Here is a 54,319-nt window from a genome sequence, read left to right on the forward strand (position 1 = left end):
GTCATGCCGGGCGACAACATCGCCATCGAGGTGGAGCTCATCACCCCGGTCGCGATGGAGAAGGAGCTCCGGTTCGCTGTTCGTGAAGGCGGCCGCACGGTGGGCGCGGGCGTTGTGGCGGAAATCATCGCGTAGTATTCAGCCCACCAGCTCTCCGGAAGGCCCCTTGTGGGCGGTTCCGGGGAGCCGGTGGAAATCCAGTTGCAACCCATGGGGTGTGGTGGTACACACCGCGCCCCTTCGTTCCGAAGAAACGGTTCTCTGAAATCCAGGCGTTGACGGGCGTACCGCCTCACGGTTCCCAGAGGTCGTTCAAAGAGGTTCTTGCGAATGGCGACACAGAAGATCCGCATCCGGCTGAAGGCGTACGACTCGAAGCTCCTGGACCAGAGTGCTGGGGAGATCGTCGAGACGGCCAAGCGCACGGGCGCCAAGGTGGCCGGTCCGATCCCCCTGCCGACGCGCATCAACAAGTTCACCGTGTTGCGTTCGCCGCACGTGGACAAGAAGAGCCGCGAGCAGTTTGAGATCCGCACGCACAAGCGCCTGCTCGATATCCTCGAGCCGACCCAGCAGACGCTGGACGCGCTGATGAAGCTGGATCTGTCTGCCGGCGTTGACGTCGAGATCAAGTCCTAGGAAGCGGGATGGCGTCGGAGTGGTTTCACTCTGACCCCCGAGGAAAGTGCCATGGCGAAGTTTGACGTAGTCGACCTGGATTTGAAGAAGGTGTCGGAGATCGAACTCTCCGACGAGATCTTCGGCGCCGAGCCGAACACCCACCTGTTCTATGAGGTGGCGAAGATGCAGCAGATCAACCGGCGCCGCGGCACGGTCGGGGTGAAGAACACCTCGCTCGTCAGCGGCGGCGGCAAGAAGCCCTGGAAGCAGAAGGGCACCGGCCGTGCCCGTCAGGGTTCCATCCGCGCCTCCCACTGGGTGGGCGGCGGCAAGGCGATGGCCCCCAAGGCCCGTGACTACTTCTACCGACCGCCCCGCAAGGTCCGTCGCGGTGCCCTGCGCGCCGTGCTGTCCCTGCGCGCCCGGGAGAAGCAGCTCATCATCCTGGACGGCTTCAAGCTGGACGCCCCGAAGTCGAAGCAGGCCTTCGAGGTGCTCACCCGCCGCCTGAAGCTCCAGAACGCGCTGATCATCGACGAGCGCGGCAACACGAACCTGCACCGCAGCGTGCGCAACCTGGCGAAGTTCGACGTGCTGCCGCCCGAGGGTCTCAACCTCGAGTCCGTGCTCAAGCACTCGCACGTCGTCCTGACTTCCGCCGCCGCGAAGGCGCTTGAGGGGTCCCTGTCATGAATCTGAACGACGTCATCAAGGGCCCGCTCATCACGGAGAAGCTGGACAAGGCCCGTGAGAAGTTCCGCCAGTACTCGTTCATCGTGGACCGCAAGGCCACGAAGCACGACGTGTCCCGCGCGGTCCAGTCCCTGTTCAAGGTCACGGTGGAGGCTGTTCGCACCAACATCGTGCGTGGCAAGACGAAGCGGGTGGGCAAGAGCATCGGCCAGCGCCCCAACTTCAAGAAGGCGGTCGTCACCCTCAAGGAAGGTGACAAGATCGAACTCTTCGAAGGGGGAGCGGTCTGACGCCACTGGCGACAGATCCGCCTGAGAGGAACACACCATGGGCATCAAGAAGTACAAGCCGACAAGCGCCGCCCGCCGTCTGATGACGGTGTCCGACTTCGCGGACATCACCAAGGATTCGCCGGAGAAGGCCCTCACCGAGCCGCTCAAGCGCTCGGGTGGCCGCAACGTTCACGGCCACATCACCCGTCGTCACCAGGGTGGCGGTCACAAGCGTCGCTACCGCACCATCGACTTCAAGCGTCGTGACAAGGACGGCGTGCCGGCCAAGGTGGTCGCGGTCGAGTACGACCCGAACCGCACGGCCAACATCGCCCTCCTGCACTACGCGGACGGCGACAAGCGCTACATCCTGGCCCCCGTGGGCCTGGCCGTGGGCGACACCGTGTTCGCCGGTTCCACCGCCGACATCCGGCCGGGCAACAGCCTGCCGCTGCAGAACATCCCGGTGGGTACGGTCATCCACAACGTGGAGCTGAAGCCGGGCCGTGGCGCCCAGGTCATCCGCTCCGCGGGCACCTCCGGCCAGCTGATGGCCAAGGAAGACCGTTACGCTCAGGTCCGCATGCCTTCCGGCGCTGTGCGCAAGGTGCTCATCGAGTGCCGTGCCACCGTCGGACAGGTGGGCAACATCGAGCACGAAATCATTCGCATCGGTAAGGCGGGTAAGAGCCGCTGGCTGGGCATTCGGCCCACCGTCCGCGGTTTGGCCATGAACCCTGTCGACCACCCGCACGGTGGTGGTGAGGGTAAGTCCGGCCAGGGTAATCCGCACCCGGTGTCTCCGTGGGGCAAGAAGACCAAGGGCCTCACCACGCGCACCAACAAGCGCACCGACAAGTTCATCGTGAGCGGCCGCCGCCAGGGCGCGCGCAGCCAGTAAGAGGATTTGAAACATGGCTCGTTCGATCAAGAAGGGTCCGTTCGTCGACGATCACCTCCTCAAGAAGATCGAGGGGATGATTGCGGCGAACAAGAAGGCGGTCGTCAAGACCTGGTCCCGGCGCTCCACGATTCTCCCTGAGTTCGTGGGTCACACCTTCGCCGTGCACAACGGCAAGAAGTTCATTCCGGTGTTCGTGACGGAGAACATGGTGGGCCACAAGCTCGGCGAGTTCGCTCCTACGCGCACCTTCGGCGGGCACTCGGCGGAGAAGAAGGTCGCCAAGGCCCCGGGCAAGTAGCCCGTACCTACGCCTGAGAGCCTGAGGAGATGACCATGGAGTCGACTGCACATCTGCGTCACCTGCGCATGAGCCCGCGCAAGCTGTCCCTCGTCGCGGCGCTCATCCGGGGCAAGCCTGTCGAGGCTGCCCTGAACATCCTGAAGTTCACCCCGCGCGCTGCTGCGCGGCCGGTGGAGAAGCTCATCAAGAGCGCCGTCGCCAACGCGACGGACCTGTCCAAGGGCCAGGTCGACGTGGATACCCTCTACGTCAAGACCATCTCCGTGGATCAGGCCGCCACCCAGCGCCGGTTCATGCCGCGCGCCATGGGGCGCGCGACGCCCATTCAGAAGAAGTCTGCCCACGTCCACGTCGTGCTGGCCGAGGCCAAGAAGTAGGACCCGTCGGGCCCTGCCCGGACGCACCAAGGAGATTCAGTTTGGGACAGAAAGTACATCCGATTGGGTTCCGGCTCGGCGTCATCAAGACCTGGGACTCCAAGTGGTTTGAGCACAAGAACTACGCTCAGTGGCTCCACGAAGACATCCGCATCCGCGAGTTCGTCAAGAAGTCGCTGAACCACGCGGGCGTGTCGAAGGTGGAGATTGAGCGCGCCGCCAACAAGGTGAAGGTCAACGTCCACACCGCGCGTCCGGGCATCGTCATCGGCAAGCGTGGCGCTGGCATCGAGACCGTCAAGAAGGACCTCCAGCAGTTCACCAAGAACGAGGTCTTCCTGAACATCGTCGAGGTCCGCAAGGCCGAGACCGACGCGCAGCTCGTGGCGGAGAACATCGCCACGCAGCTCGAGCGCCGTATCGCCTTCCGCCGCGCCATGAAGAAGGCGCTGCAGACCGCGATGAAGTTCGGGGCCAAGGGCATCCGCGTGGCCTGCTCGGGCCGCCTGGGTGGTGCCGAGATGGCCCGCTACGAGTGGTACCGCGAGGGCCGCGTGCCCCTGCACACCCTCCGCGCGGACATCGACTTCGGCTTCGCCGAGGCCAAGACGACCTACGGCAAGATTGGCTGCAAGGTCTGGATCTGCAAGGGCGAGGTCCTCCCCGGCAAGGGCGGCCAGGCCCCCATGCCCACCAACCGGTAAGACGCCCCTGTGGGGCGGGCCCTAAGAAGCCCGCCCTGCACGGAAGGCACGAAGGACATCGACCATGCTTCAGCCTGCTCGAACCAAATACCGCAAGATGCAGAAGGGCCGCATGTTCGGCTCGGCCCACCGCGGCAGCGACCTCACCTACGGTGAGTTCGGCCTGGTGAGCCTCCAGCCGGGCTGGATCACCTCGCGCCAGATCGAGGCGGCCCGTATCGCGATGACCCGCCACGTGAAGCGCGGCGGCAAGATCTGGATCCGGATCTTCCCGGACAAGCCCATCACGAAGAAGCCCGCCGAAACCCGTATGGGTACCGGTAAGGGCGGCGTGGAGTACTACGTCGCGGTCGTCAAGCCGGGACGCGTGCTCTATGAGATGGAGGGCATGACGCAGGAGATCGCCACCGGTGCGCTGAAGCTGGCGCAGGCGAAGCTGCCGGTGCTCACCAAGATCGTGCGCCGCAGCGAGCTCTCGCTGTAGTCACGCACCGCCGGGACGGGCGCTCCACCTGGTGACAGGGGAGGGCGCCCGCATCCCGCGCCGAGGAGACCAAGATGGCGACTGCGAAGGAATTGAAGGAACTGTCGACGGACGACCTGCAGAACCGCGCGAAGGAACTGCGCGATACGCTGGTCCAGGATCGGCTCAAGCGTCGGACCGGCTCGCTGGACAGCCCCGCTGAGGGCGTGCAGCACCGCCGTGATCTGGCCCGCATCCTCACCGTCCTGGGCGAAAAAGCCCGGGCCGCGAAGGCGGGGTAGTAGTAGCAGTGCATCCGCGGGCATCCGGGCTCACCCGGGTGTCCGTGGCCATCCGGGCAGAGGGTCCGGGTGCATGACAGACAGTGAGAACCAACATGGCTGAAGCGACCGAAACGCCCGCTGCCGAGACCTCCACCCGGGGTCGTCCCAAGACCCGCGTGGGCATCGTCACCTCCAACAAGATGCAGAAGACGGTGGTCGTCACCGTCCAGCGTCGTGCTCCCCACCCGAAGTACGGGAAGATCATGAGCCTGCGCGAGAAGTACAAGGCGCACGTCGAGGATCACGACTACCCGAAGAAGGTCACCATCAACGAGGGTGACCGGGTGCGCATCGCCGAGACCAAGCCCGCTTCGAAGGACAAGCGTTGGCGCGTGGTCGAGGTGTTGGAGAAGAGCAAGAACGTCTAGGTAGGTCACACCGCGTCCGTGCGCCATGAAGCGCGTGGACGGGTTCGAGCAAGAGGAGACTTCACATGATTCAGATGCAGAGTGTGCTCGATGTGGCCGACAACTCGGGCGCCAAGAAGGTGTTTTGCATCAAGGTTCTCGGCGGCTCCAAGCGCAAGTACGCCTCCATCGGCGACGTCATCGTCGTGTCGATCCGCGAGGCCCTGCCCAACTCCAAGGTGAAGAAGGGTGACGTGGCCAAGGCCGTCATCGTCCGCACCCGTCGCGAGGTGGGTCGTGCGGATGGCAGCTACATCAAGTTCGACGGCAACTCGGCGGTCCTCATCAACAAGGACCTGGAGCCCATCGGGACGCGCATCTTTGGGCCGGTCGCCCGTGAGCTGCGTGCCCGCAAGTTCATGAAGATCATCTCGCTGGCGCCCGAGGTCCTCTAAGAGGACGCAGGCCTGACGGCGAACAGCCAGAGTGAGGAAGCCATGCAGAAGCTGAAAGTCGGTGACACCATCCAGGTCATCTCCGGGTCTGAGCGCTCGGAGAAGACGCCGGCGACCAAGCGCGGCAAGGTGCTGAAGGTTGACCGGGAGGCGGGCCGCGTGACGGTCGAGGGCCTGCGCCTGGTCAAGCGCCACATGCGCAAGACGCCGCAGAGCCCCGAGGGCGGCATTATCGAGAAGCCGGGCACCATCGCGCTCTCGAACGTCCAGGTGGTCTGCGCCAAGTGTGACAAGCCGACCCGCGTCGGCATCCGCAAGGAGGGGGAGACCTCCAAGCGGTTCTGCAAGCAGTGTGACGCCCTGATTGACTAGGGGTCGGTGTTCGGGCATGTATGCGCGCCCCTTGCCCCACCCCGTGGTGGGGCAAGCGGGCGTGCACGTCCAGAGAGCTGAAATGGTTGAGTTCTCCGGGTGTTTCCACGTTCTAGACGCAGGACTGATCGGACGCGCTGGGTCCATGACGGCGCCCCGAAGCAGGGGAATGAAAGATGGCTGACGAGAAGAAGGCCGACTCGAAGGAAAAGAAGAGCAAGAAGCGCGGCAAAGAAGAAGCCAAGAAGGTTGGCTTCGCCGCGAACATCGAGGAGGGCCTGAAGGCCCGCTCGGCGCGCCTCAAGGACCGCTTCCGCGCGGAAGGTGTTCCTGCGCTGATGAAGGAACTGGGGCTCGGAAACCCCATGGAAGTGCCGCGGCTGGAGAAGATCGTCGTCAACATGGGTCTGGGCGAGGCGCTCGCCAACAACAAGATCCTGGAGTCGGCGGTGGACCAGCTGGCTGCCATCACCGGTCAGAAGCCGGTCGTGACGCGCGCGCGCAAGTCCATCGCGAACTTCAAGCTGCGCCAGGGCCAGGCCATCGGTGCCGCTGTCACGCTGCGCGGCGACCGCATGTTCGAGTTCATGGACCGCCTCATCACCGTCGCGCTGCCTCGCGTGCGTGACTTCAAGGGTGTGTCCCCCAAGGCCTTTGACGGGAAGGGCAACTACACGCTCGGCGTGCGTGAGCAGATCATCTTCCCGGAAATCAACTACGATCAGATCGAAAAGGTGAAGGGGCTCAACATCAGCTTCGTCACCACCGCCCGGAACGACGAGCAGGGCCTCGCGCTGATGCGTCACTTCGGCATGCCGTTCCGTCAGTAACCGAGCCCAGGACTCCCATCGATCATGGCCAAGCTCTCCAAGATTGCCCAGGCAAAGCGCAAGCTGAAGTTCCCCGTGCGTCAGTACAACCGCTGCGGTCTCTGCGGTCGTCCTCGCGCCTTCCTGCGCAAGTTCAAGATGTGCCGTATCTGCCTGCGTCACCGCGCCCTGCGTGGTGAGATTACCGGCGTCACCAAGTCGTCCTGGTAGGCGTTGGACCCGGAGCCCCGTCCCTGTCCTGAAGAGGGCAGGGCGGTATCCGGTTGAAGTAGAAGAGAAGTAGCGGTCGTCGCGAACCCCCGGGATGGGCCCGGCAGGCGCGGTGGCCGCGAACGCGGTGTGTCCCATGGGGACCGCTGCTTTGCTTGAAGGTGCTTCATGCCGGTCAATGATCCCGTCGGCGACATGCTGACCCGCCTGCGCAACGCCTCGCGTGCGCGGCACGACAAGGTCGTCATCCCCCACTCGAAGCTCAAGGTGGAGATCGTCAAGGTCCTCAAGGACGAGGGCTACATCGGGGATTTCGCCATCCACGAGGTCGCGCCCCAGAACGAGATCACCGTCCAGCTGAAGTACGGCCCGGACCGCAGCCCGGCCATCACCGGCATTCGCCGCGTGTCGAAGCCCGGCCTGCGTCGTTACGTCGCGGTGCGCGACATCCAGCCGGTGCTCGGTGGCATGGGCATCTCCATCCTCTCCACCTCGCGCGGCATCCTGGTGGACACCGAGGCCCGGAAGCAGAAGGTCGGCGGCGAGCTGCTCTGCACGGTCTACTAGCCAGGAGCCTGGGTGAAGCGCCCCGCGAGGAGCGCGCCCCGGGCGACGACAGCACGAGGCAATCATGAGTCGGATTGGAAAACTGGCGATCAAGCTTGGTGACAAGACGAAGGTCAATGTCGCCAACCAGCAGGTCAACTTCGAAGGCCCCAAGGGCAAGCTGTCCGTCAAGCTCCCCGCCAAGGTGAAGGTGGAGGTCAAGGACGGCCAGGTGACGGTGCAGCGCGAGGATGACTCGCGTGAGGCCCGCAGCCTGCACGGCCTGACGCGGACCATCCTTGCCAACGCGGCGAAGGGCGTGTCCGCAGGCTTCGAGAGGCGTCTGGACATCCGCGGCGTCGGTTTCCGCGCGGAAGTGAAGGGCAAGGCCATTCACTTCTCGCTCGGTTACTCCCACCCGGTGGTGTTCAACCTGCCGGAGGGTGTGACGGCGGAAGTCGACAAGACCTCCCGTACCGAGGACAGCCTTCCCACGGTGGGGCTGACGCTCCGCTCGGCGGACAAGGAAGCCCTGGGCGCCACGGCGGTGAACATCCGCTCGCTGCGTCCGCCGGAGCCCTATAAGGGCAAGGGCATCAAGTACGCCGAGGAGCGCATCCGTCGCAAGGAGGGCAAGACCGGTACGACCTAGTCGTCGCCGCGTCTTCGCCGAGCATTCAACCCCGCCGGGCCTTGAGGTCTGGCGGAATCATCCGGCGGCGGAAGGCCGCATCGCCGCCGGACGGAAAAGGAAGCAGCCATGTCCAAGACTGTCGAGCAGCGCCTCAAGAGGAAGAACCGCATCCGCAAGAAGCTCTCCGGAACCACGGAGCGTCCGCGGCTGTCGGTCTACAAGAGCCTCAAGCACATCTACGCGCAGGTGGTGGACGACTCCACCGGCCGCACGCTGGCGTTCGCGTCGTCCCTGTCCAAGGAGTTGAAGGGCAAGGACGAGGGCGACAAGAAGGCCGACGCGAAGCGCGTGGGCTCCCTCATCGCGGAGAAGTGCAAGGCCGCCAACGTCGATGCGGTGGTGTTCGACCGCAACGGCTTCCCTTACCATGGGCGCATCGCCGCCGTGGCTGACGCCGCGCGCGAGGCCGGCCTGAAGTTCTAGGTACCAGAAAGGAATTCCTCAAGTGGCAACTCCGATCAATCCGAACGATCTGGACCTGACCGACCGCGTGGTGAACATCAACCGCGTGGCCAAGGTGGTGAAGGGTGGCCGCCGGTTCTCGTTCGCCGCGCTTGTCGTGGTGGGCGATGGCAACGGGCACGTGGGCGTGGGCCTGGGCAAGGCCAACGAAGTCCCCGAGGCCATCCGCAAGGGTGGCGAGAACGCGAAGAAGAACCTGTTCCGCGTTCCTCGCATGGGCCACACCATCCCGCACGAGATCCTGGGGCACTTTGGTGCCGGCTGGGTGCTCCTGAAGCCGGCCTCCGAAGGTACGGGCGTCATCGCCGGTGGTGCGGTGCGCGCGGTGCTGGAGGCGGCGGGCATCCGCAACATCCTGACCAAGAGCCAGGGTTCGCGGAATCCGCACAACGTGCTGAAGGCCACGGTGGCGGGCCTGAAGCTGCTGCGCAGCGCCGAGCAGGTCGCGCGGCTGCGTGGCAAGGACGTCGAGACCCAGAAGCTCGCGGGCGAGGCGAGGGGCTAGTCATGGCGCTCAAGGTTAAGCTGACGAAGAGCTTCTCGGGGTCTTCCGAGGACATGCTGGCCACCATCAAGGGCCTCGGTCTGAAGAAGTTCGGCGACGAGCGGCTGTTGAAGGACACCCCGGCGGTGCGCGGCATGGTGTTCAAGGTAAAGCACCTGGTCTCCCTGGAGACGGTCAGCCAGGAGGCCCCGGCGCCCAAGCGCCGCAAGCCCCGGAAGATTGTCGCCCGGGACCGCGCCCTGGAGCGCCTGGCCGCCAAGGCCAAGGCCTGAGAACTGAGGATCCAACATGAGCATCCTGACCAATCTGAAGCGCCCTGAGGGCTCCTGGCACCGCAAGAAGCGCGTGGGCCGTGGCCAGGGTAGCGGCCTGGGCAAGACGGCCGGCCGCGGCGGCAAGGGCCAGAAGGCCCGCTCCGGCAACATGCGGTTCGAGGGCTTCGAAGGCGGCCAGAGCCCGCTGCAGCGCCGCCTGCCGAAGTTCGGCTTCAACCCGCCCAACCGCACCACCTACGCGGTGGTGAACCTGGGCGACCTGGAGCACACGTTCGACGCTGGCGCCACGGTGGACGAGGCCGCGCTGAAGCAGGCGGGCCTGGTCAAGGGCCGTTATGATGGCGTGAAGGTCCTGGCCCACGGCGAGCTCGCCAAGAAGCTCACCGTCAAGGTGAACAAGGTGTCCGCGGCGGCTCGCGAGAACATCGAGAAGGCGGGCGGCTCCGTGGAGGAGCTTCCCCTGGTGGCGCACAAGCCGGAGTCGGCCGCCAAGGCCCACGCTGGCAAGGGCGTCAAGGCTCCTCGCCAGCCCCGGGCGTAGGCGTGACCGGCGGCGCGCATCACAGTGATGTGGTGCGCGCCCTCAGCCTTGTGTAGGCTTCCGCGCCCCTTTCCGGAACCGGAGAGGGGCGTTTGTTGTTGCTGGCAGAACCTCTTGAAGAGGATGGCATTACCGTGGCCCTGAACGCCTTCGCCAACGTCTTCCGCATCGCGGAGCTGCGCAGCCGGCTTGCGTACACGCTCGTGCTGCTGTCCGTCTACCGCATCGGCATCTTCATCAACACGCCGGGCGTGGACCGCTCTGCGATGAACGCGTTCATGGACGCCCAGAAACAATCGGGCGGCCTCGTGTCGCTGTTCAACCTCTTCTCCGGCGGCGCGCTGGAGCAGATGTCCATCTTCGGCCTGGGCATCATGCCGTACGTGAGCGCCTCCATCATCATCCAGCTCCTGGCGGTGGTGGTGCCCAGCCTGGAGCGCCTGCAGAAGGAAGGCGCCGCGGGCCGCCAGAAGATCAACCAGTACACGCGCTACGGAACCATCGCGCTGTCCATCGTGCAGGGCGTGGGCATCTCGCGGTGGCTGGCCTCGCTGGGACGCTCCGACGCGGGGCAGGGCGGCTTCAACCAGGTGGTGGTACCCAACGACAACCTCTGGTTCACCTTCATGACGGTGGTCAGCCTCACGGCGGGCACGGCCTTCATCATGTGGCTGGGCGAGCGCATCACCGAGCGCGGCATCGGCAACGGCATCTCGCTCATCATCTTCGCGGGCATCGTGGCGCGCGTGCTGCCCGGCGCGAAGACGCTGCTGGACCTGACGTCGCAGGAAGTGGTGAACGTGGCCGCGGTGCTGGGCCTGCTCTTCTTCATGCTCCTCATCATCGGCGTGGTGGTCTACGTGGAACGGGGCATGCGTCGGGTGCCCATCCAGTACGCCAAGCGCATGGCGGGCCGTCGCATGTTCGCGGGCCAGGCCACGTACTTCCCCATGAAGGTGAACGCCTCGGGCGTGATTCCCCCCATCTTCGCCGGCGCGGTGCTGTCCTTCCCGGCGACGCTGGGCGCGTGGTTCCCCTTCCTGCAGGGCTTCCAGCGCAGCATCGAGGGCAACCTCTGGGTCTACAACGGCCTGTTCGTGCTGCTGGTGGTGTTCTTCTCCTACTTCTACACGGCGCTCACCTTCCGGCCGGATGACGTGGCGGACAACATCAAGAAGCAGGGTGGCTACATCCCCGGCATCCGCCCGGGCCGTCAGACGGCGGAGTTCATTGAGCGCACGCTCAACCGCCTCACGTTCGGTGGCGCCATCTACCTGGCCATCATCTGTGTGATTCCGTCCGTCATCAGCAGCGTGCTCGGGGTGCAGTTCACCTTCGGCGGCACGGCGCTCCTCATCGTGGTGGGCGTGGCGCTGGACACGGTGCAGCAGATTGAGGGCCACCTCATCAGCCGCAACTACGAAGGCTTCGCGGGTCCGCGTGGTCCGCGCATCCGCGGCCGGGTTCGCGTGGCGGCCTGACAGCGGTCGGTTGTGTTCCGGGCGCCTCTCCCCAATGGTGGGGAGGGGCGCCTCGTCGTTCAAGGGTGGACGTAGGTACAAAGGAGCGACATGAACCTCATCCTCTTGGGGCCGCCGAACGCCGGGAAGGGAACCCAGGCGAAGAAGCTCTACGCGGACTTCCAGATCCCGCAGATCTCCACCGGCGACATCCTGCGCAAGGCCGTGAAGGATGGCACGCCGCTGGGCAAGGTGGCCGGGCCGCTGATGGCCGCGGGGCAGTACGTCCCGGACGACGTCGTCATCGGCATCGTGGAGGAGCGGCTGAAGGAGCCGGACGTAGCCCAGGGCTTCGTGCTTGACGGCTTTCCCCGCACCCCGGGACAGGCGGACGCGCTGGACCGGATGCTGGAGCGGTTGGGCAAGCAGCTGAACGCGGTCGTGTCGCTCGAGGTCCCTCACTCGACGCTGGTCGAGCGTGGCTCCGGCCGGCGCGTGTGCCCCAATGACGGGTCCGTCTTCCACGTCACCCAGAGCCCGCCGAAGCGCGCGGGCCTGTGCGATAAGTGCAGCACGGAGCTCGTGCAGCGTCCGGATGACACGCCGGAGGTCATCGAGAAGCGCCTGCAGAAGTACGACGCCGAGACGTCCCCTCTGAAGAACTTCTACGCGAAGAAGGGGCTGCTCAAGAGCGTGGACGGCGTCGGGTCTCCGGAGGGCATCTACGAGGAGATCAAGAAGGCCGCTGGCCGTCCTGCCTGAGCCTGGGGCAGCCAGTGAGGCGAGGGCAGGGCCGGTCTGGACTGCCGCCCCACCGTTCATGGGTTCCCGACAGAGCAGCGGGCTGGTAGGGAAAGGGGCGCATGAACCCGGTGGAGATCAAGAGCCCGGATGAGATTGCCCTGATGCGGGAAGCGGGGCGGATCGTCTGTGAGATCCTGGACGAACTGGAGAAGGCAGTGGCCCCCGGTGTCTCCACCTGGGATTTGGACGCCCTGGCGGAGCAGCTCATCGCCAAGAAGGGCGCCCGGTCGGCGTTCAAGGGCTACCACGGCTTTCCGGGTGTCCTCTGCGCCTCCGTGAACCAGGAGGTCGTCCATGGCATCCCCAACCGGAAGCGGCGGTTGGTGGCGGGGGACCTGATGAAGCTGGACTTCGGGGTGGTCTACCGCGGCTTCTTCGGGGACTCGGCGCGGACGGTGCCGGTGGGGAAGGTGACGCCAGAGGCCCAGGCCCTGGTGGACGTTACCCGGCAGTCCCTGGAGAAGGCCATCCAGGCGATGCAGCCGGGCAACCGGATTGGCGACATTGGTCACGCGGTGCAGAACCACGTGGAGGCGCGGGGGTTCTCCGTGGTCCGGGACTTCACGGGGCACGGGATTGGCCGGAAGCTACACGAGCCGCCGCAGGTGCCCAACTACGGGCAGGCGGGGTCAGGGATGAAGCTGCGGCCAGGCATGGTCCTGGCGGTGGAACCGATGGTGAACCAGGGGACTCCCGACGTGGAGGTCCTGGAGGACGAGTGGACGGCCGTCACCGTGGACGGCAAGTTGTCCGCCCACTTCGAGCACACCATCCTGATCTCAGAGCGGGGGCCGGAAGTGCTGACCCGGCGTCGATGAGGGCCCCCGGCCCCAGGGTGAAATAGGGTGATGTCAGAAGGTGTTGATAGAGGTCCAGATTTCAGATCGCGCGGCGCTTGCTACTTACGGACCAAAGTGTTATCCCGCCGCGCTTCCAGAAGGTTCGTGGTCCGGGAAGAAGGTTGACGCTTGCCGAAGGATGATTCCATCGAAGTCGAGGGGACCGTTATGGAGCCCCTACCGAACGCGATGTTCCGCGTGGTGCTGGACAACGGCCACAAGGTGCTCGCGCACATCTCGGGTAAGATGCGGATGCACTTCATCCGTATCCTTCCGGGCGACAAGGTGAAGGTCGAGTTGTCGCCGTATGACCTGACCCGTGGACGGATCACGTACCGGGCCAAGTAATTCGCGCCGGCCGCCTGTGCGGACCGGCTGTTGTGCTTTTCTCCGCTGAAGGAAGGAAGTTCGCTCCATGAAGGTTCGGGCGTCCGTCAAGAAGATCTGCGACAAGTGCAAGGTTGTTCGCCGCAAGGGCATCGTGCGCGTCATTTGCGCCTCCAACCCCCGGCACAAGCAGCGCCAGGGCTAAGAGTCCTTAAGGGACTCTTGCCTCAGACCAACTCCACAACGAAGGAAGACCGAAGATGGCTCGTATCGCCGGCATCGATCTGCCGCCCAACAAGCGTGCGGTGATCTCGCTTCAGTACATCTACGGGATCGGTAACAAGACCGCGCACGACATCATCGAGGCGGCGGGCATCGATCTCACCACCCGGACCAAGGACCTCACCGAGGACCAGGCTCGAAAGATCCGCGAGATCATCGAGGCCAACTACAAGGTCGAGGGTGACCTCCGGCGCGAGGTGACCATGAACATCAAGCGGCTGATGGACCTGGGTTGCTACCGGGGTCTGCGTCACCGCAAGGGTCTTCCGGTCCGCGGCCAGCGCACCCACACCAACGCGCGCACCCGCAAGGGTCCCAAGCGCGGCATCGTTCGCGCGAAGCCGGCCGCTCCGGCCCGCTAAACCCTCTGGCGCCCGCTGCCTCGCTTCGTGTGAGGCGCGGGCGTTGATCACCTACTCCCAGGAGCAGCGATTCACATGGCTGACGAGATCAATACCGCCGCCGCGCCGGCCGGTGCCGAGGGTGGCGAGACCCCTGCGGCGAAGAAGAGCAAGCGCAAGGGTAAGAAGAACATCCTCAACGGCGTGGTCCACATCCAGTCCACGTTCAACAACACCATCATCACGATCACGGACGTGTCCGGGAACGTGATCTCCTGGTCGTCGGCCGGGGCGCGCGGCTTCAAGGGCAGCCGCAAGTCCACGCCGTTCGCGGCGCAGGTGGCCGCTGGCGACGCCGCAGCGAAGGCGATGGAGCACGGCCTGAAGACCGTGACGGTGTTCGTGAAGGGTCCGGGCGCGGGCCGTGAGTCGGCACTGCGCGCGCTGGCCGCCGCCGGCCTGAAGATCAGCCTCATCCGCGACGTGACGCCCATCCCGCACAACGGCTGCCGTCAGCCCAAGCGCCGCCGCGTCTAATTACCGCTTCGGGCCGGGGACCCGCCTCGCGGCGGGCCCGGCTCCAGACCATCTGCAAGGAGAGTTTCCGTGGCTCGTTATACCGCGAGCGCCTGCCGTATCTGCCGGCGCGAGAACCTGAAGATGTACCTCAAGGGCGACCGTTGCTACACGGACAAGTGCGCCATTGAGCGCCGCCCCTATCCCCCCGGTCAGCACGGCCAGGGCCGCGTGAAGTTCTCCGGCTACGGCGTGCAGCTGCGCGAGAAGCAGAAGGTCAAGCGCATGTACGGCCTGCTCGAGAACCAGTTCCGCGGGTACTACCACCGCGCGTCCGCGGCCAAGGGCAAGACGGGTGAGAACCTGCTGCAGCAGCTGGAGCTCCGCCTGGACAACGTGGTGTTCCGCATGGGCTTCGCGGACACGCGCAACGAGGCGCGCCAGCTGGTGCGTCACGGTCACTTCCAGGTCAACGGCCGCCGGGTGAACATCCCGTCGTTCTCCGTGAAGCCGGGCAGCGCCGTGGAAGTGGTGGAGAAGAGCCGCAAGGTGCTCCGCATCTCCGAGGCGCTGGAGACGGTGGACCGCCGTGGCGTTCCCCAGTGGATTGACCTGGACAAGAAGTCGTTCAAGGGCACGGTCAAGACGGTCCCGAACCGCGAGGACCTGACCATGCCCATCCAGGAGCAGCTCATCGTCGAACTGTACTCGAAGTAAGCAGGGATGCCGGGCCCGCTTCGGTGGGCCCCTCCCGCGGTGGACGCCCTGGCCGACGAGGCCGGGGCGTTGTCGCTTTGTCGCCTGTCGTTTCGTCGCCTGGAGGCCGCGTTCTGCGTGCGCCGGGCGAGGTTGTTAGCAGTCCCCCCGCGTGCCCGTCCTCCCGTCAATCTGGCGGGGAAGTGGGTGATGGCGCACGACCAGAGGAGCAGTCCCCATGGCCGACACGTTTGTTGCGAAGAACTGGCGCGACCTCATCAAGCCGCGCCGCATGGAAGTGGACCAGGACTCGCTGAGCCCCACGTACGGCAAGTTCGTGGCGGAGCCGCTGGAGCGCGGCTTCGGGACGACGCTGGGCAACTCGCTGCGGCGGGTGCTGCTGTCGTCGCTGCAGGGCGCGGCCATCACCTCCGTGAAGATTGAGGGCGTGGACCACGAGTTCACGACCATCCCCGAGGTGGCCGAGGACGTCACGGACGTCGTGTTGAACCTGAAGGAGGTCCTCCTCCGGATGCACACGAACGAGACGAAGACGCTGCGCATCGAGGTGGAAGGCCCCAAGGAAGTGAAGGCGGGCGACCTCATCGCGGACCAGGACGTCGAAATCCTGAACCCGGGTCACCATATCTGCACCGTGTCCGAGGGTGGCAAGGTGCGCATGGAGCTGATGTGCCGCCGCGGCCGTGGCTACGTGCCGGCGTCCACGAACAAGGTGGCGGGCGCGCCCATCGGGACCATCCCCATCGACTCGCTTTTCTCGCCCATCCGCAAGGTGAACTACCAGGTCACCAACGCGCGCGTCGGTCAGGTCACGGACTTCGACAAGCTGTCGCTCGAGGTCTGGACGGACGGGTCCGTGGTGCCGCAGGACGCGGTGGCGTACGCGGCGAAGATCATCAAGGAGCAGCTCACGGTGTTCGTGAACTTCGACGAGACCGAGGAGCCGGTCGTCGCCGAGGCGCCGAAGGAAGAGGCCAAGCTCAACGAGAACCTGTTCCGCTCGGTGGACGAGCTGGAGCTGTCGGTGCGTTCGGCCAACTGCCTGCAGCAGGCGAACATCAAGTCCATCGGTGACCTGGTCCAGCGCACCGAGGCGGAGATGCTCAAGACGAAGAACTTCGGCCGCAAGTCTCTGAAGGAGATCAAGGAGATCCTCGCGGAGATGGGCCTGTCCCTGGGCATGAAGCTGGAGAACTGGCCGCCGAAGAACGCGCCGGCTCCCGCGGCCCCCAAGGCCTGAAGCGTCGTTGTTTCCTGAAGCACCTGCCTTGGCATCCCACCGACACGGCTTCACGGTGGCGCGAAGGCAGGGGGCCCTGGTACACAGGGCCCGATTCAACGGCGGCCCCCGGTGTCGGGGCCGTCCTTCCCACCCGGTACCTGATACGGCCGGAGTGGTGGGGTTCTCAAGAAGAGACCCCGGAGCACGCGCATGCGCCACAAGGTCGGACAAAGGAAGCTGCACCGCACCACGAGCCACCGTCTCGCGATGCTGAACAACATGGTCACGTCCCTGCTGGAGCACGGGGCCATCCGCACCACCGTTCCCAAGGCGAAGGAAGTCCGTCCGCTGGCCGAGCGCATCATCACGCTCGCCAAGCGCGGTGGCCTGTCCAACGTGCGCCTTGCCGCCCGCACCGTGAAGGACCGCACGGTCCTCCAGAAGGTGTTCAGCGAGTACAAGGAGCGTTACGCATCCCGTCCGGGTGGCTACACCCGCATCGTGCGCCTGGGCTTCCGCCGGGGCGACGCCGCGGAGATGGCCCTCATCGAGCTGGTGGACCGTCCCGCGAAGGCCCCGGCCGCCGCTGAGACGACCGAGGCTCCCGCCGAGGCGAAGTCCGAGGGTTGATCCGTTCCCCGTGCCCGGGTCTCACGTGAGTGAGGCCCGGACGGGCTGAAGAAGCACCGAGGGCGCCTTCCTGCTTCAGGAGGGCGCCCTTCGTGTTTCCGGCGTCTGGAGGGCCGCTCGCGGCGGGCTACTTCTTCGGCGCGAGGAGGCGCTGCCACTCCTCCTGGAGGGAAGGCGTGAGGTCGGCCTTGTCGTCCGCGCTCTTCATCGTCAGCGCCTGGAAGCGCAGGTCCGCGGGCGCGGCGCCGCCGGTCTTCCCCAGGAGCTGCTTGGGCGTGATGGTGACGAAGTTGCCGGGCTGCACCTCCGCCACCACCGCCTTGTACTCGTTGTTCACGGTGATGATGACGTCGCGCCAGACGTCCTTGCTCTCGTTCCAGATGGTGACGGAGGGCCGGTCCAGCTTGTCGCTGAGCACCAGGCGCGCGTCCATGTCACCCGTGTCCAGGGATCTGCCCGGGCACGCGATGCCGAAGCTGGCGACGGACAGAACGAGCCAGCCCGCGACGATGCCGGCCTTGTACTTGAAGAAGCGGTTGCTCGCGCGGAAGTCCGCGAACTGTTCCTTCAGGATGGAGAAGGCGTTGAGGACGACGTTGGACGTCTCTGCGGCGACGCGCTTGCCCAGGGGGCCTTCCGGCTTCGCCTTCTCCAGCGGGGCCATGCGGGCGGCGCTTACGGCGCGCATGCCGGGGCTGGTGGCCGCACGGGGCTGGGTGCCGGGATTGGACGGCGTTCGGGGCGGCGGGGTGCTGGGAGGGGCGGGTTTGCGCGCGTCGCTCATCGGAGGCGGAGTGTAGAGGGGCCGGTGCGCCGGTGGCTACTGGCCCTTGAGCACCTGCAGCGCCTTGCTGGCCACCGCGTTGTCGGGCTGGGTCTCCAGCACCTTCCCCAGCCAGCGCTCCGCTTCGTTCGCGGCCTTCTGGCGGTCCTCGGGGCGGCGGGCCTTCTGGGCCTCCTCGGTGTAGAGCAGGCCCAGGCGCAGGGCGAACTCGGTGTTCTCCGGGTCCTTGTCCGCCACGGCCTTCAGCTCGCGCTGCGCGGCCGCGTAGTCCCCCTGCAACTGGTACACGAGCGACAGCTTGCCGCGCGCGGCCGCCGAGTCCGGCGCCAGCGTCACGGCCACCTGGAAGGCCTCCTTCGCGGTGTCCAGGTCCCGGGCCTCCAGGCGCATGTCGCCCAGGCGGAACCAGGCCAGGTCCAGCAGCGGGTTGAGCGCCGCGGCCTTCTCGAAGGCGGTGCGCGCCGCTTCCGTGCGCTGGCGCGACAGGTACAGCTCCCCCAGGTAGAGCTGGTTCTTGCCGTCCTGGGGGGCGCGCTCGATGGCCTGCTTGAACTCGTCCACGGCGCGGCCGGCGTCATCCAGGCGCTGGTAGGCCAGCCCCAGGAGGGCGTGCACCACGGCCAGGTCCGGGTAGTCGTGGAGGATCTCCTCGAAGGCGATGAGGGCGTGCTGGGGCGCGTCCAGCTCGTGCAGGTAGCGCATGCCCTCCTCGAGCTTCGCCTCCGCCGCCTTGGGGAAGTTCTGGAACGGGTCCGCCAGCGGGTTCATCAGCGCCCGTGCGGTGGCGACTTCCGCGGGGGTAGGGCTGCCGCGCACGACGGTGCCCAGGGCCTCCACGGCGCCCGCCGTGTCGCCCGTGCGGGCCAGGGCCTTGGCCAGGGGCAGCTTCCATCCCGCGCGCTCCGGGGCCATCTCCACGGCCTTGCGCAGCGGGCCCAGGGCGGCGGTGTACTGCTCCGACTCCAGGCGCGCCACGCCCAGGCGGTAATGGAACTCCGCGGTGGTGGGAGACAGCGCGATGGCGCGCTCGAAGGCGGCCACGGTGGGGGCGCCCGCATCCCGGGCCCGGGAGAAGAGCGTCAGGCCCAGCATGTACTGGTCCACCGCGCGCTCGTTCTTCGCGATGGCCTGGCGCAGCTCCTCCGCCCAGGCGTCCGCGCGGCCGGCCTTCACCTGGGCCTCGGTGAGGGCGCGGGCCACGTCCACGTCGTCCGGCGTGCGCGCGTGCAGCTCCCGCAGGAGCTTTACCGCCTCATCCGGCTGGTTGCCGTCCAGGTAGGCGCGCGCCTGGGCCTGGGGAGACAGCGCGGGGGCCTGGGACTGGCCATGGCCGCAGCCGGTGGCGAGCAGCCCCAGCCCCAGGAGGGCGGCGGGCCAATGGAGCGTGCGGAGGCGGTTCGAGGGCGGCGTCAGGGGCACGGGGAGCTCAGGAGGCCTTGGAGGTGACGGAGGAGGCAAGCTGCGCGACGCCCTCGCGGTTCGGCGCGGCGACGGCGGTGTCCGGGTCACCGCCCTTGCCGCCCAGGGAGAGGCTGTCGGCGATGATCTGTTCGCGCACTGCGCGGGCCAGGCCCTCGCGGTCGTTGTCCGCGAAGCCGCTGGTGTCGATGGGGCGGCCAATCTTCACGCGCACCGGACCCGGGGAGATGTTCCACGAGTTCTTGGGCATCACGTTGTCGGTGCCCTCGATGGTGACGGGGCAGATGGGCACGCGGGCCTTGAGCGCGAGCGCGAAGGGGCCCTTCTTGAAGGGCAGCACGCGGCCGTCCGGGGAGCGGGTGCCCTCCGGGTACAGGAAGATGCTGGTGCCCGCGCGGATCTTCCGGGCGGCTTTTTCAAGCGACGCGATGGCGGACGAACGGTCTCCGCGGTTGATGAAGACGTGGCCCGCGAGCCAGAGGTACCAGCCGATGAACGGCACGAAGCGCAGCTGCGACTTGGCGACGAAACGGAAGTCTACCGGCACGGCGAAGAAGTGGGCCGGGATGTCGAGTGAGGACATGTGGTTGCCGACGTAGATGGTGGGCCGCTTCGGGTCCACGTTCTCCCCGCCAATGACCTCCAGCTTCGCGCCACCGGCCCACAGGAGCACGGGCGACCAGATCCATCGGGCGACCCATACCGAGCGCGACGGGTTGAGCGTCACCAGCATCGCGAGGCATGCGAGGGTGAAGCAGATCGGGGACCACACCGTGACCACCAGGATGCACCACAGCTTGCGCAACATGCGTCGCCTTTCCTCCTACCGGGGGGCCTGAGCGCCGGAAGGGCCCTGGGGGTGCCGCTCACCGGTCGGGTAGCCAGGCGGCGCGGCGCGGGCGCCGGCACGGGCTCCTGGACGTGCGGAACGGGGCGGGGGCATGCACTTTATCTACCATGGCTCCCCCCGCCATTGTTTCTGGTGAATGCCGCTCGCCGGGGTTACAAGCAAGGGTGGCGTGGCCAGGAAAAAGTTCATCGCCATCGCGGGCAACATCGGAGCCGGAAAGACGGAGCTCACGTCCTTCCTGTGCCGGAAGTACGGCCTCACGCCGTCCTTCGAGCCCAATGACCAGAACCCCTATCTCGCGGATTTCTACAAGGACATGAAGACGTGGGCGTTCCGCTCACAGCTCTTCTTCCTGACGCACAAGTTCCGCCTGCACCGGGAACTGGAGCGCACGCCGGGCACCGTGCTCCAGGACCGGACCCTCTATGAGGACGCGGAAATCTTCGCCAAGAACCTCCACCGGCAGCGGCTCATCGACAAGCGCGACTGGTCCACCTATTGGGAGCTGTACCAGACCATCTCCCAGTCGCTCCGGCCGCCCGACCTGATGATCTACCTGCGCTGCCCGGTGATCACCCTGAAGGAGCGCATCCGCCTGCGCGGGCGGACCATGGAGAAGGACATCCCGACCGCCTACCTGAAGCGCCTCAACGCCCTCTACGAGGAGTGGTTCGAGGGCTATTCGCTGTCACCGGTGCTGGTGCTGGGGACGGACAAGCTGGACTACCTCACCAACCTGGTGGACCGCGTGGACCTCTTCCGACAGATAGAGAAGCACTTGTGAAGGAGGTCTACGTCCTGGCCACCGAGCAGTCCGTGCCGCCAGCCCTGGACGCGCTGCGCGCGGCGTTCGCGACGGACGAGGTGGAGTTCGTGCCGCACGAGGGCGACTGGGGCTTCACCGTGCGTGCGGACGGCTCGGAGGTGAAGGTGGTGCTCAAGCCCCTGAGCGACGGCCGTCCTCGCGTCCCCCAGGAGCTGTTCAGCGGCAGCCCGGAGGCCTTCGCGCGCGTGGAGAAGTCGCAGGCCTGCTTCGCGTTCCTCCTGGAGCCGGGCGGCGCGCAGCCCACGCTGCCCGTCTTCGAGGCGCTGTGGACCGTGCGCACGCTGATGGAGCAGGCGCCGGGCGTGCTCGTGGACCTGACGGCGTTCAAGCTGCACGAGCCCGAGGACGTGGTCGAGATCACCGAGCTGGACTTCGACATCCGCGACCACGTGCACCTGCACGCCATCGAACTGGCGGAAGGGGACACGCCGCTGTGGGTGCACTCGCACGGGATGGAGAAGTTCGGCGCGCGCGACGTGGAGATCTTCCACCTGGGCGAGGGCGACCTGCTGGCCGCGGAGAGCTTCCTCCACGAGCTGTGCACGGACCTGGCGTTCGCGCAGGGGCCGGCGCTGCGCTCGGAGGTGGCCACCAGCGAGGGCCAGAGCTTCACCCTGGTGCCGTCGGAAGAGGCCCGCGCGAACCTGCTGGGCGTGCCGCTGGATGCCTTCGATGGCCACGAGGGGCTGTTCCTCACGGTGGTGTCGCCCCTGGGCCGGCACAACACGGCGGAGCTCCTGTCGACGTACCGGGAGCGCTTCGCCAAGGAGCCCGCCGAGCAGACCCAGGCCATGCACGAGGAGGCGCAGGCGCTGTTGCCCGCGTTCCTGGCGCGCTTCCAGCGTAAGGGGTTGATGGAGCCCCTCACGTTCCTGGTGCGGGCCCCCTTCGAGACACACCCGGAGGGCGAGGTGGTGGTGGAGAACCTGTGGCTGGAGGCGGTGGCCCGGGACGAGGGCTCCGTCGTGGGCCGGCTGGTGGATGGCGCGGTGCACACCACGGAGTGGCGCAAGGGGGCCCACGTGGAGGTGGAGGAGAAGCAGATCAACGCCCTGGCCATCGCCCGAGAGGGCCGCGCGCTCAACGAGTCCGAGCTGCGCGCTCTTTTGAACGCCGAACGTCCCATGTAGCGCTGCGCGTCCAACCCGACGCGTCTTGCGGGCGCCCCGAGGGGCGCTGCTAGGCTGCCCGTCCGCATGCCGGCATTGCTGCTGCTCACAGGCCCGTCAGCGGGGCGCCGGTACGAGGTCGTCTCCCAGCTGACCCTCGGCCGCAGTCCCTCCTGCGACATCCCGCTGGAAGACGACCAGGTGTCGCGCCGCCACGCGCAGCTGTTCCTGGACACCGTCGCGGGACAGGTGCGGCTGCGCGACCTGGGCTCCACCAACGGCACGCTCCTCAACGGGCAGCGGCTGGCGCTCCAGGAAGAGGCGGTGCTGCGGCCGGGTGACCGGATGCGCGTGGGCGCCACCATCGCGGTGTACGAGCCGCCGCCGGTGTCCATCGTCGACGAGCCCTCCGGCGTGGTCGTTCCGGAGCCGGCGCACGTGCCCATCGAAGAGGTGCTGCCGCACGTGGGCGCGGCCGCGGCGATGTACTCGGCGGGGACGGCGCTGCTGGGGGCCACCAGCGAGGCCATGGTGCTGCGGCGGCTATCGGAGGAGATGGCGCACGCGCTCAACGCGGACCGCGCCGCGGCGCTGCTGAGTGGGCCGGAGGGGCTTCGCACGGCGGCGGTGTCCGGCGCGGCGTCCGTGGAGGTTCCTCGCGCGCTGGTTCAGGCGGCGCTGGAGCGCAAGGAATTGGGGCGGACGGACACGGCGCTGTGCTCGCCGCTGGTGGCTTCGGGCGGGATGCCCTTCGGCGTGCTGTACGTGGAGCGCGAGGAGTCGCCGTTCACCGAGGGCGAGGGCCAGTTGCTGGCGTCGCTGGGGCGGCTGGGCGGCGAGGCCTATACGGCGGTGCGCTCTCGCGGCGAGGCGGAGGCCGCGGAGACGCCGTGGGTGACGCCGCTGGGGACGTCGCGGGCGTTCCGGGGCGTGGTGGAGGAGGCGCGGCGGGCGGCGGGCAGCGCCGCCCCGGTGGTGCTGCATGGCGAGCCGGGCACGGGCAAGGCGCTGCTGGCGCACTTCCTCCATGGGAAGTCCCCGCGTGCGCTGGGGCCGTGGGTGACGGTGGAGTGCCGGCAGTCCCTGGAGGCGGTGGAGGTGGCGCTCTTCGGCCGAGCGGGTGCGCCCGGCCAGCCTCCGGTGACCTCCGCGGTGCTTCGCGCGGACGCGGGCACGCTGCTCTTGCGCCACGTGGAGGCGCTTCCCCGGCCGGCGGCGGAGCGCCTGGCGCGGATGCTGGCCCGGCGCGCGGCTCCGGCGCGGCAGGGCGGAGAGGAGCCCGTGGACGTGCGCATCGTCGCCACCAGTGGCTCGCCGGTGTCGCGGCTCGCGTCCCGGGGAGAGTTCGACGCGGCGCTGGCCCGGGGGCTTACGGGCTTCGAGCTGGAGGTCCCGCCCCTTCGCGAGCGGCGGGGGGACGTGCCGGTGCTGCTGGAGCACTTCGCGCTGCGCGGTGCCCGGCAGGGCGGGCGGGAAGCGCCGGTGCTGGGACCCGAGGCCCGGCGCCTGCTGGCGGAGTATCCGTGGCCGCAGAACGTGCGCGAGCTGGAGTTGGTCGCGGAGCGGCTGGGACGCGTGTACGCGGCGGGCCATGTGGGCATCCCGCAGCTGCCTCCGGAGGTGCGCGAGGGCGCGGTGGGGCAGGCGCCTCGCACGTTGCAGGAGCAGGTGGCCCGTCTGGAGCGCGACGCCATCGCGGAGGCGCTTCGCGAGTCCGGATGGAAGAAGGTCCGCGCGGCGGAGCTGTTGGGCATCAGCCGGCCCACACTTGACCGGAAGATGGAGGAGTACGGGCTGACGCTGGAGCGGGGGACTCGCGGCTGAGCGCGGTCAGGCCTTGGTGATGGCGCTGTCCTTGCGGCGGCTGATCAACACGCCCGTGAGGATGAGCGCCGCGCCGAGCATCTGGAACAGGGTGGGGCGTTCACCGCGGACGGCCCAGGCGGTGAGGGCGGCGACCACGGGGATGCCGGTGCCGTAGAGCGTCGTGCGGTTGGTGCCCACCTGCTGCACGCTGCGGAACCACACGAAGTACGCGAGCACCAGCGGCACCAGCGCCGAGTACACGAGCGCCACCCAGCCCGCGGCACTCACGCGCGACGCGTCCATCGCGACGACCTGGGACGCGCCGGCCAGCACGACCCCCGGGGCTCCCGTGAGCATGGTGATGGCGGTGACGCGCAGCGCTGAGATGCCTTCTCCCACGGCGCGTGTTCCCACCGTGTAGATGGACCAGCACAGCGAGCTGCCGACAATCAGCGCGTCACCTGTCCATGTCTCCGCGCCCAGGTTCGGGCCTCGCGCGCCGACGACCAGCAGCGTTCCCACCACCGCGAGCGAGAGCCCCGCGACGACCGGGCGTCGCAGCCGCTCGATGCCCAGCGCGGCACCCAATGCCGCCGTCACCACCGGGCTCACCGCCGTCAGCATGCCGCTGTTGGCCGCCGTGGTGCGCGAGAGGCCTTCGATGAAACACAGCTGGTACAGCGTGTTGCCCACGAACCCCAGCGCGGTGAGCCGCAGGAACGTCTTCCACGGCATCGGCTTGTGGCCTTCCACCGCCAGCAGTACGAGCCCCATCGCGAGCGCGGCGAGCCCGAAGCGCAGCGACATGAAGGCCCGCGCCGGCATGCCCTCCAGCGCATCCTTCACCAGGGTGTAGTTCGTCCCCCAGACGACCACGACGGCGATCATCGCCAGGTCGGAGGCGGAGAGGAGACGGGCAGGCGCTGCGACCGCGGGCGACGAGGTGCTCACGGCGGCGGGGCATAGGGCGGCGCGAGTCCAGATGCAACCGACGGGGCTGCAACGAACACCCGTGTCCGCGCGCTTCCCTGTCAGGTGACACGCACGCGCGGTGCTCCGGGCCGGGTGTGGCGATGTCACGCCGACGTTTCCCCACGCCCGTGCTTGTCCGTCCGCCCCGGCCGTGGCGTAAATGCCCGCCCATGGACTTCCGCTATTCGGACGAGGTGCGGCGCGCGAAGGACTCCGGGCAGCCGCTGGTGGCACTGGAGACGAGCGTTGTCGCGCAGGGCCTTCCGTACCCTGACAACCTGGCTGCCGCTCGCGCGTGCGAGGAGGCCATCCGCCGCGCCGGCGCCGTGCCCGCGCCCATCGCGCTCGTGGACGGCGAGGTGTGGATTGGCCTGGAGGACGCCACGCTGCGCCGCCTGGCCGAGGGCAAGGAGAAGCTCCTCAAGGTGGGCTCGCGCGACCTGGCCGTGGCGGTGGCTACCCGCGCCAGCGGCGGCACCACCGTGAGCGCCACGTGCGAGCTGGCCGCGGCGGCGGGCATCCGCGTCTTCTCCACCGGCGGCATCGGCGGCGTGCACCGGGGCGCTTCCGAGCACTGGGACATCTCGCAGGACATCGCGGCCTTGTCTCGCTACCCCGTCGCCGTGGTGTGCGCGGGGGCCAAGTCCGTGTTGGACCTGCCCAAGACGATGGAGCTGTTGGAGACCGCGGGCGTGCCCGTCATCGGCGTGGGCACGAACGAGCTGCCGTCCTTCTACAGCCGCGAGTCCGGCCTCTCCCTGGAGCATCGCGCGGACGACGCGGAGGCCGCCGCGCGCATCGCCCACGCGCGCTTCGAGATGCTGGGGCAGGGGGGTGTGCTCTACACCGTGCCGCCTCCGGTGGAGGCAGCGCTGCCTCGCAACGACGTGGAGCTGCACATCGCGTCGGCGCTGGCGGACGCGGACCGGCAGGGCGTGCGCGGCAAGGCCGTGACGCCGTTCCTCCTGGGCGAGATGGCGAAGCGCACCGGGGGCAAGACCCTCAAGACGAACCTGGCGCTCCTGGAGAACAACGCGCGCTTCGCGGGGGCGCTGGCCGTGGCCTACGCCCGTCTCTCGAAGCGCTGAACGCCGCGCGGAATCAGGCCGTGCGGTGCTGGAACCAGGACATCAGGTCCTCCAGCGCCGCGCGGTCCACGTCGTCGAAGGTGTTCTTGTGCTCGGAGTCGATGTCGAGCACGGCGAGCAGCTCGCGGTTGCGCCCGTACACCGGCACCACGATTTCAGACGCGGAGCGCCCGTCGCAGGTGATGTGGCCCGGGAAGGCGTGCACGTCCGCCACCACCACCGTCTCGCCCTTCGCCGCGGACGTGCCGCACACGCCCTTGCCGAAGGTGATCTCCAGGCACCCGAGCGTCCCCTGGTAGGGGCCCACGCGCAGCAGCTTCCCGGGCGTCACCACCCGGTAGAAGCCCGTCCACAGGTGGCCGAAGGCGTTGTGCAGCAGGCTGCTCATCGTCGCCATCGCGCAGATGTCGTCATCCACGCCTTCGAGGATGGCGAGCGCGTGGGTCTTCAGCTCGGCGTATGCCTCGGTCTTGGGCTGACCGCGCAGATCCAGGGTGACTTCGGCCATGATGGGTCCTCTGTCAGGAATTCAGTCTCGCCCCTTCTAACAACCCTCGTGCCGGCTGGCACTGGAGGTCGTGTGGAACCGCTCGTCCTGGATTCGAAAACCCGCCTGCTCGTGCTCACCGGTGCCGGAGTCTCCGCGGAGAGCGGGGTGCCCACCTTCCGGGGCATGAACGGGCTGTGGGAGAACCACCCCGTGGAGGCGGTGGCGTCCCCGCAGGGCTTCGAGGCGAACCCCGCGCTTGTCTGGCGTTTCTACTCGCAGCGTCGGACGGGGGCGGCGGACGTGAAGCCCAACCCGGGCCACGACGCGCTGGTGCGCTGGGAGCAGCACCTGGGTGACCGCTTCCTCCTGGCTACGCAGAACGTGGACGGCCTGCACACCAAGGCGGGCAGCCAGCGCGTGGTGGACATGCACGGCAACCTCTTCCGCACGAAGTGCGCGGACTGCCAGCGTGCGCCCTTCGCCGACACCTCCGTGCACCCGTCGGGCACGGTGCCGAAGTGCGACGGCTGCGGGGGCCGGCTGCGGCCGGACATCGTCTGGTTCGGGGAGATGCTGGACCCCAAGGACCTGGCGCGCATTGGCGAGTTCATCACGCGCAACGACGGCACGCGGCTGGTGTTCCTGGCCGCGGGCACGTCCGGAGCGGTGTGGCCCGCGGCGGGCATCGTGGACGAGGTGCGCTCCGTGCGCGGGGACACGTGGCTCGTGAACTACGAGTCCGCCGCGAACACGGAGCGCTTCCACCACTTCGTCCAGGGACAGAGCGGACAGGTGCTGCCCACCCTGGCGAAGCTCGCCTGAGGGCCTGGGCTTACGGTCCCCGGAGGACCGTGAGCCCCTTGTCGGTGAGGACGAGCAGCATGCTCGGCGTCACGGTGGGCTCGTAGACCATCTGCAGCACGCGCTGGCCGGACACGTCTCGCACCTGGGCCAGCGTGGTGCCATCCGCTTCCAGCCGCCAGAGGCCGGCGCCGTCCGTGCCGATGTAGAGCGCGCCGTCGTCCGTCGCCTTGAGCGAGCGGATGCGGTTGGTCGGCAGCCCCGCCAGCCTCGACCAGCTTCCCGTGGAGCGGTTCTTCGGCGTCATCGCCCAGACGCCGTACTGCTCGCTGCCCAGATAGTAGCGGCCCGAGCGGACCTGCTCGAAGGCGCGCCAGTAGTCGTCGGTGGCCTGGCCGTTGAGCGCGTCGTTGTAGCTCTTGAACGACCAGGGCGTGGGGCCTTCCCAGGTCTGCTCGCGGTCCCAGTCCTCCAGCTTGGGGCTGGGCACGAGCACGCCGACCATCTGCTCGTTGGCGACGAGCACGTCACCGTTCTGCCCGATGCCCAGGCCGTGCATGTAGGGGCACTGCAGCGAACCCCATTCCGAGCCGTCCTCGAAGAGGTACCAGCCCGGGTGGCGGTGGCTGTTGTAGGTGAGCCCCTGGACGCGCGTCACGCCGTGATTGGTGGTGATGTAGAGGTCGCCGCGGTCGCGGCCACGAGTCACGCGAGCGCAGTTGAGGACGGAGCGGTCCTCCTCGTAGTGGAAGTCATTGGTGTTGTGGATGCCCGCCTCGCGGCCCGCGTTCGACGCGCCGGTGGTGCGCCAGAGATGCTCCTCGAGTTTGACGCTGCCGTCAGTCTGGAGGCGGACCGCGTCGAGGTCTCCCTTCCGGTACTCGGCGAAGCGTTCGGCGGAGTAGCCCGCCTCGCCCCTCCAGGGGATGTACGTGCGTTGCTCGATGCCTTCGGCACGCTTCATCTCGTTGGCGGAATAGCCCACGTATGCGCGTCCGGCTTCACCGCCGCAGATGACGGTGGAGCCCGTCGCGAGCGTGTCCGGGCCGAACGGCTCCACCGCCTGCCCGACGTTGGAGCTCCACGTCGGCCGGGTGTCGCCCGGGCGCAGCACTCCGATGCGGCGGCCGTCGAGGAGCCAGAGGTTGAGGCCTTCATCAACGCCGACGCTCTGGGGAGTGCCGGCGCCGAACGAGCGCGTGTAGTCGAGCACCGCGTCCGTGGGCCAGGGCCCTGCGTCGGGCGTCTCGCCGGTGCCGGCATCGGGATCCGGCGGCGTCCCCGCGTCGGGAGTTTCGCCGGCATCGGGTGTCCCGCCATCTTCATCCGGAGGGGGCGTGCCGGCGTCCGGAAGGGAACCCGGAGGGGGGAGCGAGGGAACTTCGTTTCCATCGGACGGATCCGTGACGGGCCCCTCCTGCGGATCGATTGTCGGGGATTGGTCGCTGCAACCCACCGACAACAAAGACATGAACACCAACCCCGCCCCCACCACGCCTGCGCGAATACCCATTCCGTGTCTTCCTCCATGAGGGCTTCATGGCAAGACACGGGCCAGCGTGTTTCGCGTCAGGCTCGTTCAATTCCTCGCGTCAACGCGGCGCGTGCGCGGCCGGCCTGGCGTGCCATCCGCTTCCCATTGCCCACGGATCCTCGCCATGTCCCAGGAACGCTTCACGACCAGCCGCGAGGTGTATCACCGGATCCGGTGGGACTCGCGGCATGACGCCCGCGAGTTCGTCGTCGGTTACGACGCTCACCGCGGCGCGCTGGAGGAGATGCCCTTCGAGGCGTTCGTCCCCGACGGCGAGATTCCGTGGCACCGCGTCTGGTACTTCAAGCGCGGGACCCTGGTGGTGTGGGACCGCAAGGCGCGCATCGACCTGCTGAGCAATACCCGGCCCGCGGAAGAGACCGCGCCACCCCAGCCCGTCACGGTGCCTGGGTTCACGCCCTTGCCCGCATGGCGGTACGACGCGCGCGCTGGATCGTGGACCCAGGCCTCTCGTGAGCCGGGCAACGCGCCTCCCGCCGCGGCGCCGCTCACCGTCGCCACCTTCAACGTCCTCTTCGACCTGTACGACGCGCAGTTGCTGGCGACCGAGCGCAGGACCCCGGCGGCGCTCGCGCTGCTCCGTGAGACCGACGCGGACGTCATCGCGCTCCAGGAAGTCACCCCGTCGTTCCTCAAAGCCCTGCACTCCGAACCCTGGGTGCGCGAACACTTCTGGATGTCTGATGGTCCCGGCGCGCAGACCGTGACGCCCTACGGACAGGTGCTCCTATCGCGCGTGCCGTTCGCCTCTTTGTGGCAGCGCGTCTTCTCCCGCGACAAGCGCATCATCGCCGCCGAACTGCACCTGTCGGACGGAACGCTGTGGGTGGCCACTCCACACCTGACGAGCGACCGGGATGCGTCCGGAGCCTCCGCGCGCGCCGTCCAGGTCGAGGCCCTCCTTGAGTGGGCCCGCGTGCTCGGCTCCACGAGCGAGACCGAGGCCCCGGACCTGGTGCTGGCCGGTGACTTCAACTTTGGCGACGGTGCGCCGGAAGCAGAGTCCTTCGCGCGCGCTGGCTTCGTGGATGCGTGGTCCTCGCTGAGACCTTCGGAAGCGGGGGAGACATTCAACCCTCGGTTGAACAGCCTGGCGGCGCTCACCACCGTCTCGGGAACGCTCCGGCGGTTGGACCGGGTGCTGGTGGTGTCTCCTTCGGGCCGGCTCGCTCCTGAGTCCGTGGAACTCTTCGGCGAAGCGCCCCTGGCGGGACCGCCCGGGCCCAGCGGACAGGCCCTCTTCGCTTCGGATCACTTCGGCCTGCGCTGTGTCCTGCGCCGTAAGGCTATCGAGTCTCTCGAGGCGCCCTCCACGGCGCTGGTCCATCACACGGCCCTGGTACTCATCCCTCCTGACGACGTCTGGGGCCCCATCCAGGCGCTGCGCAAGAAGCACGACGCGAAGTTCCAGCGGTGGATGCCTCACATCACGCTGCTGTATCCCTTCGTTCCGGAAGAGGACTTCGAGACGGCGGAAGCCATCCTCGTGGATGCCCTTCAGGGCGTCGAACCCTTCGACGTGACGCTCTCCACGTTCGGCCACTTCGAGCACCGCGCCAATGCGACAGCGTGGCTCCGCCCTGACGACCAGCCCTCCGACGCGCTGGCGGCCCTGCACGCGAAGCTCGCGGCGGCCCTTCCCGAATGTGCCTCGTCCGCTCACGGTGGCTTCACGCCCCATCTCTCCGTGGGACAGCTTCCGCTCTCCGCGGACATCGTCCGAACGCTCGGCGAGTGGCAGCAAGCATGGCGGCCGCTGAAGTTCCGCGTGGGCGAGCTCTGCCTCATCCGGAGGAAGGGTGACACGCCCTTCGAGGTCATCCGGCGCATTCCCCTGGCACAGGCGCCCCGCGCAATCCCGGAGCACGAAGACGCTCCGCTGCGCGATGCACTGGCTTCCATCGGCGCCGCCGAGTCACACGAAGGACACGCCGCCAGGACCGCGGCGGTGGCTCAACTGCGTCAGCATTGCGAACGGATCGGCGCCACGTTGCATCCGTATGGCTCCTATCTCCTGGGCACGGATGGCGCGGGCAGTGACGTGGACGCGGTCGCCATCGGACCGGCGAGCCTGCCCCGCGATGACTTCGCGCGAGCGCTCCTCCAGGAACTGGCACCGGGCACGGCCCGCTATGTGGCGGACGCCGCCATCCCGCTGGTGAAGCTGTCACTCGGAGGCGTGAGCTTCGACCTGGCCTATGCGAGCCGTCCGGAGGGCGTGCCCCCGGAGGCCCCCCTGACGCTGCTTGAGCAGCACGGCGAGCGGCTCGACCCCGCGAGCCTCCGCGCGGTGTTGGGCCTGGCCGATACATTGGGCCTGATGAACGCCGTCGCTCGTGACGCCGAGCGGACCGCGCGGTTCCAGACCTTGATGCTCGCGGTGAAGGCCTGGGCCAGGGCCCGGGGCATCTACTCACACGCGCTGGGCTATCTCGGTGGGTTGTCGTGGACGCTGCTCGCGGCCTGGGCCTGCACCCGCGCGACTCCGGATGCCATGCGGTCCGACGCGGCGCTGCTCGCGCACTTCTTCGGCACCTTCGCCTCCTGGCCGTGGCCGCAACCCGTGACGCTCACGCCCGAAACCGCGCGCTACCGGCCTGAAGGAAAGCGCGATCTCCTGCCCGTCATCGCCCCCGCGCTCCCTGCTCGAAACACCGCGCGCAACGTGTCGCGGTCCACCTACCGCGTCATCCGGGAGGAACTGCTCCGTGCTCGCGAGCTCGTGGCCAAGGCCCGGACCTCACGCACGCCTTCCGCCTGGGCGACGCTCTTCCAGCCTCTGAGCGCCAACGAGACCCCACCAGTCATGTTGCGCCTGTCCGTCGATGCACCCACCGCCGAGGACCGGGAGGTCGTCGCGGGGTGGATCCTCGGACACGTCACGGCTCTGGTGTATCGGCTGGAAGGAGACCGTCGTCTCTCCGTGCGTCCGCTGCAACCCGCACTGGCTTCAGGAGCGCTGCTCATCGGTCTGGAGGTGCGTGAAGCACGGGACGCGGCTGCGTTGTCCTGGCATCCGTCCAGTCCGCTGTTCGCGGCCGTGGATGCCTTCCGCGCGTCGTTCCAGGAATGGACGCACCGCCCATCCGGCGCGGTGCTCCAGGTCGAGTGGGTTCGTGGCAATGACAGCGCACGGAGCGACACTCCCGCTCCGTGACGCGTGTCACCCGCGTTACTTCTGTCCCGCGAGCCACGAGCCCCAGCGCACGATTTTCGTGCCGCCCTCGGGCTCGTTCTTGCCGCCCGGCACCACTCGCTCGGTGGTGTTGGCGAGCGGCTGGAAGCGCGCTTCATACGGCAGGCCCGCGAGCCCCGGCGCCCACGGGTCGGCCGCGTAGGTCTCGGAGAAGGCGCGCTGGGTGCCTTCGACGTCCTCGCTGCTCTGGGTGATGAGCGCGGGAACATTGTGGCCCTCCGCGCTGAACGTGCCCCGGGCGCCGTTGGCCGCCGCGGCGGGCGGCCAGTCCTCCGTGAACACCACCTCCGAGGGGATGCCCATCAGCAGCTCCTCCAGGGGCTCCGGCTCTGCCTGGGAGAAGTCGGCGCAGGGGGCTGCATTGGCTTCGACGGGGCCCTCGGTGCGCAGGAGGTAGCCGCGCTCCGCGGTGAAGCACACGCGCTGCACTCCGGGGCCAGGACCCACGTCCACGTATCGCTCGTAGTACGCGCCCGGGCCCAGGGGCCGCTCCAGCGCGGGCACCGGGGCGCTGGCATCGGCCGAGCCCTCACGGACCTCTTTTAGCTTCAGCTGGTATCCGCCCGGCACGCGGAAGCCGGCGGACTCCGTGCTCCCTTCAATCAGGCCACGGGCGAGGTACAGCGGGCCCGGCGCATTGGCATACACGCGCGTGCGCAGGGGACCATCGAAGGAGCGCTGGTCGGTGACGTAGCGCACGGCCTCCCAGTTGCGTCCCGCGCTGGAGGCGACCTCCGCGGTGGCCGTGCCTCCGTGCGGCACGTCGAGCGCGCGTGTCATGTCCGCGCGCACGGGGATGATCAGATCCTTCGCCAGCTTCGCCTGGGGCAGCGGCTTGCCGCCCTCATCGCTGTAGGCCGCGCGCACCCAGACCCAGGGTTGCTGCACGGCCACTACTTCCAGTGTCAGCTGTCCCTGGACCGTGCGCGCGGTGCCGCCACCGCGAGGCTCGGGACCCCGCGTCGCACTGAAGGAATAGGTGACGCGGTCTCCCACGCGTGCGCGCGACCAGGCCTCGGCGGCCTGCACGGACGCCGCATTGTCGGCTCGCGTGTCGGATGCGGAAGGGCCGCTCGACTTCGTGCTCTCGCAGCCGGGGAGGAACGACAGGGCCGCACCCAACAGCGCGGCAAGGGGAAGGGAAGGGCGCATGGTCATGGGGACGGGAAATACCGGGAGTGGATTCAATTCGCAGCTATCGCACGTTCAGTGAGGATTTCCGGAATAGTGGGAGTAAATGCGACCCCAGGGAGGGTGACTGATGAGAAGACACCCCTGTCCGAAAATCGGTGAATCACAGGGTGATGAGCAAAAACTCTGTCACAACAGTCACTTGGCATTCTAAACGTCACGTGACGTTACGCTCACATTCTTGGAAGCTGGAGTGCTGGCGCTCCAAGCAATTCAACAAAACCGGGTTATTCCCTCTGGAGCACGGCTGGCCCGGCAGTTGCTCAGTGGCTGGGCAAGCTGTCCGCGGCTGACGGGAAGGTCAGGCGGCAGCGGATCTCCCCCGAACCAGAGGAACGACGAATGTTCAAGAAGGCGGCAGTCCTCGTGGCGAGCTGTGGTGCGATGCTGTCTGGCTGCGGTACCGACCTGGAGACCGAGAACCAGGAGATCATCTCCAACCTGGTCGAGGCCGGTTTCCCCGCGGACGACATCATGGTCGCCGAGGGTCAGGTGTACGTGGGCCGTGACGCGCACGTCACCCTGGAGGCGTCCCGCGAGATGCTCCAGCCGGCGAGCAAGGAGACCCAGGAGCAGTACCGCACGACGAACGTCGTCAGCTCCAGCAAGACGAAGATCTGCATCAACCCCACGTCCACGTTCAACAGCTACACCCGCCTGAGCCAGGGCCTGGATCTCGCGATCCAGAACTACAACCAGCGCGGCCTGAGCTTCACGATGGCGCGTGGCCCCACCACGGGCTGCAGCGCGAACATCACCGCGACGGTGACCTCCGGCGCCGGCGGCTCCGCGGGCTTCCCGTCGGGCGGCAACCCCTACGGCACCATCAACATCGGCACCAGCCTGAACACCTACAGCGTGGACGTGAACGAGCACGTCATCACGCACGAGCTCGGCCACTGCATCGGCTTCCGTCACTCGGACTACTACAACCGCGCCATCAGCTGCGGCGGCGCCGCCAGCAACGAGGGCACGGCGGGCGTGGGCGCCATCCTCATCAGCGGCACGCCGAGCACCGCGACGGTCGGCGGCTCCATCATGAACTCCTGCTTCCGCTCGACGGAGACGGGCGAGTGGACCAGCTCCGACATCACGGCGCTGAACGCCATCTACTAAGCAATGGCGTTGCGACCCCTTGAGTCCTTCATGAGTCCGAGGGGTCGCATCCTCGCGGGCACCTTCATCCTCCTGGGCCTTACGGCCTGTGGAAAGGAAGAGGTGCCCGCGGATTCCCATCCGGTGGTGTGTGAGAGCCCCGCGGCGTCGCGGGTGCGCCAGCCTCCGGAGGTTCGCGGCCAGACGCAGTGTGGCCCGACCGAGAACTTCACTCCCATCAACAGCTACCAGGGCGAGTTCGCGGACGTCGCGCAGACGGTCGAGGACGCGGTCGTCCTGATTGACGGGCGCTGCACCGGAACACTGATTGAAGCGAGCGCGGGTCCCGTGGTGGTGACGGCGGGACATTGTGCCTCTCTCGGTGACCGGCCGCTGCTCGTCTTCAACTTCGAGGACCAGTCCGACGGAGACCCGCTCATCACCGAGGGCACCGTCATCGAGCAGTCGCTCGAACCCGACTACGCGCTCATCCAACTGGACGTGATTCCCCAGGTGGCGCCGGTCCTGCTTTCGGCCGTTCCCAGCGAGCGGCTGGCCATCATCCAGCATCCCCGGGGCAAGCCCAAGGTCATCGCCGAAGGCGACTACCTGGATGCCTGCGACTCACTGGTCTACTACGTGGACCTGGACACCCTGGTCGGAAGCTCCGGTGCGGGCGTGCTCAACCGTCAGGGCCACCTGGTGGGCGTCCACACCGACGGCGATTGCGACGCGACAGGCCGTGGCGCCAACCGGGGTTGGACGATGGAAGCGATTGTCGCTGCGTCCCCGTACCTGGTGGACGCCGACATCGTCGCGCGCTGAAGCCAGACCGAGGGGAGACGACCATGTTCAAGAGTGCGGCAGTGCTCGTGGTGAGCTGTGGTGCGTTGCTGTCCGGCTGTGGGACCGACCTGGGGGAGGAGCACCAGGAGACCATCTCCAACCTGATCGAGGCGGGGTTCCAGGCCCGCGACATCAAGGTCGTGGACGTGTCCGTCTACGTGGGCGGCGACGCGCAGGTGAGCGTCGAAGCATCCCGCGAAATGCTCCAGTCCGGTGGGGACAGCGAGGAGCAGTACCGGACGACGAACGTCATCAACAAGGCGGTCGTGAGGAAGATCTGCATCAACCCCACGTCCGCGTTCAACACCTACAGCCGCCTCAGCCAGGGCCTGGACCTGGCCATCCAGAACTACAACGCCCTGGGCCTCTGCTTCACGATGGTGCGGGGCCCGACCACCGGCTGCAACGCGAACATCACGGCGGCGACCGCGGCGGGCATGGTCTACAGCTCGGGCTACCCCTCCGGTGGCCTTCCCTACGGGACCATCAACATCGGCACGGGGTGGAACACCTCGCCGCTCGACACGGTCGAGCACATCATCACCCACGAGCTGGGGCATGCGGTCGGCATGCGCCACTCGGACTACTACTCCCAGGTCATCAGCTGCGGCACGGGCGGCAGCGAGGGCACGGCGGGCGTGGGGGCCATCCTCATCCCCGGCACGCCCTCCACGTCCTACGTGAACGGGTCCATCTTCAACGCCTGCCTCCCGGCGAACCCGACCGGTGAGTTCACCAGCACGGACATCACCGCACTGACGTACCTCTACCGCTGCTGAGTCTGGCGAGAGACCGACGCGCGACCAGGCTCAGTCCGCCTGCGTCGCGCGCTTGGGCGTGAGCTGCGCTTCGAGCGTCCGCGCCCAGTGGGCCAGCACCTTGCGGCGCCGGGCCGTGTCGTCGTGGAGCAGGTTCGCCAACGCCAGTCCGCGAAGGAGGTCCAGCGTCGCACGCACGGCGTCGCGGACGTCGCGGTCGCGCTCATCGAGCCCCAGCAGCTCGACGGTGAGCCGGTGTACTTCACGGCCGACGTGCGTCTCCAACGGCAGCAGGATGGCCTTCAGCTCTTCATCCGCCACGGCCGCCACCCAGAGGTGCGTCGCGGCGGTGAAGAGCGGGCCGGCGTAGACGTCGTGGAGCAGGTTCAGCAGTGGCTCGACGCGCCGCCGGCTCTCCGGCAGGCCCTTCGCGCGCCGCACCAGCTCTTCGACCTGCTGGCGGAAGACGTGCTCGACGGCGGCCGCGACCAGGGCCGCGCGCGTCGGGAAGTGGTGCTGGCAGGCGCCGCGTGACACTCCCGCGCGCTCCGCGATGGCGCCCATGGTCGCCCCCGCCCAGCCCTTCTCCACCAGCACTTCGATGGCGGCCGTCATCAGCTTCTGCCGCGTCACCCGGCTGCGCTCCTGCTCCTGCCGTGTCGTTCCGCTCGCCGTGCCGCTCATGCGGCCACAGTGTTGCGACGGGAAGAAAAAAGCAATCGTGATTGCTTTATTTGGACGTGGGGGACAGACTCGCCGCTCCCTGGTTCTGGAGGTGCGATGGACGCGCGTTCGCTGCGTATCGGCAATGCATCCGGCTTCTACGGCGACCGCTTCTCCGCGTTCCGGGAGATGCTGGAGGGCGGTCCGCTGGACGTCCTCACCGGCGACTACCTGGCGGAGCTGACCATGCTCATCCTGGGCAGGGATCGGCTGAAGAACCCGTCCAGTGGGTACGCGAAGACGTTCCTGCGCCAGCTGGAGGAGACGCTTGGCCTCGCGGTGGAGCGCAAGGTCCGCATCGTCGCCAACGCCGGTGGCCTCAACCCGGAGGGGCTCGCGAACGACCTGCGCACGCTCGCCACGAAGCTTGGGTTGACCGTCAGCGTCGCGCACGTCGAAGGCGATGACCTCGTCGGACGCGCGGACGAGCTGGGCTTCGAGCAGCCCCTCACCGCGAATGCGTACCTTGGTGGCTGGGGCATCGCAGCGTGCCTGGAAGCGGGCGCGGACATCGTCGTCACGGGGCGTGTGACGGACGCATCGCTCGTCGTCGGTCCCGCGGCCGCCCACTTTGGATGGAAGCGCGACGACTGGGACCGCATTGCTGGCGCCATGGTCGCGGGCCACGTCCTCGAGTGCGGAGCCCAGGCGACCGGCGGCAACTTCGCGCGCTTCGGTGAAGTCGACGCGCGCCGTCCCGGCTTCCCGCTCGCGGAGATCTTCGCGGACGGGTCCAGCATCATCACCAAGCATCCGTACACCGGCGGCGCCGTCACCGTCGACACCGTGAAGGCCCAGCTCGTCTATGAGATTGGCGGTGCCCGCTACGCAGGCCCGGACGCGACGGCGCGCTTCGACACCATCGTGGTGGACGCCGACGGCACGGACCGGGTGCGCCTGTCTGGCGTGCGCGGTGAGCCGCCTCCTCCGGACGTGAAGGTGTGTCTGAACCGGCTCGGCGGCTTCCGCAGCGAGGCCCAGTTCATGCTCGTCGGCCTCGACATCGAGGAGAAGGCCGCGCTCGTGCGCGCCCAACTCGACGCGACGCTCGAGCCCCGGCCCGCCGAAGTCCTCTACACGCTCGCGCGCACCGACCACGCCGACGCTCCGAGCGAGGAGCAGGCGTCGGCGACGCTGCGGGTCACCGTGAAGGATGCCGACCCCAAGGTCGCCGGCCGTGCCTTCAGCGGCGCCGTGGTGGAGCTCGCCTTGTCCAGCTACCCCGGCTTCTTCCTCCCCTCGCTGCCCGGTGATGCTTCGCCCTTCGGCGTCTACACCCCGGCGTATGTGGATGCGCGCAAGGTGCCGCACGTCGCGGTGCTCCCGGATGGCCGGCGCATCGACGTGCTGCCGACGGAGGAGACGCGGGGGCTTGAAGCGGTCCCCGCGCCGTCGCTGCCCGCGCCGCTGCTGGCGGGCCCCACCCGGCGTGTGCCGCTCGGCCAGGTGGCCCTGGCGCGCAGCGGAGACAAGGGTGGGGACGCGAACATCGGGGTCTGGGTCCGTACCGACGAGGCCTGGAGCTGGCTGGTGCACACGCTCACGGAGGAGCAGCTGCGCAAGCTGCTTCCGGAGGCGCGGGAGCTCAAGGTCCAGCGGCACGTGCTGCCGAACCTGCGCGCCCTGAACTTCGTCATCGAGGGCCTGCTCGGCGAAGGTGTCTCGTCCTCCACCCGTTTCGATCAACAGGCCAAGGCGCTCGGCGAGTGGCTGCGCTCGCGCCATGTCGACGTCCCTGAATCGCTTCTGTAGCGCCTTCGCCCGCGCCCGAGCCCACCGAGGAAGCCCATGCAGCAGACCCAGGAACACCGCGCCATCCGCCAGACCGTCCGCAAGTTCGTGGAACAGGAGCTGAACCCGCACATTGACGCCTGGGAGGCGGCGGAGATCTTCCCGGCGCGAGAGGTCTTCAAGAAGCTGGGCGAGCTCGGGCTGCTCGGCATCACCAAGCCCACGGAGTTCGGCGGGCTGGGGCTGGACGCGTCGTTCTCCGTCGCCTTCGCGGAGGAGCTGGGCCATTGCACCTGCGGCGCGCTGCCCATGGCCATCGGCGTCGTGACGGACATGGCCACGCCCGCGCTCGCGCGCTTCGGCAGTGATGCGCTGCGACGGGAGTTCCTGGCGCCCACGCTCACAGGCGAGCGCGTCTGCTCCATCGCGGTGAGCGAGCCCGGTGCCGGCTCCGACGTGGCGAGCGTGACGACCACCGCGCGCCGTGATGGCGACGACTACGTCATCGACGGCAGCAAGATGTGGATCACCAACGGCATGCAGGCGGACTGGATCTGCCTGCTCGCCAACACGGGTGACGGGCCCGCGCACGCGAACAAGTCGCTCATCGTCGTGCCCATGGACAGCCCCGGCATCACGCGGTCGAAGATCCGCAAGCTCGGCATGTGGGCGTCCGACACGGCGCAGCTCTTCTTCGACGGCGTGCGCGTTCCGGCGCGCTTCCGCATTGGCGACGAGGGGCGCGGCTTCGCGATGCAGATGCAGCAGTTCCAGGAGGAACGGCTGTTCGTGTCGGCGAGCACGCTGGTCACCTTCGACCGGCTCATCGCGCAGACGGCGGAGTACACGCGGCAGCGCAAGGCCTTTGGCCAGTCCATCCTCGACAACCAGAGCGTGCACTTCCGGCTCGCTGAGCTGCAGACGGAGGTGGAGTCGCTCCGGGCGCTCATCTACCGGACCGTCGCCATGTACATCGAGAACAAGGACGACCCAGAGGTCGTGAAGCTCGCCTCGATGTGCAAGCTCAAGTCGGGCCGGCTTGCTCGCGAGCTCGTCGATGGCTGCCTCCAGTACTGGGGCGGCATGGGCTTCACCTGGGACAACCCCGTCGCCCGTGCCTACCGGGACCTGCGTCTGGGGTCCATCGGCGGCGGCGCCGACGAGGTGATGCTCGGAATCATCAGCAAGGCCATGGGAACGCTGCCCCGCAAGGCGCGCGGCTGAGGAGCAATACGATGGGATACCGTTCAGTCTTCGCCCCGAACTCCTTCGCGGGCCGCACCATCATCGTCACCGGCGCCGGCAGCGGCATTGGCCGGTGCACCGCGCATGAGCTGGCGTCGCTCGGCGCGCACATCGTCCTCGTGGGCCGCAAGACGGAGAAGCTCGAGAAGGTCGCTGGCGAACTCTCCGCCGAGGGCCACGCGTCCACGCAGCACGCCGTGGACATCCGTGACGAGGCCGCGGTGCGCGACATGGTCGCCGCTGTCGTCCAGAAGCACGGTCGCATCCACGGGCTCGTGAACAACGCTGGCGGGCAGTTCCCGTCGCCGCTGTCGCAGATCTCCAAGAAGGGCTTCGAGGCGGTCGTCTCCACGAACCTCACCGGCGGCTTCCTGGTCGCGCGCGAGGTGTTCACCCAGTCCATGAGCGAGCACGGCGGCGCCATCGTGAACATGCTCGCGGATGCCTGGAACGGCATGCCGGGCATGGGGCACTCGGGCGCGGCGCGCGCCGGCATGTTCAACCTGACGCAGACGGCCGCCGTCGAGTGGGCCGCCTCCGGCGTTCGAGTGAACGCCGTCGCGCCCGGCTGGGTGGCCTCCAGCGGCCTGGACACCTACGAGGACCCCTTCGTCCGCGAGATGATCCCCTTCCTGCGCAAGCAGGTCCCCCTGCACCGGCTGGCCACCGAGGCGGAGGTGAGCGGCGCCATCGTGTTTCTGCTCTCCGACGTGGCGGCATTCATCACCGGCGAGGTCATCCGCATCGACGGCGGCGCGTCCTGCAACACCAAGGCGTTCCCGCTGTCGGAGCACTCCAACTCGAAGCCCTACGACGGGTTCCATCTGGCCAAGGGGCCCGCCATCCTCGACGGCCCGAAGGAGAAGTGACGTGCCCACGCTCGTCTCCCAGGTCGAACCGGCCTCCGCCACCTTCACCACGCAGCGCCAGGAGATGCTCTCCCGCGTCGCGGAGCTGCGCGCCATCGAGCAGAAGTCGCGCGACACCGAGCAGCTGGCCCGGGACAAGTTCAAGCAGCGCGGGCAGCTGCTCCCACGTGAGCGACTGGCGCTGCTGCTCGACCGGGGTTCGCCCTTCCTGGAGCTCTCCACGCTCTGTGGCTACAAGCACCACGACGACAGCGACGGCTCGCTGGCCGGTGGGAACACCATCATCGGCATCGGCTTCGTGTCTGGCGTGCGCTGCCTGGTGTTCGTGAGCAACTCCGCCGTGAAGGGCGGCACGGCGACGCCCTGGGGTGTCCAGAAGGCGCTGCGTGCGCAGGAGATTGCCCTGCAGAACCGGCTGCCCGTGGTGTCGCTCGTGGAGAGTGGCGGGGCGAACCTGCTCTACCAGCAGGAGATCTTCATCCCGGGCGGGGAGACCTTCTACAACCAGGCGAAGCTGTCCGCGGCTGGCATCCCCCAGGTCACCGTCGTCCACGGTTCGAGCACGGCGGGCGGCGCGTACATCCCGGGCCTGTCCGACCACGTCGTCATGGTGCGCGGCAAGGCGAAGGTGTTCCTCGCTGGACCGCCCCTGCTGCTCGCGGCCACGGGCGAGGTCGCCACGGACGAGGACCTGGGCGGCGCGGAGATGCACACCACCGTGGCCGGCACCTCGGACCACCTCGCCGAGGACGACGCCGATGGCATCCGCATCGCGCGGGAAATTGTCGCGTCGCTCGGATGGAATGACGCCCTGCCGGCGTCCGCGCGTCCCGCCTTCGAGCCGCCCCGCTATGCGGTGGAGGAGCTGTGTGGTGTCGTGCCCATGGACCACCGCAAGCCCTACGACTGCCGCGAGGTGATTGCGCGGCTCGTGGATGGTTCGGACTTCTCGCCGTTCAAGGACGACTACGACGCGCTCACTGTTTGCGGCTGGGCGCGCATCGAGGGCCGGGCGGTGGGCCTCATTGGCAACAACGGGCCCATCACCGCGAAGGGCGCGACGAAGGCGGGGCAGTTCATCCAGCTCTGCTGCCAGGCGCGCACGCCCATCATCTACCTGCAGAACACCACGGGCTACATGGTGGGCACGCAGTCGGAGCAGGGCGGCATCGTGAAGCACGGCGCGAAGATGCTTCAGGCGGTGGCCAACGCGACCGTGCCGCAGATGACGCTCCTGCTGGGCGGTGCGTTCGGCGCGGGCAACTACGGCATGTGCGGCCGCGCGTTCCATCCGCGCTTCATCTTCGCCTGGCCCAACGCGCGCACTGCCGTGATGGGCGGCGAGCAGGCGGCGAAGGTGCTCACCATCGTCGCCACGGAGAAGGCCCGGCGCGCGGGGCTGCCGCCTGACCAGGAGTTCCTGGACGGGATGGCGAAGCCGCTCATCGAGCAGTTCGACCGCGAGTCGGATGCCTTCCAATGCAGCGCGCGGCTGTTCGACGACGGCGTCATCGACCCCCGGGACACGCGGCGGGTGCTCGGGTTCATCCTGGCCACGTGCGACGAGGCTTCGCGCCGCACGCTGTCGCCCAACTCCTTCGGCGTCGCCCGGCTGTAGCGAGGAGAATCATGAAACGCATCCACAATGTGCTGGTGGCGAACCGGGGTGAGATCGCCGTGCGCGTGCTGCGCACGTGCCGCCGCCTCGGACTGCGCACGGTCGCGGTCTTCTCCGACGCGGACCGGGATGCCCCGCACGTGCGACTCGCAGACGAGGCCATGCACCTGGGGCCTCCGCCCGCGAGAGAGTCCTACCTCTCCATCGAGCGGGTCCTCGCCGCGGCGAAGGCCTCCGGCGCGGACGCCATTCATCCCGGGTACGGCTTCCTGTCGGAGAACGAGGACTTCGCGCGCGCGTGCGCGGAGGCTGGCTTCGCGTTCGTCGGGCCGCCCGCGGAAGCCATCGAGCTGATGGGGAACAAGCGACAGGCGAAGCTGCGCATGCAGGCCGCGGACGTGCCCTGCATCCCCGGCTATGAGGCGGCACGCCCTGGCGAGTCCCTCGAAGACGAGGCCCTGGTCCGTGAGGGTCAGCGCGTCGGGTTCCCCATCATGGTGAAGGCGGCGGCGGGCGGTGGTGGGCGTGGCATGCGGCTCGTCCGCGAGCCGGGCGCGCTGCTCGACGCCATCCGCTCGGCGCGCTCGGAGGCGACGAACGCGTTTGGCAGCGGCGAGCTCATCCTGGAGCGGGCCATTGAAGGCGCGCGTCACGTGGAGGTGCAGGTCTTCGCGGACGCGCATGGCAACGCGGTGCACCTGGGCGAGCGCGACTGCTCCGTTCAGCGCCGGCACCAGAAGGTGATTGAGGAGAGCCCGTCTCCGGCCGTCACGCCCGAACTGCGCGAGCGCATGGGGGCCGTGGCGGTGCAGGCCATCCGCGCCATCGGGTATCGCGGCGCGGGGACCATCGAATTCCTCCTGGCTCCGAACGGCGATTTCTTCTTCATGGAGATGAACACGCGCCTCCAGGTGGAGCACCCGGTGACGGAGCTCATCACCGGACTCGACCTGGTCGAGTGGCAGCTGCGCGTCGCGGACGGCGAGCCGCTCCCGCTGACGCAGCCGGAGGTCACCTGGCGCGGACACGCCATCGAGGCGCGCCTGTGCGCGGAGGACCCGGCCAGGGGCTTCCTCCCACAGACGGGCCGGCTCCTCGCATGGGAGCCGCCGTCGGGGGAGGGCGTCCGCGTGGATCATGGCGTGCGCGAGGGGCAGGACATCACGCCTTTCTATGACTCCATGCAGGCGAAGCTCATCGCATACGGACCGGACCGCGAGACGGCGCGTGAGCGACTGGCCGCGGCGCTGCGCGAGCTGACGGTGTTCGGCGTCACGACGAACAGTGCGTTCATCCAGCACGTCCTCGGGCATGAGGCGTTCCGCTCCGGCCGGTACGACACGGGCTTCGTCGGCGCGCACACGCCGCCGGAGATGCTGCAAGAACTCGGGAAGGCTTCCCTGGAGGACCAGGCCATCCTGGCCGCCTTGCTCTTCCACGACGATGCGCAGGCGCTCGCCCGGAAGGGGGGCTTCGACGCGACGCTCACGGGCTGGAGCAGCTCCTATGCCCTGCCGGTGCCCGTCAGCCTGCATGACGGTGCTTCGGAGTTCCGCGCCTCGGTGCGCCCCGTCGCTCCGGAGTCCTACGAGGTCCGCGTCGGTGATACCTCGTTCGCGCTCTCCCTGCGCGGCCTCGGTGCCGAACGCGCGGAGGTGGAGGTGGCGGGCCGCCGTCGCGCGGTCCGCTACCGCCGGGCGGGCGGCACGCTGTGGTGCTCGCTGGACGGCATCACGCGCCAGCTGCGCGACGTCTCCTTCCGGCTGCCCTCCGAACGCGAGCGCGCCAGCGACGGCCGCCTGCGGGCGCCCATGGATGGCCGCATCATCCGGGTGAGCACCGAGGTCGGCGCGACCGTGAAGAAGGGCGACGTGCTGGTGGTGCTCGAAGCGATGAAGATGGAGTCGTCCCTCATCGCGCCAACGGATGGTGTGGTCACGGCGGTGAACGTCACGGTCGGGGCGCAGGTGCCGGCACGGCATGTCGTCGCGGTCGTCTCCCCCGCAGCGAAGGAGGCAGCATGAGTGAAGCACCGCTCGTCCGGTACGAAGTCTCTCGTGGCGTCGCGACCCTGACGCTCGATTCGCCGCGCAACCGCAACGCGCTTTCGCGGGCGCTCGTCACGCAGCTGCTGGAGCGGCTGAACGCCGTGGGCGCCGACTCGAGCGTGCGCGCGGTCGTCCTCGCGGCCACCGGCCCCGCGTTCTGCGCGGGGGCGGACCTCTCGGAGATGGCGGACGGTGGCGCCGCGAAGGCGCCGGGCGTGCTGCTCGACGTGCTGCGCACGATCGTGACGCTGCCCCAGCCTGTCGTCGCGAAGGTGGCGGGGCAGGTGAGGGCGGGCGGCATCGGCATCGTGGGCGCGTGCGACGTGGCGGTCGTCGCGGAGTCCGTGAAGTTCGCCTTCACGGAGGCGCGCATTGGCGTGACGCCCGCGGTCATCTCCCTCACCACCCTGCCGCACCTGACCAGCCGGGCGGCGAGCCGCTACTTCCTCACCGGTGAGGCCTTCGACGCGGCCGAAGCCGCGCGCATCGGGCTCATCACCTCCGCCGTGTCGGACGCGTCACTGGATGGCGCCGTCGAGCAGATCCTGGAGACGTTCCGGGTGTCGTCTCCGCAGGGCCTGCGCGAGACCAAGCAACTGGTGGCCTCTGGCCTGCGCGCGCGCATCGATGCCGGGGGTGCGGAGATGGTCGCGCTCTCCGGCCGGCTGTTCGCCTCCGAGGAGGCCCAGGAGGGGATGCTCGCCTTCCTGGAGCGCCGGCCTCCGGCGTGGGCCGCGCCGAAATAGGATGCGGGAGCACCCGGTTCGACCCGACGCCCGAACGGGCGGAATGGAGCACTCGATGTCCGCGATCCAGGCACCTCAGGCCCCGCGCATCAGCCGCGTTTCGCTGGGAGACATCGTCCACCGGTCGGCGTTGCGCTGGCCGGAGCGGACGGCGCTCGTCGACGGGGACCTCGAGTTCTCCTACGCGGAGCTCGACCGGCGCTCGAACGCGTTCGCGCACTACCTGCTCGCACAGGGCCTGCCCCAGGGTGCGCGCATCGCGATGCTCTGCGGCAATTCCGCGCAGATGCTCACCGCCTTCGTGGGCATCTACAAGTCAGGGCTCGTCTGGGTGCCCATCAACACCGGCCTCTCCGTGGAGGCGGTCCAGTACATCGTCGAACACGCCGAGGCGACGCACGCCGTCGTCGACGCCGAGCTCCTCGCGAAGCCCGGGCTGCGGGCGATGCTCGATGCGCTGGGCACCCGCGTCATCGTCTGCGTGCCGGAAGGGCAGGCGGCGCCGGATGGGGGCACGGTCGCGTTCCTGGACACGCTGAAGGGGCAGCACGGCACGCTGCCGGAGGTGGCCATCCAGAGCGGCCAGCTCGCGCAGATCATGTACACCAGTGGGACCACCGGCCAGCAGAAGGGCGTCATGCATTCGCATGCGTCGGTGCACGCGGCGCTGAGCGGGAACCTGTTCGAGCTGGGCATGCGCCCGTCGGACTCCACCATCTGCGTGCTCCCGATGTTCCACTGCGCGCAGCACTCCATCGTGATGACGTTCCTGCTGGCCGGGGCGACCGTCGTCGTGCGGCGGGCCTTCGACCCGGGCGCGATGCTCGCGACCATTGAACGGCGCGGCATCACGTTCCTGCTGGGCCTGCCGGTGATGTACGGCGCGATGCTGGCGCACCCGGCGCGTCCGGCCACGAAACTGTCCAGCCTGCGCCTGTGCCTCTACGTGATGGCGCCCATGGCGCGCACGATGCTCGTGGAGCTCATCGAGCACTTCTGCCCGGGCGGCTTCGCGCTCGCATCAGGGCAGACGGAGATGTACCCGGCGACGACCCTGTTCAAGCCGGAGCAGCAGCTCAAGCGGTTCGGCTCGTACTGGGGCGACTCGGTCGTGACGAACGAGACGGCCATCATGGACGACGAGGGCCGGCTGCTCGGGCGCGGCGAGGTGGGGGAGATCGTCCACCGCGGGCCCAACGTGATGCTCGGCTACTACAAGGACCCGGAGGCGACCGCGCGGGCGAGCGCCTTCGGTTGGCACCACACCGGCGACCTGGGCATGTTCGACGCCGACGGCCAGCTCCTCTTCGTGGACCGCAAGAAGGACATGATCAAGACGGGCGGCGAGAACGTCCCGTCCATCAAGGTCGAGGAGGTCCTCCTGCGTCACCCCTCCGTGCTTCAGGTCGCGGTGGTGGGTCTGCCGCACTCACGCTGGGCGGAGGCGGTGACGGGCTTCGTCGTGCTCAAGCCCGGCGTTTCCGCCACGGAGGCGGAGATCAACGCCCACTGCCGCCAGCACCTGGGTGGGTTTGAGGTGCCCAAGGCCATCGTCCTGCTCCCGGCCATGCCGCAGACCAGCACGGGCAAGGCCCAGAAGTTCGTGCTCCGTCAGCAGTACGCCCGGCACTACGATGCGGGGCGTGACGACCCACAGACCCCCTGAGTCCGCCGCGCCGAAGAAGACCGTCCTGCCTGGAGTCGCACTGGGCTTCGCCATCACGAGCCTGTGCGTGGTCTTCCTGTGGCCCGTGGGCCTCGTGCTGGCCATCATGGCGATGGTGAAGACAGGCAAGCCGGAGCATGCCGGGCGCAGGGGGCTCGCCATCACAGCCCTCATCGTGGCGGGACTGGGGCCCTTCGTCATTGGCATCGTGGCCGCCATCACCATCCCCAACTTCATCAGGTTCCAGGCGCGCTCGAAGCAGGCGGAGTGCAAGGTCAACCTGAAGGCGGTCTTCACCGCGGCGAGGGTGAGCATGGTGGACGAGCAGCCCCTGGTCAGCCTCGATGCGATGGGCATCGAGCCGGGACCGCGCAATCGCTATGCCTATGTGCTGCGGATGCCGGAGGAAGTCATCCCCGTGGGGGCGGCCTTCCCCGCGATCGATCCAGCTGAAATCCAGGCGGCCCTGGCTCAGGCGGGCGTGAAGCCCGGCGTGGAGGGGACGTGTCCCGACTGCGTCGTGACGGCCGCGTGCGTGGGCAACGTGGACAACGATGACACGCTGGACGTGTGGAGCATCTCCACCGTCAATCGCACGGCCGCCAACGGTGAAACCATCGAGCTGGGCACCCCGTACAACCACGTGAACGACGTCCGGGAGTAGCAGTCCCGGAGTAGGGTCCTGGGTTCCCTCCTTCCCCAGGTATCCATGGTCCTCCGACGATTCCTATCCCTCGTCGCGTTCGCCACGTCTTCGCTCGTGGCGAACGCAGCCCACGCGAACACCGTCTACGGCTTCTGGCAGGGCTCGGGAGGACAGAGCCCCTCCGGTCCGGGCAACCGGGTGTTCCTGCTGGATTCACAGACGTCCAGCAACCCGGTGACGTTCACGCTGACGTCGTCCGCGGATGCCTGGCTGTACCTGCTGGATGCGAACGGCACCATCCTCGCGCAGGACAACAACGGCGGTGGCGGCACGAACTCGCGCCTGGTCGTCACGCTGGCCCCGGGCAGCTACCAGCTCGTCGCCGCGACCGCGCTGTCGGGCCAGAGTGCTGAGTTCACCCTCGTGTCGGACTCCGGGGTGCTGCGCCATCCCAAGGCCCTGGAGGTCCGGCCCACGAGCCGCTTCAGCTGGATCTACGATGATCACGGCACCGGCGCGACGAACGACATCGCCGTCTGGCGCCCGGACCTCTCCCAGACGCCGGGCTTCTTCTCGCTGGGCGACGTGGCCATGCCGAACCGGGGACAGGCGCCCGCGACGACGTTCGTGGTTCGCGGCGAGGCGGACCTGCTCGCGCGTCCGTCCAACTACAACTGGATCTGGGACGACTCCGGCTCCGGTGGAACGCACGACGTCTCCTTCTGGGAGCCGGTCGCGCCCGCGGGCTACACCTGCCTGGGCCACGTCGCGGTGCTGGGCTACTCCAAGCCCTCCACGGACCTCATCCGCTGCGTGCGGAGCGAATACGTGCTGCCCGCCAATCCCGCCTGGGTGTGGGACGACAGGGGCTCCGGCGCGGACGACGACATCGGTGTGTGGCAGGCGGCGGCGCGCGACCACCGAGGCCTGCCCGCGTCCACCTTCATCTCCCGCCCCAGCCACGGCGACACGGGCGGCAACCGCTACTGGGTTCTCAACAAGAGCGCCACGTCCAACGCGGAGCTGCGAGGCCTGCCCGTGGACTCGCAGACGGTCGCTGCGTTCGCGCCGCGCGTGTGGCTGCATCCGGACGAGGCCTACTTCCCGTCCTCCACGCAGTTCCACCTGGCCAACGTCCACGAGGAGAACGGCCACCTGGTGACGAACCAGGCGCTGGGCTGTGACTCCTGCACGGATCCGCAGTTCCTGGACGGCCAGCGCCCCAACCAGACGCCGGTGCCTGTCTACGCGCAGGTCATCACGCGCACCCAGGGCGGTCTGCCGACGAACGTGACGGACGTGCTGTATTGGAGTTTCTACCCCTACAACAATGGCAAGCGCGTGTGCATTGGCTGGTATTCGCCCTGGGGCTGCGTGGGCGGCTACTCCACCTTCGGCAACCACGTGGGGGACTGGGAACACCTCACCGTGCGCTTCATCGACGGGCGCCCCGCGCAGGTCTACCTGAGCCAGCACGCGAACGGGCAGACCTTCACCTTCGGCGACAAGGCCGTGTTCCTCAGCGGCTGGCATCCGGAGGTGTTCTCCGCCAATGGCTCGCATGGCCTCTATCCGGACGCCGCGCGGCACATCTACGAAACCATCTTCAACGGCGACTTCCTGGCGGACGACACCGGCGCCGGGCTTGCGTGGGACACCTGGAGCAACGTGGTGATCATTCCCTGGCAGCCGGCGGGGACGTACACGGGGTCGCTCGCCTGGATGAACCTCACGGCGTACTGGGGCAACCCCGAGTCCGGCTGCGACAACCCGACCGGCTACTGCGTGAACAGCGGCGGTCCCTCGCCGCTGCGCAACCGGTCGGTGTCCCAGCCGGACTACATGACCCTGGAGTAGTCCTAGCGTCTGCCCAGGAGGCCGAAGGGCTTCCACTCCAGGATCTTCAGGTCGAACCCCGCCTGGCGCTTCTCGGCGATCCAATCCTCGAGGGCGCTCAGGGCGGAGGCCTCGTCATCGAAGTCCTGGCGCTCGTCGTCGCGGGTGAGCAGCGTGGTGCCGTCCACGATGGCGGACGTGTACTCGTTCTTCGGCCCGCCGTACTTCGCGAACTCCCGTTCGAGCGGGCCCCGGCCGGGAACCACGGTCGTGACGCGCAGGAAGTCTCCTTCGTAGCGGGCCTCCAGCCGTCGCACCTCCTGTGCGGCGGCGTCGGAGGTCTCGAAGGCGAAGCGGAACGTGCGCATCGACCCGTTGTTGAGTCCCGCGTGGAACTGCACGACGGCGCCGAAGCGTTCGATCTCAATGAAGAGGTCGCCCCGCTTGCGCCAGAAGGTGACGCGCTCCGAGGCCCGCTGCTTCACGTCGAGCTCCGGGGGCGTCCCCTGTCCGAGGAACTGCTTCCCGTCGAAGATGTGCAGGGGCAGGCTGCTTGGACGCATCAGCCACACCTCGCCCGTCTTGCGCTGGGCGTAGACGACGTCCCTCGCGCGCGCGTTCTTCGACGCCTGGGCCGCGATGCCTGCGATGTCCAGTCCTTCGAGCTCCTCGGCGGTGGGTTCATCCGGCTCGCGGACCTGCTGGGGCTGGAGCGTGTCCGTGAAGACGGGCTCGCCCTCGTGGATGCGCTTGAACAAGGCGTTGTGGTGGATCTCCCCCAGATCGAGGTTCCACAGCTCGGGGCGCAGGAAGGTGGACGCGAGCGAGGCGGCCTCCTCGCCGGGGCGGCCGTTCTCCAGGTGCTGCTCGGTGTGGGTCTCGCCGTAGCAGGTGACGTCGTGATCGTTCTCGTCGAGGAAGCGCGTGGTGAGGTCACCCGCCACGACGAGGCTGTCGTCGTTGTAGATGCCCTGGATGGCGTCCCGGACCACGAGGTCGCCGAGCACCAGGAAGTTCCCAGACGTCTGGAGCCCCCATGCCGTGCAACGGCCCACGACCACGACCGTCGAGTCCGGTCCGCAGTCCTCCAGCACGCCCGCCACCTCCAGGTCCCCGAGGACGACGAGGGGCGCGGTGACACGCAGCAAGCCGGCGGCCCGCGCGTTGCCCGTGATGACCCGGGCCTCGGAGATGGTCCCTTCGAGCACCGCGTCCTCGGGCGCCAGCAGCTCGCGCATCACCAGGGCCGCGAAGCCGATGGGCGACAGGGGGCCCGGACACAGCGCCTCCGCGACCTGGGACGGAGACCGCTGCGCGTCCTTCCGAAAGACATCCGCGAGGTCGGAGACCGAAGGCTCACCGTGATGGGAGAGCGCTTGGAGGACGGCGCCTTCGAGCCGGGCGCGCACGGCCTCCGCGCGGGAGACGAACTCATTCTGGGCGAGGCTCATTGCCGCGCATGCTACCCAGGTGCCCGGCCGGATGCCGCGCGAGAAGTTGTTTCGGTGAGTTCTCGCGACAGGGCGTGGCGGTGCACGGCCTTCGCTGTTTTCATGCGGGGCTCTGGCCGTTTGTAACCGGGCGAAGCGTCCGTTCCGGGCTTTGCGCGGTGTCTCTTCGAGGTGGGTGTGATGCGCGAGGAAGATGGGATCATGGTGGTGGTGGCGGTGAGCTGGGCACTGCTCTTCCTCGGCGGAGGCGCGTTCGTCGTGCGCCTGATCCACCGGGCATGGAAGAAGGAGCAGACCCGCCACCATGGGCTGCCGGGCGAGGCCACGGTGCTGGAGTGCAGGGCCACGCGGATGTACATCAACCGCAGGCAGGTCTTCGACTTCCTGCTCGAGGTGCGGATGCCCGGCCAGGCGCCGTATCAGGTGTCGTTGAGCAGCCGGTGGCACGACTGGAACGTGCGGGTGATGGACGTCGGGCTGAGGCTCAACGTCAAGGTCGACCCGAAGGACCCACAGGGCGTCGTCGTCCTGGGGCCGGTCGTCGCGCAGGACCTGGGCCGGTTCCTCCGCCAGGGCATGGATGCAATGGCGACGGGCCAGGCGGCGCACGCAGACCCCGTGAAGGCCCTGGCCGACCTCCAGCGGATGGCCGACGCGGGCCTGGTCTCGGAGGAGGAGTACGCGCGGAAGAGGGCGGAGATCCTCGACCGGCTCTGAAACGGCCGGGCCCTCGGCGGAGGCCCGGCCGCGGTTCATCCGCTGCGGCCTACTGGCAGATGGTTTCGGCCGAACACACGCACTGCCCACCGCCCACGCCGCCACACTGGCGGAAGCACGAGCAGTCTTCGTTCATGCAGATGTTGGAGCAGAGGCCAATGGCCTCGGAGTTGGTGGGCATCAGCGCCCCGACGGCGCCACCAGCCACGACGCCCATCATGAACACGAACTTCGCGATTCCCTTGCGCATGTACGACCTCCCGGGTTGAACGGCCCGTCCATTCTAGAGACGAGTCCTCGATTGGACGAGGCTCGACACCCAGGGCCGGGAGCTGGTGCCTACGCCCCTTCGATGACGCCTCCCCGTCTCATCGGAGGAGTGCCTTCCCAACCTCACACCCATCCCCAAGGTCAGTGGCTCCCGAGGAGCTGTTTCTCGACCTTCCCCCCGGGACGGTGAGGGAGGTGCATGCAATGAAGGCATTCAAGGCGGTACTGCTGGGAACGCTCGTGTCGGCGCTGCTCGTTGGCGCGGGGTGCAAGACCGCGAAAAGTGAGGGGATCGGCACGGGTGGCTCCGGAACGATGGAGCCAGGAATCGGAGGCAGGACGAACGTCGGAAGCTCCAAGGAAACGGCGGGATCCGAGACGGGCTCTGGCAACGTTGGCGGATCAGGTGCAGGGACGAACCAGGGGACGGGTGGTTCCAGCACGGGCGGCAGCTCCACCACCGGAGGTACCTCTAGCGGAGGTGGTACGAGCAGCGGCTCAAGCACTGGCAGCTCGGGTGATTGTGGCCCCGGTGGGAGTGGTTCGAGCACTGGCGGCTCGGGCTCGGGTGGCTCGGGCTCAAGTGGCTTGGGCTCGGGTGGCTCGGGCTCGAGCTCAGGCGGCTCGGGCTCGGGCGGCTCGGGCTCAGGTGGCTCGGGCTCGGGTGGAGGCGACATGAGCCGCTGACCCTGACGCGCCGGGGACGCGCGATTCGCGTCCTCGGCTCTCATATGGGTTGAGGGCATTGCCATGGGGCCAGGCGTCCGTGTGATGCCTGAAGCCCTGGCGTGCGCGGCTGCCTGCCTCCTTCTGACCGGTCCCGGACGCATCTAACGCTTCCCCGGGACACCTCCCGTGCGTATCACTGGCCTTCGTGCGCACGCCCACCGACCGTTACCTGCCACCTCCCGCTGATGCTTCCTCCTCCACGATGCTCCCTCGCGGGCGGGTGGTGGTCATCGCGCCCACGCGCGCCGCGTGCGAGACCATCGAGCTGGCGCTCGGGCTGGAGCTGCGCACGTACCTGGAAGAGCACCACGGCGAGCGCCTCCTCGCGCTGGCTCGGAGCGGGCAGGGGTTCGGCATCGTCGCGGGCACCGGCACGGGCAAGACGCTCGCCATCCGCCCCATCGCGGAGGAGCTCACGGGCCGGCGGCCCCTTCGGGTGGCGGTGGTCAACCGCGAGCGGGAGGCCACCGCGGAGACGCCGCTCGCGGACGTAGCCATTGTCACCACCGGCATCGCGCGGCGCTGGTTCCAGGGCGGCGCCATCCGGCGTGAGGACACGCTCATCGTGGATGAGATCCACCAGACCTCCGCGGAGCTGGAGCTGTGCCTGGCCCTGGGCAAGCGCGTGGGCTGCCGCTTCATCTGGCTGTCCGCCACGGTGGATCCAGCCTTCTACGCGCGCTACCTGGACAGCGCGGACGTGCTCCAGGTGTCCACCTTCGACCCGGGCAAGGCGGCCCAGGTGGAGGTGGAGCGCCGCAAGCCGCTGTCCTTTCTCGACGACGCCTTCCTCCAGGACGTGCAGCGGCAGGGGCGCGGCGTGGGCGTGTTCCTGGCCACGCGCGCCGGAGTGGAGGAGGCGGCGGCTCACGTGCGTGCACGCACAGCCGATGTCCACGCGGCGCACTACCACGGCGGCGAGCCGCTGCGCGCCATCCGCCCTTTCCTGGAGGGCACGGCGCCCCGGCCGTTCGTGCTCACGATGACGGCGGCGGGGCAGAGCGCGCTCAACGTGCCCGGACTGGACACCGTCGTCATCGACGACCTGCGCTTCACGAACGTGGTGGAGGGCGGCCGCAACGTCCTCACCCGCGTGCACCTGGGCAACAACGAGCTGCTGCAAATGGCGGGGCGCGTGCACGGGCGCGTGGCGGGCGGGCGCGTCTTCATCCTCAGCGACCGGCTGATCCACTTCGCCTCGCTGCGGCCCACCGAGCCTGAGTTCCAGCTCGCGGGCGAGCCGGAGCGGGTGGCGCTCACCGCGGCGGCGCTGGGCGTGCGGGCGGACGAGCTGGACCTGCCCGTGCCGTTGGATCGCGCCGCCTATCGGAGGGCCCTCGCGAAGCTGGAGGCGCGCGGCATCGTGGACGCGGACGGGCGGTTGTCCGCCTATGGCCGGGCGGTGGAGGCCCTGCCCGTGGAGCGTCCGTGGGCGGAGCTCATCGTCAACGCGGAGGACGCGCTGCTGCCGTTCCTCGCGGTGTGCAGCGCGGTGGAGTCCCTGCACCGGATGACGCGCGAGGAGCGGAATCTGGAAGAGGTGCTCGTGCAGGGCAGTGACCACCTGACCGCGTACAACCTGTACGCCGAGGCCTTCCGTGTGGCGGGCACGGTGGGGGAGGTGCAGGGGCTGCCGCGCCACGTCTTCGACCCGGAGAAGCTCGCGGCGTGGGCGGAGGGGAGAGGCGTGCTGGTGAAGGCCCTGGAGGACGCGGCGCTCGCGATGGCGAGCGTGTACCGGAGCGTGGGGCTGGCGTTGCCCGCGCGCATGCCCTTCGCGAGCCCCAGCATCCACCATCGCTTCTGCGACCTGCTCGCGCGCTTCATGCCCTTCGACCTGGTCATCGACGAGCGCACGGCCTGGGGTGAGCTCACACGCGTGTCGAAGACGAGCGTGTGCGGCAACCTGGGCGCGGTGGCGGGCACGCTGCGCTACTTCGCCGACCGCAACGGCGAGTCGCAGGGCGCCATCGAAGGCACCCAGCTGCCCCAGTCGCTGCTGCGCCGCTACGCCCAACGTCACGCGGTGGCGCCCGTGTATGACGTGCGCTTCCGCTCGGTCGTGCTCGTCAAGCGGCTGGACTACTTCGGCTTCACGCTGGAGCAGGAAGTGGACGTGCTGCGCGCCTGGGGGCCGGAGCTGGCCACGGCGGCCCGGCACGCGCTCGCGGAGGCACTGGCGCG

At 68.3% G+C, this 54,319-nt stretch carries 61 protein-coding genes (1 of these 61 cut by a window edge); 51 read left to right on the top strand and 10 right to left on the bottom strand.

Features of this window, described 5'->3' with window-relative positions:
• From GTZ93_RS06455 to rplQ, 31 genes are all read left to right on the top strand, one after another.
• Positions 1-135 (top strand): EF-Tu C-terminal domain-related protein (locus tag GTZ93_RS06455; protein ID WP_455423666.1); only part of this gene is annotated, 135 nt, incomplete at its 5' end.
• Positions 136-330: 195 nt separating this feature from the next.
• On the top strand, positions 331-639 hold the full coding sequence (gene rpsJ / locus GTZ93_RS06460) for a 30S ribosomal protein S10 (protein WP_002633608.1): 309 nt from the start codon (positions 331-333) through the stop codon (positions 637-639).
• A gap of 51 nt (positions 640-690) precedes the next feature.
• Entirely contained in the window at positions 691-1,314 is a 624-nt protein-coding gene (gene rplD, locus GTZ93_RS06465; RefSeq protein WP_120574790.1) for a 50S ribosomal protein L4, read from the top strand.
• Positions 1,311-1,604, top strand: coding sequence for a 50S ribosomal protein L23 (locus tag GTZ93_RS06470; protein WP_120574789.1), 294 nt, complete (start codon positions 1,311-1,313; stop codon positions 1,602-1,604). The genes rplD and GTZ93_RS06470 overlap by 4 nt, the downstream gene beginning before the upstream one ends.
• A gap of 37 nt (positions 1,605-1,641) precedes the next feature.
• A complete protein-coding gene (gene rplB / locus GTZ93_RS06475; RefSeq protein ID WP_120574788.1) occupies positions 1,642-2,487 on the top strand; it encodes a 50S ribosomal protein L2 in 846 nt (281 codons plus the stop codon).
• Positions 2,488-2,500: 13 nt separating this feature from the next.
• Positions 2,501-2,788: a 30S ribosomal protein S19 gene (gene rpsS, locus GTZ93_RS06480; protein WP_014395864.1), complete on the top strand. Its 288-nt coding sequence runs from the start codon at positions 2,501-2,503 to the stop codon at positions 2,786-2,788.
• Positions 2,789-2,823: 35 nt separating this feature from the next.
• Positions 2,824-3,168 carry a 50S ribosomal protein L22 gene (rplV, locus tag GTZ93_RS06485; protein ID WP_014395865.1) on the top strand — a complete coding sequence of 115 codons (345 nt, stop codon included), beginning with the start codon at positions 2,824-2,826 and terminating at the stop codon, positions 3,166-3,168.
• 41 nt (positions 3,169-3,209) lie between these two features.
• Positions 3,210-3,872, top strand: a complete 663-nt coding sequence (rpsC, locus tag GTZ93_RS06490) for a 30S ribosomal protein S3 (RefSeq protein ID WP_120523546.1) — start codon at positions 3,210-3,212, stop codon at positions 3,870-3,872.
• Between the two features lie 64 nt (positions 3,873-3,936).
• Entirely contained in the window at positions 3,937-4,356 is a 420-nt protein-coding gene (gene rplP / locus GTZ93_RS06495) for a 50S ribosomal protein L16 (RefSeq protein WP_014395867.1), read from the top strand.
• A gap of 74 nt (positions 4,357-4,430) precedes the next feature.
• Positions 4,431-4,637, top strand: coding sequence for a 50S ribosomal protein L29 (rpmC, locus tag GTZ93_RS06500; protein ID WP_014395868.1), 207 nt, complete (start codon positions 4,431-4,433; stop codon positions 4,635-4,637).
• Between the two features lie 83 nt (positions 4,638-4,720).
• Complete coding sequence (gene rpsQ / locus GTZ93_RS06505; RefSeq protein ID WP_169821648.1) at positions 4,721-5,047, top strand: 30S ribosomal protein S17; 327 nt, start codon at positions 4,721-4,723, stop codon at positions 5,045-5,047.
• A gap of 65 nt (positions 5,048-5,112) precedes the next feature.
• The gene (rplN, locus tag GTZ93_RS06510; RefSeq protein ID WP_014395870.1) at positions 5,113-5,481 is read left to right on the top strand and encodes a 50S ribosomal protein L14; all 369 of its coding nucleotides are present in this window, start codon (positions 5,113-5,115) and stop codon (positions 5,479-5,481) included.
• A gap of 42 nt (positions 5,482-5,523) precedes the next feature.
• The gene (rplX, locus tag GTZ93_RS06515) at positions 5,524-5,853 is read left to right on the top strand and encodes a 50S ribosomal protein L24 (protein ID WP_120574787.1); all 330 of its coding nucleotides are present in this window, start codon (positions 5,524-5,526) and stop codon (positions 5,851-5,853) included.
• Positions 5,854-6,029: 176 nt separating this feature from the next.
• Positions 6,030-6,683, top strand: coding sequence for a 50S ribosomal protein L5 (rplE, locus tag GTZ93_RS06520; RefSeq protein WP_014395872.1), 654 nt, complete (start codon positions 6,030-6,032; stop codon positions 6,681-6,683).
• Between the two features lie 24 nt (positions 6,684-6,707).
• Complete coding sequence (locus tag GTZ93_RS06525; protein WP_014395873.1) at positions 6,708-6,893, top strand: type Z 30S ribosomal protein S14; 186 nt, start codon at positions 6,708-6,710, stop codon at positions 6,891-6,893.
• 168 nt (positions 6,894-7,061) lie between these two features.
• The gene (gene rpsH, locus GTZ93_RS06530; RefSeq protein WP_120552131.1) at positions 7,062-7,460 is read left to right on the top strand and encodes a 30S ribosomal protein S8; all 399 of its coding nucleotides are present in this window, start codon (positions 7,062-7,064) and stop codon (positions 7,458-7,460) included.
• Between the two features lie 64 nt (positions 7,461-7,524).
• On the top strand, positions 7,525-8,091 hold the full coding sequence (rplF, locus tag GTZ93_RS06535) for a 50S ribosomal protein L6 (RefSeq protein WP_120574786.1): 567 nt from the start codon (positions 7,525-7,527) through the stop codon (positions 8,089-8,091).
• A gap of 108 nt (positions 8,092-8,199) precedes the next feature.
• A complete protein-coding gene (gene rplR / locus GTZ93_RS06540; protein WP_120567151.1) occupies positions 8,200-8,556 on the top strand; it encodes a 50S ribosomal protein L18 in 357 nt (118 codons plus the stop codon).
• Between the two features lie 22 nt (positions 8,557-8,578).
• Positions 8,579-9,100 carry a 30S ribosomal protein S5 gene (gene rpsE, locus GTZ93_RS06545; protein ID WP_014395877.1) on the top strand — a complete coding sequence of 174 codons (522 nt, stop codon included), beginning with the start codon at positions 8,579-8,581 and terminating at the stop codon, positions 9,098-9,100.
• Between the two features lie 2 nt (positions 9,101-9,102).
• Positions 9,103-9,372 carry a 50S ribosomal protein L30 gene (gene rpmD, locus GTZ93_RS06550; protein ID WP_120532358.1) on the top strand — a complete coding sequence of 90 codons (270 nt, stop codon included), beginning with the start codon at positions 9,103-9,105 and terminating at the stop codon, positions 9,370-9,372.
• A gap of 16 nt (positions 9,373-9,388) precedes the next feature.
• Positions 9,389-9,916 (top strand): 50S ribosomal protein L15, encoded by a 528-nt coding sequence (gene rplO, locus GTZ93_RS06555; protein WP_014395879.1) that lies wholly within the window; start codon positions 9,389-9,391, stop codon positions 9,914-9,916.
• A gap of 134 nt (positions 9,917-10,050) precedes the next feature.
• Positions 10,051-11,397 carry a preprotein translocase subunit SecY gene (secY, locus tag GTZ93_RS06560; RefSeq protein WP_120574785.1) on the top strand — a complete coding sequence of 449 codons (1,347 nt, stop codon included), beginning with the start codon at positions 10,051-10,053 and terminating at the stop codon, positions 11,395-11,397.
• Positions 11,398-11,487: 90 nt separating this feature from the next.
• The gene (locus tag GTZ93_RS06565) at positions 11,488-12,138 is read left to right on the top strand and encodes an adenylate kinase (RefSeq protein ID WP_120574784.1); all 651 of its coding nucleotides are present in this window, start codon (positions 11,488-11,490) and stop codon (positions 12,136-12,138) included.
• Between the two features lie 101 nt (positions 12,139-12,239).
• A complete protein-coding gene (gene map / locus GTZ93_RS06570) occupies positions 12,240-12,998 on the top strand; it encodes a type I methionyl aminopeptidase (protein WP_120574783.1) in 759 nt (252 codons plus the stop codon).
• 150 nt (positions 12,999-13,148) lie between these two features.
• Positions 13,149-13,367, top strand: a complete 219-nt coding sequence (gene infA / locus GTZ93_RS06575; protein ID WP_002614803.1) for a translation initiation factor IF-1 — start codon at positions 13,149-13,151, stop codon at positions 13,365-13,367.
• A 67-nt stretch (positions 13,368-13,434) separates the two neighbouring features.
• Positions 13,435-13,551, top strand: a complete 117-nt coding sequence (rpmJ, locus tag GTZ93_RS06580; protein ID WP_002633586.1) for a 50S ribosomal protein L36 — start codon at positions 13,435-13,437, stop codon at positions 13,549-13,551.
• Positions 13,552-13,606: 55 nt separating this feature from the next.
• Positions 13,607-13,990: a 30S ribosomal protein S13 gene (gene rpsM / locus GTZ93_RS06585; RefSeq protein ID WP_014395883.1), complete on the top strand. Its 384-nt coding sequence runs from the start codon at positions 13,607-13,609 to the stop codon at positions 13,988-13,990.
• A 75-nt stretch (positions 13,991-14,065) separates the two neighbouring features.
• Complete coding sequence (gene rpsK, locus GTZ93_RS06590) at positions 14,066-14,506, top strand: 30S ribosomal protein S11 (RefSeq protein WP_014395884.1); 441 nt, start codon at positions 14,066-14,068, stop codon at positions 14,504-14,506.
• Between the two features lie 69 nt (positions 14,507-14,575).
• Complete coding sequence (rpsD, locus tag GTZ93_RS06595) at positions 14,576-15,202, top strand: 30S ribosomal protein S4 (protein ID WP_120574782.1); 627 nt, start codon at positions 14,576-14,578, stop codon at positions 15,200-15,202.
• A gap of 217 nt (positions 15,203-15,419) precedes the next feature.
• Positions 15,420-16,442, top strand: a complete 1,023-nt coding sequence (locus tag GTZ93_RS06600) for a DNA-directed RNA polymerase subunit alpha (RefSeq protein ID WP_120574781.1) — start codon at positions 15,420-15,422, stop codon at positions 16,440-16,442.
• Positions 16,443-16,634: 192 nt separating this feature from the next.
• Positions 16,635-17,054, top strand: coding sequence for a 50S ribosomal protein L17 (rplQ, locus tag GTZ93_RS06605; protein ID WP_014395887.1), 420 nt, complete (start codon positions 16,635-16,637; stop codon positions 17,052-17,054).
• 127 nt (positions 17,055-17,181) lie between these two features.
• Here the strand turns inward: rplQ and GTZ93_RS06610 are convergent, their stop codons facing one another.
• From GTZ93_RS06610 to GTZ93_RS06620, 3 genes are all read right to left on the bottom strand, one after another.
• Positions 17,182-17,742 (bottom strand): hypothetical protein, encoded by a 561-nt coding sequence (locus GTZ93_RS06610; protein WP_120598105.1) that lies wholly within the window; start codon positions 17,740-17,742, stop codon positions 17,182-17,184.
• Between the two features lie 132 nt (positions 17,743-17,874).
• Entirely contained in the window at positions 17,875-19,257 is a 1,383-nt protein-coding gene (locus GTZ93_RS06615; protein ID WP_139914815.1) for a tetratricopeptide repeat protein, read from the bottom strand.
• Positions 19,258-19,264: 7 nt separating this feature from the next.
• The gene (locus GTZ93_RS06620) at positions 19,265-20,062 is read right to left on the bottom strand and encodes a lysophospholipid acyltransferase family protein (RefSeq protein ID WP_139914818.1); all 798 of its coding nucleotides are present in this window, start codon (positions 20,060-20,062) and stop codon (positions 19,265-19,267) included.
• Between the two features lie 214 nt (positions 20,063-20,276).
• Between GTZ93_RS06620 and GTZ93_RS06625 the strand changes: the two genes are divergently transcribed.
• From GTZ93_RS06625 to GTZ93_RS06635, 3 genes are all read left to right on the top strand, one after another.
• Positions 20,277-20,891, top strand: a complete 615-nt coding sequence (locus tag GTZ93_RS06625) for a deoxynucleoside kinase (RefSeq protein WP_120567141.1) — start codon at positions 20,277-20,279, stop codon at positions 20,889-20,891.
• Positions 20,888-22,063: a DUF2314 domain-containing protein gene (locus tag GTZ93_RS06630; protein WP_120574777.1), complete on the top strand. Its 1,176-nt coding sequence runs from the start codon at positions 20,888-20,890 to the stop codon at positions 22,061-22,063. Before GTZ93_RS06625 ends, GTZ93_RS06630 begins: the two co-directional genes overlap by 4 nt.
• A gap of 66 nt (positions 22,064-22,129) precedes the next feature.
• Entirely contained in the window at positions 22,130-23,866 is a 1,737-nt protein-coding gene (locus GTZ93_RS06635; protein ID WP_126933988.1) for an FHA domain-containing protein, read from the top strand.
• A 6-nt stretch (positions 23,867-23,872) separates the two neighbouring features.
• Here the strand turns inward: GTZ93_RS06635 and GTZ93_RS06640 are convergent, their stop codons facing one another.
• Entirely contained in the window at positions 23,873-24,799 is a 927-nt protein-coding gene (locus GTZ93_RS06640) for a DMT family transporter (RefSeq protein WP_139914814.1), read from the bottom strand.
• A 191-nt stretch (positions 24,800-24,990) separates the two neighbouring features.
• Here GTZ93_RS06640 and GTZ93_RS06645 point away from each other — a divergent pair, with 191 nt between their 5' ends.
• Entirely contained in the window at positions 24,991-25,908 is a 918-nt protein-coding gene (locus GTZ93_RS06645; protein ID WP_120574774.1) for a pseudouridine-5'-phosphate glycosidase, read from the top strand.
• A gap of 13 nt (positions 25,909-25,921) precedes the next feature.
• On the opposite strand, the gene GTZ93_RS06650 is transcribed toward GTZ93_RS06645, so the two are convergent.
• Positions 25,922-26,416: a GAF domain-containing protein gene (locus tag GTZ93_RS06650; RefSeq protein WP_139914813.1), complete on the bottom strand. Its 495-nt coding sequence runs from the start codon at positions 26,414-26,416 to the stop codon at positions 25,922-25,924.
• Between the two features lie 72 nt (positions 26,417-26,488).
• Here GTZ93_RS06650 and GTZ93_RS06655 point away from each other — a divergent pair, with 72 nt between their 5' ends.
• The gene (locus GTZ93_RS06655; protein ID WP_120574772.1) at positions 26,489-27,220 is read left to right on the top strand and encodes an SIR2 family NAD-dependent protein deacylase; all 732 of its coding nucleotides are present in this window, start codon (positions 26,489-26,491) and stop codon (positions 27,218-27,220) included.
• A 10-nt stretch (positions 27,221-27,230) separates the two neighbouring features.
• Here the strand turns inward: GTZ93_RS06655 and GTZ93_RS06660 are convergent, their stop codons facing one another.
• A complete protein-coding gene (locus GTZ93_RS06660; RefSeq protein ID WP_139914812.1) occupies positions 27,231-28,712 on the bottom strand; it encodes a hypothetical protein in 1,482 nt (493 codons plus the stop codon).
• A 145-nt stretch (positions 28,713-28,857) separates the two neighbouring features.
• On the opposite strand from GTZ93_RS06660, the gene GTZ93_RS06665 reads away from it, so the two are divergent.
• On the top strand, positions 28,858-31,911 hold the full coding sequence (locus tag GTZ93_RS06665) for a poly(A) polymerase (protein ID WP_139914811.1): 3,054 nt from the start codon (positions 28,858-28,860) through the stop codon (positions 31,909-31,911).
• A gap of 15 nt (positions 31,912-31,926) precedes the next feature.
• Here the strand turns inward: GTZ93_RS06665 and GTZ93_RS06670 are convergent, their stop codons facing one another.
• Positions 31,927-33,108 (bottom strand): DUF6068 family protein, encoded by a 1,182-nt coding sequence (locus GTZ93_RS06670; RefSeq protein ID WP_139914810.1) that lies wholly within the window; start codon positions 33,106-33,108, stop codon positions 31,927-31,929.
• 375 nt (positions 33,109-33,483) lie between these two features.
• On the opposite strand from GTZ93_RS06670, the gene GTZ93_RS06675 reads away from it, so the two are divergent.
• The 3 genes from GTZ93_RS06675 to GTZ93_RS06685 are packed head-to-tail and all read left to right on the top strand — an operon-like array spanning position 33,484 to position 35,861.
• Complete coding sequence (locus tag GTZ93_RS06675; protein WP_121751545.1) at positions 33,484-34,257, top strand: zinc-dependent metalloprotease; 774 nt, start codon at positions 33,484-33,486, stop codon at positions 34,255-34,257.
• Between the two features lie 3 nt (positions 34,258-34,260).
• Positions 34,261-35,061 (top strand): trypsin-like serine peptidase, encoded by an 801-nt coding sequence (locus GTZ93_RS06680; protein WP_139914809.1) that lies wholly within the window; start codon positions 34,261-34,263, stop codon positions 35,059-35,061.
• Between the two features lie 23 nt (positions 35,062-35,084).
• Positions 35,085-35,861, top strand: a complete 777-nt coding sequence (locus GTZ93_RS06685) for a zinc-dependent metalloprotease (RefSeq protein ID WP_139914808.1) — start codon at positions 35,085-35,087, stop codon at positions 35,859-35,861.
• Positions 35,862-35,891: 30 nt separating this feature from the next.
• Here the strand turns inward: GTZ93_RS06685 and GTZ93_RS06690 are convergent, their stop codons facing one another.
• Entirely contained in the window at positions 35,892-36,524 is a 633-nt protein-coding gene (locus GTZ93_RS06690) for a TetR/AcrR family transcriptional regulator (protein ID WP_120574762.1), read from the bottom strand.
• 96 nt (positions 36,525-36,620) lie between these two features.
• Here GTZ93_RS06690 and GTZ93_RS06695 point away from each other — a divergent pair, with 96 nt between their 5' ends.
• Genes GTZ93_RS06695 through GTZ93_RS06735 form a run of 9 tightly spaced genes read left to right on the top strand, consistent with a single transcriptional unit; the run spans position 36,621 to position 48,989 of the window.
• Positions 36,621-38,315 carry an acyclic terpene utilization AtuA family protein gene (locus GTZ93_RS06695; RefSeq protein WP_139914807.1) on the top strand — a complete coding sequence of 565 codons (1,695 nt, stop codon included), beginning with the start codon at positions 36,621-36,623 and terminating at the stop codon, positions 38,313-38,315.
• Between the two features lie 36 nt (positions 38,316-38,351).
• Positions 38,352-39,518, top strand: a complete 1,167-nt coding sequence (locus GTZ93_RS06700; protein ID WP_139914806.1) for an acyl-CoA dehydrogenase family protein — start codon at positions 38,352-38,354, stop codon at positions 39,516-39,518.
• 11 nt (positions 39,519-39,529) lie between these two features.
• Positions 39,530-40,408: an SDR family oxidoreductase gene (locus GTZ93_RS06705; protein WP_120574759.1), complete on the top strand. Its 879-nt coding sequence runs from the start codon at positions 39,530-39,532 to the stop codon at positions 40,406-40,408.
• Between the two features lies 1 nt (position 40,409).
• Positions 40,410-42,026 carry an acyl-CoA carboxylase subunit beta gene (locus tag GTZ93_RS06710; protein WP_139914805.1) on the top strand — a complete coding sequence of 539 codons (1,617 nt, stop codon included), beginning with the start codon at positions 40,410-40,412 and terminating at the stop codon, positions 42,024-42,026.
• 11 nt (positions 42,027-42,037) lie between these two features.
• Positions 42,038-44,050, top strand: coding sequence for an acetyl/propionyl/methylcrotonyl-CoA carboxylase subunit alpha (locus GTZ93_RS06715; protein ID WP_139914804.1), 2,013 nt, complete (start codon positions 42,038-42,040; stop codon positions 44,048-44,050).
• Positions 44,047-44,820, top strand: coding sequence for an enoyl-CoA hydratase family protein (locus GTZ93_RS06720; RefSeq protein ID WP_139914803.1), 774 nt, complete (start codon positions 44,047-44,049; stop codon positions 44,818-44,820). The genes GTZ93_RS06715 and GTZ93_RS06720 overlap by 4 nt, the downstream gene beginning before the upstream one ends.
• Positions 44,821-44,875: 55 nt before the next feature.
• The gene (locus GTZ93_RS06725; protein ID WP_139914802.1) at positions 44,876-46,486 is read left to right on the top strand and encodes an AMP-binding protein; all 1,611 of its coding nucleotides are present in this window, start codon (positions 44,876-44,878) and stop codon (positions 46,484-46,486) included.
• Positions 46,455-47,150, top strand: a complete 696-nt coding sequence (locus GTZ93_RS06730) for a pilin (protein WP_139914801.1) — start codon at positions 46,455-46,457, stop codon at positions 47,148-47,150. Before GTZ93_RS06725 ends, GTZ93_RS06730 begins: the two co-directional genes overlap by 32 nt.
• Before the next feature lie 45 nt (positions 47,151-47,195).
• Positions 47,196-48,989: a Vps62-related protein gene (locus GTZ93_RS06735; RefSeq protein WP_167547942.1), complete on the top strand. Its 1,794-nt coding sequence runs from the start codon at positions 47,196-47,198 to the stop codon at positions 48,987-48,989.
• 2 nt (positions 48,990-48,991) lie between these two features.
• On the opposite strand, the gene GTZ93_RS06740 is transcribed toward GTZ93_RS06735, so the two are convergent.
• Entirely contained in the window at positions 48,992-50,419 is a 1,428-nt protein-coding gene (locus GTZ93_RS06740) for a hypothetical protein (RefSeq protein WP_139914800.1), read from the bottom strand.
• A gap of 180 nt (positions 50,420-50,599) precedes the next feature.
• Here GTZ93_RS06740 and GTZ93_RS06745 point away from each other — a divergent pair, with 180 nt between their 5' ends.
• Complete coding sequence (locus GTZ93_RS06745; RefSeq protein ID WP_139914799.1) at positions 50,600-51,136, top strand: gas vesicle protein GvpG; 537 nt, start codon at positions 50,600-50,602, stop codon at positions 51,134-51,136.
• Between the two features lie 49 nt (positions 51,137-51,185).
• Here the strand turns inward: GTZ93_RS06745 and GTZ93_RS06750 are convergent, their stop codons facing one another.
• Positions 51,186-51,386, bottom strand: coding sequence for a hypothetical protein (locus GTZ93_RS06750; RefSeq protein WP_120593977.1), 201 nt, complete (start codon positions 51,384-51,386; stop codon positions 51,186-51,188).
• A gap of 951 nt (positions 51,387-52,337) precedes the next feature.
• On the opposite strand from GTZ93_RS06750, the gene GTZ93_RS06755 reads away from it, so the two are divergent.
• Positions 52,338-54,319 carry the 5' portion of a DEAD/DEAH box helicase gene (locus GTZ93_RS06755; protein ID WP_167547943.1) on the top strand. The gene runs 619 nt beyond the window's last position, so the window shows 1,982 of its 2,601 coding nt (coding positions 1-1,982); its start codon is at positions 52,338-52,340; the stop codon falls past the right edge of the window.

Origin of the sequence: Corallococcus exiguus (assembly GCF_009909105.1) — a bacterium.
GTDB classification, from domain to species: domain Bacteria; phylum Myxococcota; class Myxococcia; order Myxococcales; family Myxococcaceae; genus Corallococcus; species Corallococcus exiguus.

Coding starts and splice junctions, on each gene's coding strand:
- GTZ93_RS06565 (WP_120574784.1), top strand. CDS start 11,488: ATGAACCTCATCCTCTTGGGGCCGCCGAACGCCGGGAAGGGAACCCAG.
- GTZ93_RS06600 (WP_120574781.1), top strand. CDS start 15,420: ATGGCCGACACGTTTGTTGCGAAGAACTGGCGCGACCTCATCAAGCCG.
- GTZ93_RS06735 (WP_167547942.1), top strand. CDS start 47,196: ATGGTCCTCCGACGATTCCTATCCCTCGTCGCGTTCGCCACGTCTTCG.
- rplV (WP_014395865.1), top strand. CDS start 2,824: ATGGAGTCGACTGCACATCTGCGTCACCTGCGCATGAGCCCGCGCAAG.
- rplD (WP_120574790.1), top strand. CDS start 691: ATGGCGAAGTTTGACGTAGTCGACCTGGATTTGAAGAAGGTGTCGGAG.
- rplP (WP_014395867.1), top strand. CDS start 3,937: ATGCTTCAGCCTGCTCGAACCAAATACCGCAAGATGCAGAAGGGCCGC.
- GTZ93_RS06700 (WP_139914806.1), top strand. CDS start 38,352: ATGCAGCAGACCCAGGAACACCGCGCCATCCGCCAGACCGTCCGCAAG.
- rpsK (WP_014395884.1), top strand. CDS start 14,066: ATGGCTGACGAGATCAATACCGCCGCCGCGCCGGCCGGTGCCGAGGGT.
- GTZ93_RS06725 (WP_139914802.1), top strand. CDS start 44,876: ATGTCCGCGATCCAGGCACCTCAGGCCCCGCGCATCAGCCGCGTTTCG.
- rpsJ (WP_002633608.1), top strand. CDS start 331: ATGGCGACACAGAAGATCCGCATCCGGCTGAAGGCGTACGACTCGAAG.
- GTZ93_RS06695 (WP_139914807.1), top strand. CDS start 36,621: ATGGACGCGCGTTCGCTGCGTATCGGCAATGCATCCGGCTTCTACGGC.
- GTZ93_RS06470 (WP_120574789.1), top strand. CDS start 1,311: ATGAATCTGAACGACGTCATCAAGGGCCCGCTCATCACGGAGAAGCTG.
- rplE (WP_014395872.1), top strand. CDS start 6,030: ATGGCTGACGAGAAGAAGGCCGACTCGAAGGAAAAGAAGAGCAAGAAG.
- GTZ93_RS06750 (WP_120593977.1), bottom strand. CDS start 51,386: ATGCGCAAGGGAATCGCGAAGTTCGTGTTCATGATGGGCGTCGTGGCT.
- rplO (WP_014395879.1), top strand. CDS start 9,389: ATGAGCATCCTGACCAATCTGAAGCGCCCTGAGGGCTCCTGGCACCGC.
- rplF (WP_120574786.1), top strand. CDS start 7,525: ATGAGTCGGATTGGAAAACTGGCGATCAAGCTTGGTGACAAGACGAAG.
- GTZ93_RS06745 (WP_139914799.1), top strand. CDS start 50,600: ATGCGCGAGGAAGATGGGATCATGGTGGTGGTGGCGGTGAGCTGGGCA.
- GTZ93_RS06635 (WP_126933988.1), top strand. CDS start 22,130: ATGCCGGCATTGCTGCTGCTCACAGGCCCGTCAGCGGGGCGCCGGTAC.
- GTZ93_RS06670 (WP_139914810.1), bottom strand. CDS start 33,108: ATGACCATGCGCCCTTCCCTTCCCCTTGCCGCGCTGTTGGGTGCGGCC.
- rpsM (WP_014395883.1), top strand. CDS start 13,607: ATGGCTCGTATCGCCGGCATCGATCTGCCGCCCAACAAGCGTGCGGTG.
- rplX (WP_120574787.1), top strand. CDS start 5,524: ATGCAGAAGCTGAAAGTCGGTGACACCATCCAGGTCATCTCCGGGTCT.
- rpmD (WP_120532358.1), top strand. CDS start 9,103: ATGGCGCTCAAGGTTAAGCTGACGAAGAGCTTCTCGGGGTCTTCCGAG.
- GTZ93_RS06705 (WP_120574759.1), top strand. CDS start 39,530: ATGGGATACCGTTCAGTCTTCGCCCCGAACTCCTTCGCGGGCCGCACC.
- GTZ93_RS06650 (WP_139914813.1), bottom strand. CDS start 26,416: ATGGCCGAAGTCACCCTGGATCTGCGCGGTCAGCCCAAGACCGAGGCA.
- GTZ93_RS06680 (WP_139914809.1), top strand. CDS start 34,261: ATGGCGTTGCGACCCCTTGAGTCCTTCATGAGTCCGAGGGGTCGCATC.
- GTZ93_RS06730 (WP_139914801.1), top strand. CDS start 46,455: ATGCGGGGCGTGACGACCCACAGACCCCCTGAGTCCGCCGCGCCGAAG.
- rpmC (WP_014395868.1), top strand. CDS start 4,431: ATGGCGACTGCGAAGGAATTGAAGGAACTGTCGACGGACGACCTGCAG.
- GTZ93_RS06645 (WP_120574774.1), top strand. CDS start 24,991: ATGGACTTCCGCTATTCGGACGAGGTGCGGCGCGCGAAGGACTCCGGG.
- GTZ93_RS06720 (WP_139914803.1), top strand. CDS start 44,047: ATGAGTGAAGCACCGCTCGTCCGGTACGAAGTCTCTCGTGGCGTCGCG.
- rpsH (WP_120552131.1), top strand. CDS start 7,062: ATGCCGGTCAATGATCCCGTCGGCGACATGCTGACCCGCCTGCGCAAC.
- rplQ (WP_014395887.1), top strand. CDS start 16,635: ATGCGCCACAAGGTCGGACAAAGGAAGCTGCACCGCACCACGAGCCAC.
- GTZ93_RS06715 (WP_139914804.1), top strand. CDS start 42,038: ATGAAACGCATCCACAATGTGCTGGTGGCGAACCGGGGTGAGATCGCC.
- map (WP_120574783.1), top strand. CDS start 12,240: ATGAACCCGGTGGAGATCAAGAGCCCGGATGAGATTGCCCTGATGCGG.
- GTZ93_RS06690 (WP_120574762.1), bottom strand. CDS start 36,524: ATGAGCGGCACGGCGAGCGGAACGACACGGCAGGAGCAGGAGCGCAGC.
- GTZ93_RS06665 (WP_139914811.1), top strand. CDS start 28,858: ATGTCCCAGGAACGCTTCACGACCAGCCGCGAGGTGTATCACCGGATC.
- GTZ93_RS06610 (WP_120598105.1), bottom strand. CDS start 17,742: ATGCGCGCCGTAAGCGCCGCCCGCATGGCCCCGCTGGAGAAGGCGAAG.
- rplR (WP_120567151.1), top strand. CDS start 8,200: ATGTCCAAGACTGTCGAGCAGCGCCTCAAGAGGAAGAACCGCATCCGC.
- GTZ93_RS06675 (WP_121751545.1), top strand. CDS start 33,484: ATGTTCAAGAAGGCGGCAGTCCTCGTGGCGAGCTGTGGTGCGATGCTG.
- rplN (WP_014395870.1), top strand. CDS start 5,113: ATGATTCAGATGCAGAGTGTGCTCGATGTGGCCGACAACTCGGGCGCC.
- GTZ93_RS06525 (WP_014395873.1), top strand. CDS start 6,708: ATGGCCAAGCTCTCCAAGATTGCCCAGGCAAAGCGCAAGCTGAAGTTC.
- GTZ93_RS06660 (WP_139914812.1), bottom strand. CDS start 28,712: ATGGGTATTCGCGCAGGCGTGGTGGGGGCGGGGTTGGTGTTCATGTCT.
- rpsS (WP_014395864.1), top strand. CDS start 2,501: ATGGCTCGTTCGATCAAGAAGGGTCCGTTCGTCGACGATCACCTCCTC.
- GTZ93_RS06685 (WP_139914808.1), top strand. CDS start 35,085: ATGTTCAAGAGTGCGGCAGTGCTCGTGGTGAGCTGTGGTGCGTTGCTG.
- rpmJ (WP_002633586.1), top strand. CDS start 13,435: ATGAAGGTTCGGGCGTCCGTCAAGAAGATCTGCGACAAGTGCAAGGTT.
- rplB (WP_120574788.1), top strand. CDS start 1,642: ATGGGCATCAAGAAGTACAAGCCGACAAGCGCCGCCCGCCGTCTGATG.
- GTZ93_RS06740 (WP_139914800.1), bottom strand. CDS start 50,419: ATGAGCCTCGCCCAGAATGAGTTCGTCTCCCGCGCGGAGGCCGTGCGC.